A 55,088-nucleotide genomic window follows, 5' to 3' on the forward strand; every position below is an offset into this window, starting at 1 on the left:
ACAGGACCGTGAAACGACTCCACGCCGATGATAGTGCGGATTGCCCGTGTGAAAGTAGGTAATCGTCAGGCTCCTTATACACGTCCCGGCCCCGCCCCCAAAAGGCGGGGCCGTGGCCGTTTACGGCTGTGCTATAAGTGAGAGCCGATGGGTTCCGAGCGGTCAAGTGGTACTTGACAAGACGTTATCGCTCCCCCATAATCAACAGTTCTCTGCGGAGGGGTGCCCGAGTGGCTAAAGGGGGCAGACTGTAAATCTGTTGGCTTACGCCTACGTTGGTTCGAATCCAACCTCCTCCACCAGATTTCAAGGCTGTAAAGCGTTTGTTGGGAATCGACAGATCCTTGCGGGTGTAGCTCAATGGTAGAGCAGAAGCCTTCCAAGCTTACGACGAGGGTTCGATTCCCTTCACCCGCTCCAGCAAGCAAAGTAGATGTAGCGCCCATGTGGCTCAGTGGTAGAGCACTCCCTTGGTAAGGGAGAGGTCGGCAGTTCGATCCTGCCCATGGGCACCAGCCAGTACCAAGTGATTGTTTGCGCTTGGCGCAACGTACGGAAAAATCCTCTTAGGAGTCGAAAATGGCCAAAGGTAAGTTTGAGCGGACCAAGCCGCACGTGAACGTCGGCACGATCGGTCACGTTGACCACGGCAAGACCACGCTGACGGCAGCGATCACGACGGTGCTGACCGCCAAGTTCGGCGGTGAAGCAAAGGCCTACGACCAGATCGACGCAGCGCCGGAAGAAAAGGCGCGCGGCATCACGATCAACACGGCACACGTCGAGTATGAAACGGCTAACCGCCACTACGCACACGTCGACTGCCCGGGCCACGCCGACTACGTGAAGAACATGATCACGGGCGCCGCGCAGATGGACGGCGCGATCCTGGTGTGCTCGGCCGCTGACGGCCCGATGCCGCAAACGCGTGAGCACATCCTGCTGGCGCGTCAGGTCGGTGTGCCGTACATCATCGTGTTCCTGAACAAGTGCGACATGGTCGACGACGCCGAGCTGCTCGAGCTGGTCGAGATGGAAGTGCGCGAACTGCTGTCGAAGTACGACTTCCCGGGCGACGACACGCCGATCATCAAGGGTTCGGCGAAGCTGGCGCTGGAAGGCGACAAGGGCGAGCTGGGCGAAGTGGCGATCATGAACCTGGCCGACGCGCTGGACACGTACATCCCGACGCCGGAGCGCGCTGTGGACGGCGCGTTCCTGATGCCGGTGGAAGACGTGTTCTCGATCTCGGGTCGCGGCACGGTGGTGACGGGCCGCGTCGAGCGTGGCGTGATCAAGGTTGGCGAGGAAATCGAGATTGTCGGTATCAAGCCGACGGTGAAGACGACCTGCACGGGCGTGGAAATGTTCCGCAAGCTGCTCGACCAGGGTCAGGCAGGCGACAACGTCGGTATCCTGCTGCGCGGCACGAAGCGTGAAGACGTGGAGCGTGGCCAGGTGCTGGCCAAGCCGGGTTCGATCACGCCGCACACGCACTTCACGGCTGAAGTGTACGTGCTGAGCAAGGACGAAGGCGGCCGTCACACGCCGTTCTTCAACAACTACCGTCCGCAGTTCTACTTCCGTACGACGGACGTGACGGGCTCGATCGAGCTGCCGAAGGACAAGGAAATGGTGATGCCGGGCGACAACGTGTCGATCACGGTGAAGCTGATCGCACCGATCGCGATGGAAGAAGGTCTGCGCTTCGCCATCCGCGAAGGTGGCCGTACCGTCGGCGCCGGTGTCGTTGCCAAGATCATCGAGTAAGCCAGCTAGTTCTCGTTGATCGGTTGTTTCGGGGTTGGCAATGTTGCCGACCCCAATGGTTTAGGGGTATAGCTCAACTGGCAGAGCGTCGGTCTCCAAAACCGAAGGTTGGGGGTTCGATTCCCTCTGCCCCTGCCAACTCTCGCGTCGCATGCGACGCTCGTTAAGGTGTTATGGCGAATCCTTCCGTCGAAACTGTTAATACTTCCAGCGACAAACTGATGCTCGTCGCCGGCGTATTGTTGGTCTTGGCCGGGTTCGTGGGGTTCTTCTGGCTGAATGGCCAAGAATGGTACGTCCGCGGAGCAGCTCTGGCTGTCGGGCTGATCGCAGGCGTCGCAGTCGGTCTTCTCTCAGCGCCCGGCAAGGGTTTTATCGCATTCGCCAAAGATTCGTACAAGGAAGTCCGAAAGGTTGTCTGGCCGACGCGTAAAGAAGCCAGCCAAACGACCTTGGTGGTTTTTGGTTTTGTGCTAATCATGGCGGTGTTCCTCTGGATTTGTGATAAATCCATCGAGTGGGCGATTTTCTCGGCGATTCTGGGTTGGAAATGATATGAGCGATATTCCGGCATCCCCGAGTGGAAAACGCTGGTACGTGGTGCACGCCTACTCCGGTATGGAGAAGAGCGTGCAACGTGCGCTTCAGGAGCGTATCGAACGTGCCGGCATGCAAGACAAGTTTGGCCAGATTCTCGTCCCGACCGAAGAAGTCGTCGAGGTGAAGGGTGGCCACAAATCAGTGACAGAGCGTCGTTTCTTTCCGGGCTACGTGCTCGTTGAAATGGAAATGACGGATGAAACGTGGCATCTCGTCAAAAACACGGCAAAGGTGACAGGTTTCGTGGGCGGTGCGCGCAATCGTCCGAGTCCGATTTCCCCGCGGGAAGTCGAGAAGATCATGTCGCAGATGCAAGAAGGCGTGGAAAAGCCGCGTCCGAAGACCCTGTTCGAAGTGGGCGAGATGGTTCGCGTGAAGGATGGTCCTTTTACGGACTTTAACGGCAGCGTCGAGGAAGTGAATTACGAGAAATCGCGCGTTCGTGTATCTGTGACAATTTTCGGTCGCGCCACGCCAGTGGAACTGGAATTCGGCCAGGTCGAAAAGCTGTAAATCGGTTTTTTGCGGATCGCGCCAGACGGCGCGATCCGTCTTTCGCGCTTACGGTCCGCGTAATGGCCGTTGAGGAGCGTCAGTAGTCAGAAGCAGGACGAAGGCGCGTTACTACTCACCGAACGCAATCGCGTTCTAAAGAGGTTTATCACATGGCAAAGAAAATTGTCGGCTTTATCAAGCTGCAGATTCCTGCAGGTAAGGCCAATCCGTCGCCGCCGGTTGGCCCGGCACTGGGTCAACGCGGCCTGAACATCATGGAGTTCTGCAAGGCGTTCAACGCGCAGACTCAAGCGATGGAACCGGGTCTGCCGATCCCGGTCGTCATTACCGCATTCGCAGACAAGAGCTTCACGTTTGTCCTGAAGACGCCGCCGGCTACGGTTCTGATCAAGAAGGCAGCGAAGATCGACAAGGGCTCGAGCAAGCCGCACACCGACAAGGTCGGCAAGATCACGCGCGCTCAGGCTGAAGAAATCGCCAAGACCAAGATGCCGGACCTTACGGCAGCTGATTTGGACGCAGCGGTTCGTACTATCGCTGGTAGCGCCCGCTCGATGGGCATCACCGTGGAGGGCGTGTAAATGGCTAAGCTTTCGAAGCGTCTGCAAGCATTTGCAAACAAGGTCGATCGTCAGAAGCTGTACGCGATCGACGAAGCCCTGTCGCTCGTGAAGGAATGCGCAAGCGCGAAGTTCGACGAGTCGATCGACGTCGCGGTGCAGTTGGGCATCGATGCGAAGAAGTCGGACCAGGTCGTCCGCGGTTCGGTCGTTCTGCCGGCGGGTACCGGTAAGTCGGTTCGCGTTGCTGTGTTCGCGCAAGGCGAAAAGGCTGAACAAGCTCGCGCAGCGGGCGCGGATATCGTCGGCATGGAAGATCTGGCCGAGCAAGTCAAGGCCGGTAACCTGAACTTCGACGTCGTGATCGCTTCGCCGGACACGATGCGTGTCGTCGGTACGCTGGGTCAGATCCTCGGCCCGCGCGGCCTGATGCCGAACCCGAAGGTCGGTACTGTCACGCCTGACGTCGCGACGGCAGTGAAGAACGCAAAGGCAGGTCAGGTTCAATTCCGCGTCGACAAGGCCGGTATCATCCATGCAACCATCGGCCGTGCATCGTTCGAGCGGACGGCTCTGCGTTCGAACCTGAGCGCGCTGGTCGAAGCGCTGCAAAAGGCGAAGCCGGCTACGAGCAAGGGCGTGTACCTGCGCAAGATCGCACTGTCTAGCACGATGGGCGTGGGCGTGCGTGTTGACCAGGCTACGCTGGCAGCACAGTAAAGTTTTAACCGTCCCGTTCGAAAGGCCGGGGCGGATTTAAGGGCTTTGGGCGGTCGCAAGATTGCAGTATGAATCGAGCGGCCGGTTGTCAAAGACCGTTGGTGGAAGCGCAGTAGTTGGGCATTTCCTTAATTCAAGCCAACGCAGATGGCGAACCCGAAAAGGTTTTGAAGTGATGAAGCCATTTGGTTCCCGCAGCCATGCGGACCTCGAATGGTTGAAATACTCCTGACTGGTCGGACGCCGTTGTTGAACGCGACGCACGAAGCATATGCCTAGTGTGTCGAATCTGGAGGTTAACCGTGCCACTGAACAAAGAAGGTAAGCAGGCCGTAGTGGCTGAAGTTTCCGCGCAAGTCGCGAAAGCTCAGACCATGGTTCTGGCCGAGTATCGTGGGATCACGGTTGGCGATCTGACCAAGCTGCGCGCGAAAGCGCGCGAGCAACAGGTGTATCTGCGCGTGTTGAAGAACACGCTGGCGCGTCGCGCTGTCGAAGGTACCCCGTTTGCTCCGCTGGCTGAGCAGATGACCGGTCCTCTGATCTACGGCATCTCGGAAGATGCAATTGCCGCTGCTAAGGTCGTCAACGACTTCGGCAAGAGCAATGACAAGTTGATCATCAAGGCTGGTTCGTACGAAGGCAAGGTGATGGACAAGGCGGGCGTGCAAGCGCTGGCCAACATCCCGAGCCGCGAAGAACTGCTCTCCAAGCTGTTGTTCGTCATGCAAGCGCCTGTTTCTGGCTTTGCGCGCGCTATGGCCGCGCTGGCAGAAAAGAAGCAAGGCGAGGCTGCGTAAGCAGTGCATCGACGCACTTCAGTCGGGCGTAATTGATCGCTGGCTGTATCCGAATTCAATTTAGGAGTATTTCAAATGGCAATCGCAAAAGAAGACATCCTCGAAGCCGTAGGCGCGATGTCGGTTCTGGAACTGAACGAACTCGTCAAGGCGTTCGAAGAGAAGTTTGGCGTGTCGGCTGCTGCTGTTGCAGTTGCTGGCCCCGCAGGCGCAGGCGGCGGCGCCGCTGCTGCCGAAGAGCAAACCGAATTCACGGTTGTTCTGACGGAAGCCGGTGGCAACAAGGTTGCAGTGATTAAGGCTGTTCGCGAACTGACGGGCCTGGGCCTGAAGGAAGCGAAGGACCTGGTCGACGGCGCACCGAAGCCCGTGAAGGAAGCGGTGCCCAAGGCTGCTGCTGACGAAGCCAAGAAGAAGCTGGAAGACGCAGGCGCGAAAGCTGAAATCAAGTAATTTTCAGCGCGCTGTGCGAAGGCTGGCGGTTTTCCCACCGCCGGCCTTTTTGTGCTTTGTGGGAACGACGTTTTTGCATGCTTGCATCGGCAAAAACGTCCACCCAGAAGCCAAAGAGAATCGTCGTTCGGCAAGTTCGACTGGCACTTCTCTTTGTCTTCTGAAGCGACTGCAGAAGGCAAGTTTGGTCGGGTAGCGGGCAACACAGGCATCCGCTGCCGTCAGCCAGCGGTTGGTAGCGGCCAACCACCAAGCTTCTAGGCTCGTTCAAGCCATCGGACGGCCAACGGGTCTCAGTCGGTGAACACTCGGGTTGTCACATCAAGGTATCCCGCCTCGACAACAATGCCCGCCGTGATTCGGAGATCGTATGCAATATTCCTTCACCGAGAAGAAGCGCATTCGCAAGAGTTTCGCGAAGCGCCCCATCGTTCACCAAGTACCTTTCCTGCTGGCTACCCAGCTTGAATCATTCAGCACGTTTCTGCAAGCAGAAGTGCCAACGGCGCAGCGCAAACCGGAAGGTCTGCAAGCCGCGTTCACCTCGGTTTTTCCCATTGTTTCGCATAATGGCTTCGCTCGTCTGGAGTTCGTCAGCTACATGCTGTCGTCGCCGGCATTCAACATCAAGGAATGTCAGCAGCGCGGTCTGACTTACTGCTCGGCGCTGCGTGCCAAGGTGCGTCTGGTGCTGCTCGACAAGGAATCGCCGAGCAAGCCCGTCGTCAAGGAAGTGAAAGAGCAGGAAGTGTATATGGGCGAAATTCCGCTCATGACGCCGACCGGCTCCTTCGTCATCAACGGCACGGAACGTGTGATCGTGTCGCAGCTGCACCGTTCGCCTGGCGTGTTCTTCGAACACGACAAGGGCAAGACGCACAGCTCCGGCAAGCTGCTGTTCTCGGCACGTATCATCCCTTACCGCGGCTCGTGGCTCGACTTCGAATTCGATCCGAAGGACGTGCTGTACTTCCGCGTCGACCGTCGTCGCAAGATGCCCGTCACGATCCTGCTGAAGGCAATCGGCCTGACGCCGGAACAGATCCTCGCGAACTTCTTCGTGTTCGACAACTTCACGCTGATGCCGGAAGGCGCGCAGATGGAGTTCGTACCTGAGCGTCTGCGTGGTGAAGTCGCGCGCTTCGACATTACGGATCGCGACGGTAACGTCATCGTCCAGAAGGACAAGCGTATCAACGCGAAGCACATTCGCGATCTCGATAACGCGAAGACCAAGTTCATTTCGGTTCCCGAAGACTATCTGCTCGGCCGCGTGCTGGCGAAGAACGTCGTCGACGGCGACACGGGCGAGGTGATCGCGAACGCGAACGACGAGATCACGGAAGGCGTGCTCGAGAAACTGCGCGAAGCGAAGATCAAGGACATCCAGACGCTCTATACGAACGATCTGGATCAGGGTCCGTACATCTCGTCGACGCTGCGGATCGACGAAACCGCCGACAAGATGGCCGCGCGTATAGCGATCTACCGCATGATGCGTCCGGGCGAGCCGCCGACGGAAGAAGCCGTCGAGGCGCTGTTCAACCGTCTGTTCTACAGCGAAGAAGCGTACGACCTGTCGAAGGTGGGTCGTATGAAGTTCAATCGCCGCGTCGGCCGTGACGAAATCACGGGCCCGATGACGCTGCAGGACGACGACATCCTCGCGACCATCAAGATCCTCGTCGAGCTGCGCAACGGCAAGGGCGAAGTGGACGACATCGACCACCTCGGCAACCGTCGCGTGCGTTGTGTCGGCGAACTGGCGGAGAACCAGTTCCGCGCGGGTCTCGTGCGCGTCGAACGTGCAGTGAAGGAACGCCTCGGCCAGGCCGAAAGCGAAAACCTGATGCCGCACGATCTGATCAACTCGAAGCCGATTTCGTCGGCGATTCGCGAGTTCTTCGGCTCGTCGCAGCTGTCGCAGTTCATGGACCAGACCAACCCGCTGTCGGAGATTACCCACAAGCGCCGCGTGTCGGCTCTTGGCCCGGGCGGTCTGACGCGCGAGCGCGCCGGCTTCGAAGTCCGCGACGTGCACCCGACCCACTACGGCCGCGTGTGCCCGATTGAAACGCCGGAAGGTCCGAACATCGGTCTGATCAACTCGCTGGCTCTGTACGCGCACCTGAACGAATACGGCTTCCTCGAAACGCCGTATCGCAAGGTGACGGACGGCAAGGTCACGGATCAGATCGACTATCTGTCGGCAATCGAAGAAGGCCGTTACGTGATCGCTCAGGCGAACGCGGCGGTCGCCGAAGACGGCACGCTGACCGACGAACTCGTCTCGTCGCGTGAAGCGGGCGAAACGCTGATGGTCACGCCGGACCGCATCCAGTACATGGACGTGGCGCCGTCGCAGATCGTGTCGGTGGCTGCATCGCTGATTCCGTTCCTCGAGCACGACGACGCGAACCGTGCACTGATGGGCTCGAACATGCAGCGTCAGGCTGTGCCGTGTCTGCGTCCGGAGAAGCCGGTCGTCGGTACGGGCATCGAGCGTACGGTGGCGGTCGACTCGGGCACGACCGTGCAGGCGCTGCGCGGCGGTGTGGTCGATTACGTCGACGCAGGCCGTATCGTCATTCGTGTGAACGACGACGAAGCGGCTGCGGGTGACGTCGGTGTCGACATCTACAACCTGATCAAGTACACGCGTTCGAACCAGAACACGAACATCAACCAGCGTCCGATCGTGAAGGTCGGCGACAAGGTTGCGCGCGGCGACGTGCTGGCTGACGGCGCTTCGACGGACCTCGGCGAACTGGCGCTTGGCCAGAACATGCTGGTCGCGTTCATGCCGTGGAACGGCTACAACTTCGAAGACTCGATCCTGATCTCGGAGAAGGTCGTTGCGGACGATCGCTACACGTCGATCCACATCGAAGAACTGAACGTCGTGGCTCGCGACACGAAGCTCGGACCGGAAGAAATCACGCGCGATATTTCGAACCTCGCCGAAGTGCAACTCGGTCGTCTCGACGAGTCGGGCATCGTGTACATCGGCGCTGAAGTCGAAGCAGGCGACGTGCTGGTTGGCAAGGTCACGCCGAAGGGCGAAACCCAGCTGACGCCGGAAGAAAAGCTGCTGCGCGCGATCTTCGGCGAGAAGGCATCGGACGTGAAGGACACGTCGCTGCGCGTGCCGTCGGGCATGAGCGGCACTGTGATCGACGTGCAGGTGTTCACACGTGAAGGCATCCAGCGTGACAAGCGCGCGCAACAGATCATCGACGATGAACTGAAGCGCTATCGCCTCGACCTGAACGATCAGCTGCGTATCGTGGAAGGCGACGCGTTCCAGCGTCTCGCGCGTATGCTCGTCGGCAAGGTCGCGAACGGCGGTCCGAAGAAGCTCGCGAAGGGCACGAAGATCGAACAGGCCTACCTGGAAGATCTCGATCACTACCACTGGTTCGACATCCGCCTCGCGGACGAAGAAGCAGCGGCTCAGCTCGAAGCGATCAAGGACTCTATCGAACAGAAGCGTCACCAGTTCGACCTCGCGTTCGAAGAGAAGCGCAAGAAGCTCACGCAAGGCGACGAACTGCCGCCGGGCGTGCTGAAGATGGTCAAGGTCTACCTCGCCGTGAAGCGTCGTCTGCAGCCTGGCGACAAGATGGCAGGTCGTCACGGTAACAAGGGTGTCGTGTCGAAGATCGTGCCGATCGAAGACATGCCGTACATGGCCGATGGCCGTCCCGCAGACGTCGTGCTGAACCCGCTCGGCGTTCCGTCACGGATGAACGTGGGTCAGGTTCTCGAAGTGCATCTCGGTTGGGCCGCGAAGGGTCTGGGCTGGCGTATCGGCGAAATGATGCAACGTCAGGCGAAGATCGAAGAAGTTCGCACGTTCCTGACCAAGATCTACAACGAGTCGGGCCGCGCGGAAGAGCTGGAAAGCTTCTCCGACGACGAGATCCTCGAACTGGCGAAGAACCTGCGCGAAGGCGTGCCGTTCGCGACGCCGGTGTTCGACGGTGCGACGGAAGACGAAATGTCCAACATGCTGGACCTGGCCTTCCCGGACGACATCGCGCAGAACCTCGGCATGACGAAGTCGAAGAACCAGGTGCGTCTGTACGACGGCCGCACGGGTGAAGCCTTCGAACGTACCGTGACGGTCGGCTACATGCACTATCTGAAGCTGCATCACCTGGTCGACGACAAGATGCACGCGCGTTCGACGGGGCCGTACTCGCTCGTGACCCAGCAGCCGCTGGGCGGCAAGGCGCAGTTCGGTGGTCAGCGCTTCGGTGAGATGGAAGTGTGGGCGCTCGAGGCCTATGGCGCATCGTATGTGCTGCAGGAAATGTTGACGGTCAAGTCGGACGACGTGACGGGCCGGACCAAGGTTTACGAGAACCTGGTCAAGGGCGATCACGTGATCGACGCGGGTATGCCGGAATCCTTCAACGTGCTGGTGAAGGAAATCCGCTCGCTCGGTATCGACATCGACCTCGATCGCAACTAATCGGACTACGGAGAGAAAGCAATGAAAGCTCTGCTCGATCTATTCAAGCAAGTCCAACAGGAAGAAGTTTTTGACGCGATCAAGATCGGTCTGGCCTCGCCCGACAAGATCCGTTCGTGGTCGTTCGGCGAAGTGAAGAAGCCGGAAACCATCAACTACCGCACGTTCAAGCCGGAGCGGGATGGTCTGTTCTGCGCGAAGATTTTTGGTCCGATCAAGGACTACGAATGTCTTTGCGGCAAGTACAAGCGCCTGAAGCACCGCGGCGTGATCTGCGAGAAGTGCGGCGTCGAAGTGACGCTCGCAAAGGTGCGTCGCGAACGCATGGGCCACATCGAACTGGCCTCGCCCGTCGCGCACATCTGGTTCCTGAAGTCGCTGCCGTCGCGTCTGGGCATGGTGCTCGACATGACGCTGCGCGACATCGAGCGCGTGCTGTACTTCGAAGCATATGTGGTCATCGATCCGGGCATGACGCCGCTGAAGGCGCGTCAGATCATGACGGAAGAGGATTACTACAATAAGGTCGAAGAGTACGGCGACGAATTCCGCGCTGAAATGGGCGCGGAAGGCGTGCGCGAACTGCTGCGCGCGATCAACATCGACGAGCAGGTCGAAACGCTGCGCTCGGAGCTGAAAAACACGGGTTCGGAAGCGAAGATCAAGAAGTACGCGAAGCGTCTGAAGGTGCTCGAGGCCTTCCAGCGTTCGGGCATCAAGCCCGAGTGGATGATTCTCGAAGTGCTGCCCGTGCTGCCGCCGGAACTGCGTCCGCTGGTTCCGCTGGACGGCGGCCGTTTCGCCACTTCGGACCTGAACGACCTGTATCGCCGCGTGATCAACCGTAACAACCGGTTGAAGCGTCTGCTCGAATTGAAGGCGCCTGAAATCATCGTCCGCAACGAAAAGCGGATGCTGCAGGAAGCCGTCGATTCGCTGCTCGACAACGGCCGTCGCGGCAAGGCGATGACGGGTGCGAACAAGCGTCCGCTGAAGTCGCTCGCCGACATGATCAAGGGTAAGGGCGGTCGCTTCCGTCAGAACCTGCTGGGCAAGCGCGTCGACTACTCGGGCCGTTCGGTCATCGTGGTCGGCCCGACGCTGAAACTGCATCAGTGCGGTTTGCCGAAGCTGATGGCGCTCGAACTCTTCAAGCCGTTCATCTTCAACAAGCTGGAAGTGATGGGCGTCGCGACGACCATCAAGGCTGCGAAGAAGGAAGTCGAGAACCAGACGCCCGTCGTGTGGGACATCCTCGAAGAGGTGATCCGCGAGCATCCGGTCATGCTGAACCGCGCGCCAACTCTTCACCGTCTGGGCATTCAGGCTTTCGAGCCGGTGCTGATCGAAGGCAAGGCGATTCAGCTGCATCCGCTCGTTTGCGCGGCGTTCAACGCCGACTTCGACGGTGACCAGATGGCTGTTCACGTTCCGCTGTCGCTCGAAGCGCAGATGGAAGCGCGCACGCTGATGCTGGCGTCGAACAACGTGCTGTTCCCGGCCAACGGCGATCCGTCGATCGTGCCGTCGCAGGACATCGTGCTCGGCCTGTACTACGCGACGCGTGAAGCGATCAACGGCAAGGGCGAAGGCATGACGTTCACGGGCGTGTCGGAAGCACTGCGCGCGTACGAGAACAAGGAAGTCGAGCTGGCCTCGCGCGTCAACGTGCGGATCACGGAAATGGTCCACAACGAAGACAAGTCGGAAGGCGCGCCGGCGTTCGTGCCGAAGATCTCGCTGTACGCGACGACCGTCGGCCGCGCGATCCTGTCGGAAATCCTGCCGCCGGGCCTGCCGTTCTCGGTGCTGAACAAGCCGCTGAAGAAGAAGGAAATCTCGCGTCTGATCAACACGGCGTTCCGCCGCTGCGGTCTGCGCGAAACGGTGATCTTCGCCGACCAGCTGATGCAGTCGGGTTTCCGCCTCGCAACGCGCGCCGGCATTTCGATCTGTGTCGACGATATGCTGGTGCCGCCGCAGAAGGAACAGATCGTCGGCGACGCCGCGAAGAAGGTGAAGGAATACGACCGTCAGTACATGTCGGGCCTCGTCACCGCGCAGGAACGCTACAACAACGTGGTCGACATCTGGTCGGCGACGTCGGAAGCGGTCGGCAAGGCGATGATGGAGCAGCTGTCGACGGAACCCGTCGTGGACCGCGACGGCAACGAAACGCGTCAGGAGTCGTTCAACTCCATCTACATGATGGCCGACTCGGGCGCGCGTGGTTCGGCAGTGCAGATTCGTCAGCTGGCCGGTATGCGCGGACTGATGGCGAAGCCGGACGGCTCGATCATCGAGACGCCGATTACCGCGAACTTCCGCGAAGGCCTGAACGTGTTGCAGTACTTCATCTCGACCCACGGCGCACGTAAGGGTCTGGCTGATACGGCACTGAAGACGGCAAACTCCGGTTACCTGACGCGTCGTCTGGTCGACGTAACGCAAGACCTCGTCGTGGTCGAAGACGATTGCGGCACGTCGAACGGCGTGGCGATGAAGGCGCTGGTCGAAGGCGGTGAAGTCGTCGAAGCGCTGCGCGACCGTATTCTCGGCCGCGTTGCGGTGGCTGACGTCGTCAATCCGGAAACGCAAGAGACGCTGTACGAATCGGGCACGCTGCTCGACGAAACGGCTGTCGAAGACATCGAGCGTCTGGGCATCGACGAAGTGCGCGTGCGCACGCCGCTCACCTGCGAAACGCGTTACGGTCTGTGCGCGTCGTGCTATGGCCGCGACTTGGGCCGTGGCTCGCTCGTGAACGTCGGCGAAGCAGTCGGCGTGATCGCTGCGCAGTCGATTGGCGAGCCGGGCACGCAGCTGACGATGCGTACGTTCCACATCGGTGGTGCGGCATCGCGCGCGGCAGTCGCGTCGTCGATCGAAGCGAAGTCGAACGGTACGGTGCGTTTCACGTCGACGATGCGTTACGTCACGAATGCGAAGGGAGAGCAGATCGTCATCTCGCGTTCGGGCGAAGCGATGATCACCGACGATCACGGCCGCGAGCGCGAGCGTCACAAGGTGCCGTACGGCGCGACGCTGCTGCAGCTCGACGGCGCACAGATCAAGGCGGGCACGCAACTGGCCACGTGGGATCCGATGACGCGTCCGATCATCACCGAGTACGGCGGTACGGTGAAGTTCGAAAACGTCGAGGAAGGCGTGACGGTCGCGAAGCAGATCGACGACGTGACGGGTCTTTCCACCCTGGTCGTGATCGACGTGAAGCGCCGCGGTTCGCAGGCGTCGAAGAGCGTGCGTCCGCAGGTGAAGCTGCTCGACTCGAACGGCGAGGAAGTGAAGATCCCGAACTCGGAGCACTCGGTTCAGATTGGCTTCCAGGTCGGCGCACTGATTACCGTGAAGGACGGTCAGCAGGTTCAGGTGGGCGAAGTGCTCGCACGTATCCCGACGGAATCGCAGAAGACGCGTGACATTACGGGTGGTCTGCCGCGTGTGGCGGAACTGTTCGAAGCACGTTCGCCGAAGGACGCAGGTATCCTGGCGGAAGTCACGGGTACGACGTCGTTCGGCAAGGACACGAAGGGCAAGCAGCGTCTCGTTATCACGGACCTCGAAGGCAACCAGCACGAGTTCCTGATCGCGAAGGAAAAGCAGGTTCTGGTGCACGATGGTCAGGTCGTCAACAAGGGCGAAATGATTGTCGACGGACCGGCGGATCCGCACGACATCCTGCGTCTGCAGGGTATCGAAGCGCTGTCGCGCTACATCGTGGACGAAGTGCAGGACGTGTACCGTCTGCAGGGCGTGAAGATCAACGACAAGCACATTGAAGTGATCGTGCGTCAGATGCTGCGTCGTGTGCAGATCGTCGATAACGGCGATACGCGCTTCATCCCGGGCGAGCAGGTCGAACGTTCGGACATGCTGGACGAAAACGACCGCATGATCGCGGAAGACAAGCGTCCGGCAACGTACGAGAACATCCTGCTGGGTATCACGAAGGCGTCGCTGTCGACCGACTCGTTCATCTCCGCGGCATCGTTCCAGGAAACGACCCGCGTGCTGACGGAAGCGGCCATCATGGGCAAGCGCGACGATCTGCGTGGCCTGAAGGAAAACGTGATCGTCGGCCGTCTGATTCCGGCCGGTACGGGTCTCGCGTTCCACAAGGCGCGCAAGACCAAGGAACTGGCGGATCGCGAGCGTTTCGACCAGATCGCTGCCGAAGAGGCCTTCGAGTTCGGTACGCCGGAAAACCCGGCCGCCGAGCAAACGCCCCACACCAACGAGTAAGCTGGCCGGCGGCGCGAGCCGCCACGTTCGGCGAAGTTGGCAAAACCGCCCGGTTTCGACCGGGCGGTTTTTTTCGTCTGCCGATCGTGCGTTTCTCCTATGCCGTTCGAGTTCGGCCAGATAGCGAATGCATCGACAAAGCCCAGGCGAAACGCATTTGGGTTGGTAAAATTCGTGTCACCGTCTCCGCGCTCTACTCTCTATTTTCTTCATGTCCCGTCCGCTCCAGATCCTCAACGAAGTCTTCGGTTATCCCGCGTTTCGAGGGCAGCAGAGCGAAATCGTCGAGCATGTTGCCGCAGGCGGCGATTGTCTGGTGCTGATGCCGACGGGCGGCGGCAAATCGCTGTGCTATCAGATTCCGTCGCTGGTGCGGCGCGAAGCGGGACTGGGCGCGGGTATCGTCGTGTCGCCGTTGATCGCGTTAATGCAGGATCAGGTGGCGGCGCTGACGGAAGTCGGCGTGCGAGCGGCTTATCTGAATTCGACGCTTTCCGGCGCCGATGCCGCCGCGACTGAGCGCGCGCTGCGCGATGGCGAAATCGATCTGCTGTATGTGGCGCCGGAACGCCTGATGACGCCGCGCTTTCTCGATCTGCTCGAGCGCGCGCGCATCGGCCTGTTCGCCATCGACGAAGCGCATTGCGTGTCGCAATGGGGGCACGATTTCCGCCCCGAGTACATTCAGCTCTCGGTGCTGCACGAGCGGTTTCCGTCCGTGCCGCGCATCGCGCTCACCGCGACTGCCGACGCGATTACGCGCGATGAAATCATTCATCGCCTCGCGCTCGACGATGCGCGCGTTTTCGTGTCGAGTTTCGACCGGCCGAATATCCGCTACCGGATCGTCGAGAAAGATAACGCGCGCGCGCAACTGCTCGACTTCATCCGCGCGGAACATATGCGCCCTGACGGCACCAGCGATGCGGGCGTCGTGTATTGCCTGTCGCGTCGCAAGGTCGAGGAAACGGCTGAGTGGCTAAAAGGGCAGGGCATCCGCGCGCTGCCTTATCACGCGGGCATGGAGTTCGAAGTGCGCCAGCAGCATCAGGAAACCTTCCAGCGCGAGGAAGGCGTCGTGATGTGCGCGACGATCGCGTTCGGCATGGGCATCGACAAGCCGGACGTGCGCTTCGTTGCGCACCTGGACCTGCCGAAGAGCGTCGAAGGGTACTACCAAGAAACGGGACGCGCCGGGCGCGACGGTCTGCCGGCCAACGCGTGGATGGCTTACGGGCTCGGCGACGTCGTGCAGCAGCGCAAGATGATCGACGAATCGGAAGCCGACGACGCGCATAAGCGGGTGCAGACAGGCAAGCTCGATGCGCTGCTCGGACTGTGCGAAACGGCGGCGTGCCGCCGCGTGCGTCTGCTTGCCTACTTTGGCGAGGAGGGCAAGCCTTGCGGCAACTGCGATACCTGTCTCGAGCCGCCCGCATCGTGGGACGCGACGCGTGAATCGCAGATGGCGCTGTCATGCGTTTTTCGTGCACAGCGCGCGAGCGGGTTCAATTTCGGCGCCGGGCATCTGATCGACATTCTGCGAGGCAATCGGAACGAGAAGATTCTGCAGCGCGGTCACGATCGACTCAGTACGTTCGGAATCGGTGCAGCTTTGTCCGAGCATGAATGGCGAGCAGTTTTTCGCCAGTTGGTCGCATTCGGATTTCTCACCGTCGATCACGAGGGCTTTGGCGCGCTCGTGCTGACGGAAGCGAGCAAGTCCGTACTGAAGGGCGAGCAGCAGGTGACGATGCGCCGATATGTGAAGCCAGTGCGTACGCGCCAATCGTCCGGACGCACGAGCGAGCGCGCGGATCCGACGGTCGGTATGAATGCGCGCGAGCGCGCGCGCTGGGACAGGCTGCGCGCGTGGCGCACCGAAACCGCGAAGAGCGACGGCGTGCCCGCCTACGTCATTTTTCACGATGCCACGCTGGCAGAAATCGCGCGCAATCGCCCTGAGTCGCTGGAGGATTTGCGCCACATTCCGGGAATGGGCGCGCGCAAACTCGACCGTTTCGGCGACGAATTGCTCGAAGTCGTCGGCGCTGACTGACCTCGAATCATCGGTAAGCCTGCTCGAATCGACGCAACCTGTTGACTCGTTTAGGATTTTCGGAATATGATGCTAGGTTCCGGTTCTTGGCAGGATTGCGTGCGGCGTAAGTCCTGTGGCCCGCCAAGGCAGGAAGTCAGAAGCGCATTCGTTTTTGCTTTGCCCAGAAATGGATGCGTCGATTTTGTTCAATTTCAGGAATAAACAATGCCAACCATCAATCAACTGGTTCGCAAAGGCCGCACGTCCGAAACGACGAAGAGCAAGAGCCCGGCCTTGCAGGACTGCCCCCAGCGTCGTGGCGTGTGCACCCGTGTGTACACGACGACGCCGAAGAAGCCGAACTCGGCACTCCGTAAGGTCGCCAAGGTTCGTTTGACGAACGGCTTCGAAGTTATTTCGTACATCGGTGGTGAAGGCCACAACCTGCAGGAACACTCGGTCGTGCTGATTCGTGGCGGCCGTGTGAAGGACTTGCCTGGTGTGCGTTACCACATGGTTCGCGGCTCGCTGGATACCCAGGGCGTCAAGGATCGTAAGCAGGCTCGCTCGAAGTACGGTGCGAAGCGCGCCAAGGCCGGCAAGTAATCAACCAGTCAATGCAGCAGTAACAGGTCGCCTGCAAAGGCGGTTATAGCGGTGGTGCCGGGTAGCCGGTGCTGTCGAGTAAGTGGTCACCCGACCAGGCTGGTAAGTCGTAATGGATGAATCGGGTTAGTTGGTGGCCGCGGGGTGGTGCAGAGGCACTGCTCCAACTGAAAAGTCAAAGGAAGAAACATGCCGCGTCGTCGCGAAGTCCCCAAGCGGGAAGTGTTGCCGGATCCGAAGTTCGGTAACGTTGATGTAGCAAAATTCATGAACGTGCTGATGCTCTCAGGCAAGAAGTCGGTTGCCGAGCGCATCGTGTACGGCGCTTTCGAACAGATCCAGACCAAGGGTGGCAAGGACCCGCTGGAAGTGTTCACGGTGGCGCTCAACAACGTCAAGCCGGTGGTCGAAGTGAAGAGCCGCCGCGTTGGTGGTGCGAACTATCAGGTTCCGGTCGAAGTGCGTCCGTCGCGTCGTATGGCATTGGCGATGCGTTGGTTGCGTGAAGCCGCGAAGAAGCGCAGCGAAAAGTCGATGGCCCTGCGCCTGGCAGGTGAACTCTCCGAAGCGGCCGAAGGCCGTGGTGGCGCAATGAAGAAGCGCGACGAAGTTCACCGGATGGCAGAAGCCAACAAGGCGTTCTCGCATTTCCGTTTCTAAGCGTCCCGTCCCCGGGTTAGCAGTAAAGCGGAAAGAAATTCCGGGCGGGTGCGCTTTCAGGCGCCTCGCCCGTTTGTGTTAGGGCGCGATGGACTCTCTGTTCCATCGTGTCATCCCAATAGAGGATCAAAGTGGCTCGCAAGACTCCTATCGAGCGCTACCGCAACATCGGTATTAGCGCTCACATCGACGCCGGCAAGACGACGACGACCGAGCGCATCCTGTTCTATACCGGCGTGAACCACAAGATCGGTGAAGTGCACGACGGCGCCGCCACCATGGACTGGATGGAGCAGGAACAGGAACGTGGTATCACGATCACGTCCGCTGCTACCACGGCGTTCTGGAAGGGCATGGGTAACAACTACCCGGAACACCGCATCAACATCATCGACACCCCGGGTCACGTCGACTTCACGATCGAAGTCGAGCGCTCGATGCGCGTGCTCGACGGCGCATGCATGGTGTACTGCGCAGTGGGCGGCGTGCAGCCGCAGTCGGAAACGGTGTGGCGCCAGGCTAACAAGTACAAGGTTCCGCGTCTCGCGTTCGTCAACAAGATGGACCGGACCGGCGCGAACTTCTTCAAGGTCTACGACCAATTGAAGACCCGTCTGAAGGCCAATCCGGTTCCCGTGGTTGTGCCGATCGGCTCGGAAGAGAACTTCAAGGGCGTCGTCGATCTGCTGAAGATGAAGGCGATCATTTGGGACGAAGCGTCGCAAGGCACGAAGTTCGACTACGTCGACATCCCGGCTGAACTCGTTGACACGTGCAACGAGTGGCGCGAAAAGATGATCGAATCGGCGGCTGAAGCCAGCGAAGAGCTGATGGAAAAGTACCTGGGCGGCGACACGCTGACCGAAGCGGAAATCGTCAAGGCTCTGCGCGACCGTACGATCGCTTGCGAAATCCAGCCGATGCTGTGCGGCACCGCGTTCAAGAACAAGGGCGTGCAGCGCATGCTCGACGCCGTGATCGACTTCCTGCCGTCGCCGGTCGACATTCCCCCGGTCAAGGGTGAACTCGAAAGCGGTGAGGCTGCTGAGCGCAAGGCGTCGGACGACGAGAAGTTTTCGGCACTCGCATTCAAGATCATGACCGACCCGTTCGTCGGCCAGTTGATCTTCTTCCGCGTGTACTCGGGTATCGTGAATTCGGGCGACACCGTGCTGAACTCGACCAAGGACAAGAAGGAACGTCTCGGTCGTATTCTGCAGATGCACGCAAACCAGCGCGAAGAAATCAAGGAAGTGCGCGCCGGCGACATCGCTGCAGCCGTCGGTCTGAAGGAAGCGACCACGGGCGACACACTGTGCGATCCGGCGCACCCGATCGTTCTCGAGCGCATGGTGTTCCCGGAGCCGGTGATTTCGCAGGCAGTCGAGCCGAAGACGAAGGCTGACCAGGAAAAAATGGGCCTGGCGCTGAACCGTCTGGCTCAAGAAGACCCGTCGTTCCGCGTGCAAACGGACGAAGAATCGGGCCAGACCATTATTTCGGGCATGGGCGAACTGCACCTCGAAATTCTGGTCGACCGTATGAAGCGTGAATTCAACGTCGAAGCGACCGTCGGCAAGCCGCAGGTTGCGTACCGCGAAACGATCCGCGCGACGGCGTCGGACGTGGAAGGCAAGTTCGTCAAGCAGTCGGGCGGCCGCGGCCAGTACGGTCACGCTGTCATCACGCTTGAGCCGAATGAGCAGGGCAAGGGCTATGAGTTCCTGGACGAGATCAAGGGTGGTGTGATTCCGCGCGAATACATCCCTGCAGTCGACAAGGGTATCCAGGAAACGCTGAAGAGCGGCGTGCTCGCTGGCTTCCCGGTCGTCGACGTGAAGGTTCACCTGACGTTTGGTTCGTACCACGACGTTGACTCGAACGAAAATGCGTTCCGCATGGCCGGTTCGATGGCGTTCAAGGAAGCAATGCGCAAGGCGAGCCCGGTTATCCTCGAGCCGATGATGGCCGTGGAAGTCGAAACGCCTGAAGACTACATGGGCAACGTGATGGGCGACCTGTCGGGCCGTCGCGGTATCGTCCAGGGCATGGAAGACATGGTGGGCGGTGGCAAGATCGTCCGCGCCGAAGTGCCGCTGTCGGAGATGTTTGGCTACTCGACGTCGCTGCGCTCGCTGACGCAAGGCCGCGCAACGTACACGATGGAATTCAAGCACTACGCAGAAGCTCCGCGTAACGTGTCGGAAGCGATCATCAACGCGAAGTCGAAGTAAGACCTCGCACAGTCATTCATCGAACAACTTTTTGAAAGAAGAGAAACATGGCTAAAGGTAAATTCGAACGGACCAAGCCGCACGTGAACGTCGGCACGATCGGTCACGTTGACCACGGCAAGACCACGCTGACGGCAGCGATCACGACGGTGCTGACCGCCAAGTTCGGCGGTGAAGCAAAGGCCTACGACCAGATCGACGCAGCGCCGGAAGAAAAGGCGCGCGGCATCACGATCAACACGGCACACGTCGAGTATGAAACGGCTAACCGCCACTACGCACACGTCGACTGCCCGGGCCACGCCGACTACGTGAAGAACATGATCACGGGCGCCGCGCAGATGGACGGCGCGATCCTGGTGTGCTCGGCCGCTGACGGCCCGATGCCGCAAACGCGTGAGCACATCCTGCTGGCGCGTCAGGTCGGTGTGCCGTACATCATCGTGTTCCTGAACAAGTGCGACATGGTCGACGACGCCGAGCTGCTCGAGCTGGTCGAGATGGAAGTGCGCGAACTGCTGTCGAAGTACGACTTCCCGGGCGACGACACGCCGATCATCAAGGGTTCGGCGAAGCTGGCGCTGGAAGGCGACAAGGGCGAGCTGGGCGAAGTGGCGATCATGAACCTGGCCGACGCGCTGGACACGTACATCCCGACGCCGGAGCGCGCTGTGGACGGCGCGTTCCTGATGCCGGTGGAAGACGTGTTCTCGATCTCGGGTCGCGGCACGGTGGTGACGGGCCGCGTCGAGCGTGGCGTGATCAAGGTTGGCGAGGAAATCGAGATTGTCGGTATCAAGCCGACGGTGAAGACGACCTGCACGGGCGTGGAAATGTTCCGCAAGCTGCTCGACCAGGGTCAGGCAGGCGACAACGTCGGTATCCTGCTGCGCGGCACGAAGCGTGAAGACGTGGAGCGTGGCCAGGTGCTGGCCAAGCCGGGTTCGATCACGCCGCACACGCACTTCACGGCTGAAGTGTACGTGCTGAGCAAGGACGAAGGCGGCCGTCACACGCCGTTCTTCAACAACTACCGTCCGCAGTTCTACTTCCGTACGACGGACGTGACGGGCTCGATCGAGCTGCCGAAGGACAAGGAAATGGTGATGCCGGGCGACAACGTGTCGATCACGGTGAAGCTGATCGCACCGATCGCGATGGAAGAAGGTCTGCGCTTCGCCATCCGCGAAGGTGGCCGTACCGTCGGCGCCGGTGTCGTTGCCAAGATCATCGAGTAAAATCGAGGATTGGTGTAGCAGATGCAGTCCTGGGTCTGGGCACTCGCGCCCCGCAGGCGCCCAGACCTACGTTCTTTTACTAATCGGCGGTGCAATACCGCCTCGCTCTTTCCAAGGAATTCGTCATGCAGAACCAGAAAATCCGCATTCGCCTGAAGGCGTTCGACTATCGTCTGATTGATCAATCGGCGGCTGAAATCGTCGACACGGCAAAGCGGACTGGCGCAATCGTTCGTGGTCCGGTGCCCCTGCCGACCCGTATCCAGCGTTTCGACATCCTGCGTTCGCCGCACGTCAACAAGACGTCGCGCGATCAGCTCGAAATCCGCACGCACCAACGCCTGATGGACATCATCGATCCGACGGACAAGACCGTCGACGCGCTGATGAAGCTGGATCTACCGGCCGGCGTGGACGTCGAAATCAAGTTGCAGTAAAGGTTTCAGGCGGCATCCGATCATCGGATGCCGCTAAGTCTTTGATTGCTTGCACAAAAGAAAAGGCCTTGCTATAATGCTAGGCTTTTCGCGCATTTGCGTAAAAAAGCCGTCGTAGTTCGCCTCTGAATCGCGCGGCATTTTGTAAATTAGCCCCGACCAATCGCAGTCGGGAATGGAGAAAACGATGAGCCTTGGACTCGTAGGTCGCAAGGTTGGCATGACCCGTATCTTCACGGCTGAAGGGGATTCGATTCCCGTCACCGTGCTGGACGTGTCCGACAACCGCGTGACGCAGATCAAGACTGTTGAAACCGACGGCTACACGGCTGTTCAGGTTGCCTTCGGTGCGCGCCGTGCGTCGCGCGTGACGAAGCCGCTGGCAGGTCATCTCGCCAAAGCCGGCGTTCAAGCCGGTGAAATCCTCAAGGAATTCCAAATCGACGCCACCAAGGCTGCCGAGCTGTCGAACGGCGCTGTGATCGGTGTGGATCTCTTCGAAGTGGGCCAAAAGGTCGACGTGCAAGGCACCTCGATCGGTAAGGGCTACGCCGGTACCATCAAGCGTTACAACTTCAGTTCGGGCCGTGCGTCGCACGGTAACTCGCGTTCGCACAACGTGCCGGGCTCGATCGGTATGGCGCAGGATCCGGGTCGTGTTTTCCCGGGTAAGCGCATGACCGGTCACATGGGTGACGAGACGGTGACGGTGCAAAACCTCGAAATCGCTCGTATCGACGCCGACCGCAAGCTGTTGCTGGTCAAGGGTGCCGTTCCGGGTGCGAAGGGCGGCAAGGTTTTCGTGACGCCGGCCGTGAAGGCGCGTGCCGTGAAAGGAGCGAAATAATGGAACTTAAGCTCCTGAATGCAAATGGTCAGGAAGGCGCAGCTGTCAGCGCGTCGGACGTCGTGTTCGGTCGTGACTACAACGAAGCGCTGATTCACCAGATCGTCGTCGCTTACCAGGCGAACGCGCGTAGCGGAAACCGCGCTCAGAAGGACCGCGAGCAGGTCAAGCACACGACGAAGAAGCCGTGGCGTCAGAAGGGTACGGGCCGTGCTCGTGCCGGTATGTCGTCGAGCCCGTTGTGGCGTGGCGGTGGTCGCATTTTCCCGAACTCGCCGGAAGAAAATTTCTCGCACAAGGTCAACAAGAAGATGCATCGCGCAGGTCTCTGCTCGATCTTCTCGCAGCTGGCCCGCGAAGGCCGCATCGCGGTTGTCGACGAGCTGACGCTCGAAGCGCCGAAGACGAAGCTGCTGGCCGAAAAGTTCAAGGCTATGGGTCTCGATTCCGTGCTGGTCATCACCGACACGGTTGACGAAAACCTGTACCTCGCGTCGCGCAACCTCGCCCATGTGGCGGTTGTCGAGCCGCGTTACGCCGACCCCCTGTCGCTGATCTACTTCAAGAAAGTGCTGATCACGAAGGCTGCGGTCGCCCAGATCGAGGAGTTGCTGTCATGAGCGAAGTTCGCAAAAACGATCATCGTTTGATGCAAGTTCTGCTCGCGCCGGTGATCTCCGAAAAGGCGACGCTGGTGGCTGACAAGAACGAGCAAGTCGTGTTCGAAGTTGCGCCGGACGCTACGAAGCAGGAAGTGAAGGCTGCTGTCGAGCTGCTGTTCAAGGTGGAAGTCAATTCCGTCAATGTGCTGGTCCAGAAGGGCAAAGCCAAGCGCTTTGGCCGCTACATGGGCAAGCGCAAGGACGTGAAGAAGGCGTATGTCTGCCTGAAGCCCGGCCAGGAAATCAACTTTGAAGCGGAGGCCAAGTAATCATGGCAATCGTGAAAGTTAAGCCGACTTCGCCGGGTCGCCGCGCGATGGTCAAGGTGGTCAACAAGGATCTGCACAAGGGCAAGCCGTACGCACCGCTGCTCGACACGCAGAGCTCGACCGCCGGCCGTAACAACAACGGCCACATCACCACGCGTCATAAGGGCGGTGGTCATAAGCATCACTATCGTATCGTCGACTTCCGTCGCACGAAGGATGGTATTCCCGCGAAGGTCGAGCGCCTCGAGTACGATCCGAACCGTAGCGCGAACATCGCGCTGGTCGTGTACGCAGACGGCGAGCGCCGCTACATCATCGCTCCGAAGGGCGTGACGGTTGGCCAGCAACTGATGTCGGGTTCGGAAGCGCCGATCCGCGCAGGCAACACGCTGCCGATCCGCAACATTCCGGTCGGTACGACGATTCACTGCATCGAAATGCTGCCGGGCAAGGGCGCGCAAATGGCGCGTTCGGCTGGTACGTCGGCGATGCTGCTGGCTCGTGAAGGTACCTACGCGCAAGTTCGTCTCCGTTCGGGCGAAATTCGCCGCGTTCACATCGAGTGCCGCGCGACGATCGGCGAAGTGGGCAACGAAGAGCATAGCCTCCGTCAAATCGGTAAGGCTGGCGCGAACCGCTGGCGTGGTATCCGCCCGACGGTGCGCGGCGTTGCAATGAACCCGGTCGATCACCCGCACGGTGGTGGTGAAGGCAAGACGGCTGCAGGTCGCGATCCGGTGAGCCCGTGGGGCACGCCGACGAAGGGCTATCGCACCCGTAGCAACAAGCGCACGACGAGCATGATCGTCCAGCGCCGTCACAAGCGTTAAGGAGTAGGCAATGGCACGTTCTATTAAAAAAGGTCCGTTCTGCGACGCCCATTTGCTGAAGAAAGTTGAGGCGGCTGCAGCTTCGCGCGACAAGAAGCCAATCAAGACCTGGTCGCGTCGCTCGACGATCCTGCCGGACTTCATCGGCCTGACGATCGCCGTTCACAACGGCCGTCAACACGTTCCGGTGTATGTCACGGAAAACATGGTCGGCCACAAGCTTGGCGAGTTCGCACTGACCCGTACGTTCAAGGGTCACGCGGCCGACAAGAAGGCCAAGAAATAAGGGGCAATCAAGATGGAAGTGAAAGCAATTCATCGCGGTGCCCGCATCTCGGCGCAGAAGACGCGCCTTGTGGCTGACCAGATCCGCGGTTTGCCGGTCGACAAGGCGCTGAACGTTCTGACGTTCTCGCCGAAGAAGGCGGCTGGCATCGTGAAGAAGGTCGTGCTGTCGGCGATCGCGAATGCGGAGCACAACGAAGGTGCTGATATCGACGAGCTCAAGATCACGAGCATCTACGTCGACAAGGCAGCGTCGCTCAAGCGTTTCACCGCGCGCGCCAAGGGCCGCGGCAACCGCATTGAGAAGCAATCCTGTCACATCACTGTGACGGTCGGGAATTAAGGGGTCATACGATGGGACAGAAAATTCATCCGACTGGCTTCCGTTTGGCCGTCAGCCGCAATTGGGCTTCGCGTTGGTACGCGAACAACAACAATTTCGCGGCGATGTTGCAGGAAGACATCGGTGTTCGTGAATACCTGAAGAAAAAGCTGAAGAACGCGTCCGTCGGCCGCGTCGTGATTGAGCGTCCTGCAAAGAACGCGCGCATCACGATTTTCAGCTCGCGTCCGGGTGTTGTGATCGGCAAGAAGGGCGAAGACATCGAATTGTTGAAGTCGGAACTGCAGAAGCGCATGGGCGTTCCGGTTCACGTCAACATCGAAGAAATCCGCAAGCCGGAAACCGACGCGCAACTGATCGCCGATTCGATCACGCAACAGCTCGAGCGCCGGATCATGTTCCGCCGCGCGATGAAGCGTGCGATGCAAAACGCAATGCGTCTCGGTGCTCAGGGCATCAAGATCATGAGCGCGGGCCGTCTGAACGGTATCGAAATCGCTCGTACCGAGTGGTATCGCGAAGGTCGCGTGCCCCTGCACACCCTGCGTGCGGACATCGACTACGCGACCTCGGAAGCGAAGACGACGTACGGCATCATCGGCGTCAAGGTGTGGGTCTACAAGGGCGATACGCTCGGCCGCAATGACGCTCCGGTGGTGGAAGAAGTCGCCGAAGAAAAGCGTCCGCGCCGCAATGCACGTCCGGGCGACCGTCGCCCGCGTCGCGATGGTGAAGGTGCACCGGCAGGTGCTCGCCGTGGCGGTCCGCGCCGTGGCGGTGCTGGCGACGGTAAGACTGGAGAATAACGATGCTGCAACCGAAACGCAGGAAGTATCGCAAAGAGCAGAAGGGTCGTAACACTGGCGTCGCAACGCGTGGTAACGCGGTGTCGTTCGGTGAGTACGGTCTGAAGGCTATCGGTCGCGGCCGCCTGACCGCGCGTCAGATTGAAGCAGCGCGTCGTGCAATGACGCGTCACATCAAGCGCGGCGGCCGCATCTGGATTCGCATTTTCCCGGACAAGCCGATCTCGCAAAAGCCGGCTGAAGTGCGTATGGGTAATGGTAAGGGTAACCCTGAGTACTACGTCGCCGAGATTCAACCGGGCAAGATGCTGTACGAAATGGACGGTGTGTCCGAAGAACTGGCGCGTGAAGCGTTCCGTCTGGCTGCAGCCAAGCTGCCGCTGAAGACGACGTTCATGGTTCGTCAGCTCGGCGCCTAAGGAGTGAATGATGAAGGCTTCCGAACTTCACCAGAAAGATCAGGCCGCGCTCAACAAAGAGCTGTCGGACCTGTTGAAGGCGCAATTCGGCCTGCGCATGCAACTCGCGACCCAGCAGCTCACGAACACGAGCCAGCTGAAGAAGGTTCGTCGCGACATCGCACGTGTGCGGACCGTCCTGACTGAGAAGGCGAACCAGAAATGAACGATAGCGTAAAAACCTCGCTCAAGCGGACGCTGGTCGGCAAGGTCGTCAGCAACAAGATGGACAAGACGGTTACCGTGCTGGTCGAGCACCGCGTGAAGCACCCGATCTACGGCAAGTATGTCGTACGTTCGAAGAAGTACCACGCTCACGACGAGGCGAACACCTACAACGAGGGCGACCTCGTTGAAATCCAGGAAACTCGTCCGATCTCGAAGACAAAGGCTTGGACGGTGTCGCGTCTGGTTGAAGCTGCTCGCGTCATCTAAAGCAGCTGAGCAACAGAAGTAGTTGAAATCGCAGTAGATTTCGCTTGCAAGACCGAGATTATTTGTTATAATCTCGGTCTTCCCTCTTTGTGGGAGCCCCATCGCGGGCGAAGTTGAGGTGGGGGAAGCGACGTGAGCGTCAGTTCATGTCGGCAGATTCACCGGATTGCGATGGCGGGTTTCGTTTGCCGTCGCTGCTGTTCTAACCCAAGCAGCCGATTGGCTGACGGGACCAAGACTGACCGAATGCATCATGGTGGTGCAATCGGATTAAGTTGGGAAAGATAAACCATGATCCAGACCGAAACTCGGCTCGAAGTGGCCGACAACACGGGTGCGCGTGAAGTCATGTGCATCAAGGTGCTCGGCGGCTCGAAGCGTCGTTATGCCAACATCGGCGACATCATCAAGGTGAGCGTCAAAGAGGCAACGCCGCGCGGGCGCGTGAAGAAAGGCGAAATCTACAACGCCGTGGTGGTTCGCACCGCCAAGGGCGTTCGCCGTCAAGACGGCTCGCTGATCAAGTTCGACGGCAACGCCGCCGTGCTTTTGAATACCAAGCTCGAGCCTATCGGCACCCGCATCTTTGGGCCGGTCACGCGTGAGCTGCGCAGCGAACGCTTCATGAAGATCGTTTCGCTCGCGCCGGAAGTGCTGTAAGGAGCCGAGATGAACAAGATTCGTAAAGGTGACGAAGTCATCGTCATCACCGGCAAAGACAAGGGCAAGCGCGGCGTCGTGCTGGCTGTTGCTGACGACCGTGTGACCGTCGAAGGCCTCAATATCGCCAAGAAGCATGTGAAGCCGAACCCGATGAAGGGTACGACGGGCGGCGTGGAAGCGAAGGCAATGCCGCTGCACATTTCGAACGTCGCGCTGGTCGACGCGAACGGCAAGCCGTCGCGTGTCGGCATCAAGGTCGAGGGAGACAAGAAGGTCCGTTTCCTGAAGACGACCGGTGCTGTGCTGAGCGCCTGACGCGGAGTAAAAAATGGCACGTTTGCAAGAATTTTATAAAGAGAAGGTTGTCCCCGGCCTGATCGAGAAGTTCGGTTACAAGTCCGTGATGGAAGTGCCGCGCATCACCAAGATCACCCTGAACATGGGTCTTGGCGAAGCCGTTGCCGACAAGAAGATCATCGAGAACGCCGTTGGCGATCTGACGAAGATCGCGGGCCAGAAGCCGGTGATCACGAAGGCACGCAAGGCAATCGCGGGCTTCAAGATCCGTCAGGGTTATCCAATCGGCGCAATGGTCACGCTGCGTGGCCAGGCAATGTACGAATTCCTGGACCGTTTCGTGACGGTCGCGCTCCCGCGTGTGCGCGACTTCCGTGGCGTGTCGGGTCGTGCATTCGACGGTCGTGGCAACTACAACATCGGTGTGAAAGAGCAGATCATTTTCCCCGAAATCGACTACGACAAAATCGACGCGTTGCGTGGGCTGAACATCAGCATCACGACGACTGCGAAGACTGACGACGAAGCGAAGGCGCTGCTCGCCAGCTTCAAGTTCCCGTTCAGAAACTGAGGTTACCGTGGCTAAACTGGCACTGATCGAACGTGAAAAGAAGCGTGCGCGCCTGGCTGCCAAGTACGCTCCGAAGCGTGCTGCGCTGAAGGCAATCATCGACGACCAAAGCAAGTCCGAAGAAGAGCGCTATGCCGCTCGTCTCGAACTGCAGCAACTGCCGCGCAATTCGAACCCGACCCGTAAGCGCAATCGTTGCGCGATTACCGGTCGTCCGCGCGGCACGTTCCGCAAATTCGGGCTGGCGCGTAACAAGATTCGTGAAATCGCGTTCCGCGGCGAGATCCCTGGCCTGACCAAGGCGAGCTGGTAATAGGAGAAACGTAAATGAGCATGAGTGATCCTATCGCCGATATGCTGACTCGCATCCGCAATGCGCAGATGGTTGAGAAGGTTTCGGTGACGATGCCCTCGTCGAAAGTCAAGATTGCAATCGCGCAAGTCCTGAAGGATGAAGGCTATATCGACGATTTCGCAGTGAAGTCCGAAGGTGCGAAGTCGGAATTGAACATCGCGTTGAAGTACTACGCTGGCCGTCCGGTTATCGAGCGCCTTGAGCGCGTCTCGAAGCCTGGTCTGCGCGTGTACCGCGGCCGTAACGAGATCCCGCAGGTCATGAATGGCCTGGGCGTTGCGATCGTTTCGACGCCGAAGGGTGTGATGACTGACCGCAAGGCGCGCGCTACGGGCGTGGGCGGCGAAGTCATCTGCTACGTCGCTTAAAGCCGAAGGGAGAAGAAACATGTCTCGAGTAGGTAAAAGCCCGATCGCGCTGCAAGGCGCAGAAGTGGCCCTGAGCGACGAGCGCATTACCGTCAAGGGTCCGCTGGGCTCGATCTCGCAGAACGCGAATCGCCTGGTGAAGGTGGTGAACGACAACGGCACGCTGAAGTTCGAGCCGGTGGACGAGAGCCGCGAAGCAAATGCAATGTCGGGCACGATGCGCGCGCTGGTCGCGAACATGGTGCAAGGCGTGACCAAGGGTTTCGAGCGCAAGCTGACGCTGGTTGGTGTCGGTTATCGTGCGCAAGCGCAAGGCGACAAGCTGAACCTGTCGCTGGGTTTCTCGCACCCGGTGGTGCACCAGATGCCGGAAGGCGTCAAGGCTGAAACCCCGTCGCAAACGGAAATCGTGATCAAGGGGATCGACAAGCAGAAAGTTGGCCAAGTCGCTGCAGAAGTGCGCGGCTACCGTCCGCCGGAGCCTTACAAAGGCAAGGGCGTGCGCTATGCCAACGAGGTTGTGATCCTCAAAGAAACGAAGAAGAAGTAAGGGTGCGCAATCATGGATAAGACTCAATCTCGCCTGCGCCGCGCTCGTCAGACGCGTCTCAAGATCGCTGAGCTGCAAGTCGCGCGTCTGGCCGTGCATCGCACGAACACGCACATCTATGCGCAAGTGTTCTCGCCGTGCGGCACCAAGGTGCTCGCCAGCGCATCGACGCTCGAAGCCGAAGTGCGTGCACAGCTCGCCGACAAGTCGGGCAAGGGTGGCAACGTTGCCGCTGCAACCCTGATCGGCAAGCGCATCGCTGAAAAGGCTAAGGCTGCCGGCATCGAATCCGTCGCCTTTGACCGCTCGGGTTTCCGCTACCACGGCCGCGTCAAGGCGCTGGCTGATGCGGCGCGCGAAGCCGGGCTCAAGTTCTAAGGAAGGAATTCGTCATGGCAAAGATGCAAGCGAAAGTTCAGGCTGACGAACGCGACGACGGCCTTCGCGAAAAGATGATTTCGGTCAATCGCGTGACCAAGGTCGTGAAGGGTGGCCGTATTCTCGGCTTCGCGGCACTGACCGTGGTTGGCGACGGTGATGGCCGCGTCGGCATGGGCAAGGGCAAGGCGAAGGAAGTGCCGGTTGCCGTTCAGAAGGCAATGGAACAAGCCCGCCGCAACATGTTCAAGGTGCCGCTCAAGAACGGTACGCTGCAACACGAAGTGCATGGCAAGCACGGCGCATCGATGGTTCTCCTTGCTCCGGCGAAGGACGGTACCGGCGTGATCGCTGGCGGTCCGATGCGCGCAGTGTTCGACGTGATGGGCGTGCAAAACGTTGTGGCCAAGAGCCACGGTTCGACGAACCCGTACAACCTCGTTCGTGCGACGCTGGACGGCCTGCGCAAGCAGTCGACCCCGGCCGATATCGCGGCGAAGCGTGGTAAGTCCGTCGAAGAAATTCTGGGCTAAGGTGGTCACCATGTCTGAAAAAACTGTCAAGGTTCAGCTCGTCAAGAGCCTGATTGGGACCCGCGAATCGCACCGCGCAACGGTGCGTGGTCTTGGCCTGCGCCGCCTGAACTCGGTTAGCGAGCTGCAGGACACGCCGGCTGTGCGCGGCATGATCAACAAGGTCTCGTACCTCGTTAAGGTCATCGGCTAAGCGGCCGTTCGGGCACTCAAGGAGTTGATAATGGAATTGAATAACCTGAAGCCGGCTGAAGGCGCGAAGCACGCAAAGCGTCGCGTTGGTCGCGGCATCGGCTCCGGCCTCGGCAAGACCGCTGGCCGGGGTCACAAGGGTCAAAAGTCGCGTTCGGGTGGCTTCCACAAGGTCGGTTTCGAAGGCGGCCAGATGCCGCTGCAACGCCGTCTGCCGAAGCGTGGCTTTACCTCGCTGACGAAGGAATTCGTCGGTGAAGTGCGCCTCGGCGACTTGGAAAAGCTGCCGGTCGACGAAATCGATCTGCTCGCACTGAAGCAAGCCGGTCTGATCGGCGAGATGATGACGAGCGCCAAGATCATCGCGACGGGCGAGCTGAAGCGCAAGATCGTTGTGAAGGGTCTGGGTGCGACGAAGGGCGCGCGCGCTGCGATTGAAGCAGCGGGCGGTTCTTTCGCCGAGTAACGTGCAAGTCGATTGCCGTCACTAGCATTTGCATCGGAGAAGGTACTTGGCTAACAGCCCGAGTCTCGCAAAACCCGGTCGAAGCGCGGCGAAGTTTGGCGATCTGCGCCGGCGTGCAGTGTTCCTGCTGCTGGCGCTGGTCGTCTACCGTATTGGCGCGCACATTCCGGTGCCGGGCATTGACCCGGACCAACTGGCAAAGCTGTTCCAAAGCCAGTCGGGCGGCATCCTGGGCATGTTCAACATGTTCTCGGGTGGCGCACTTTCGCGGTTCACGATTTTTGCGCTTGGGATCATGCCGTATATCTCGGCGTCGATCATCATGCAGTTGCTGGCGATCGTCTCGCCGCAGCTCGAAGCGCTGAAGAAGGAAGGGCAGGCAGGACAACGGAAGATCACGCAATACACGCGTGTTTTTACGGTGGTTCTGGCAACGTTCCAAGCTTTTGGCATTGCTGTCGCGCTGGAGAATCAGCCGGCACTGGTGATCGATCCTGGCATGGTATTCCGGCTGACGACGGTTGTGACGCTCGTGACCGGCACGATGTTCCTGATGTGGCTTGGTGAGCAAATCACGGAACGTGGTCTGGGCAACGGCATTTCGATCATCATTTTCGGCGGCATCGCGGCGGGTTTCCCGAATGCGATCGGTGGTCTCTTCGAACTGGTCCGCACCGGATCGATGAGCATCATCTCGGCGATTATCGTGGTCGCGCTGATTGCAGCTGTGACGTATCTGGTGGTGTTCATCGAACGCGGCCAGCGCAAGATTCTTGTGAACTACGCGAAGCGGCAAGTCGGCAACAAGATTTATGGCGGACAGTCGTCTCATCTGCCGTTGAAGTTGAACATGTCGGGCGTGATCCCGCCGATCTTTGCGTCGTCGATCATCCTGTTTCCGGCAACCATCCTGAACTGGTTCAGTTCCGGATCGCGGACCGGCTGGTTCGCAGACACGCTGCACAATGTGGCCGAAGCGCTCAAGCCCGGTCAGCCCGTGTACGTGTTGCTGTACGCGTTGGCGATCGTGTTCTTCTGCTTCTTTTACACCGCGCTGGTGTTCAACAGCAGAGAGACGGCCGACAACCTGAAAAAGAGTGGTGCATTCGTCCCGGGCATTCGTCCGGGGGACCAGACGGCGCGCTATATCGACCGCATCCTGACGCGTCTGACGCTGGCCGGTGCGATCTACATCGTGTTCGTCTGCTTGCTGCCCGAGTTTCTGGTGCTGCGCTGGAATGTGCCATTTTATTTTGGTGGAACGTCGCTGCTGATCATTGTCGTCGTCACAATGGACTTCATGGCGCAGGTGCAGTCGTACGTTATGTCGCAACAGTATGAGTCGCTGCTGAAGAAGGCAAACTTCAAGGGCGGCGGCGTCCCGATGCGTTGAAAGGACTTATGGCCAAAGACGATGTAATCCAGATGCAAGGCGAGGTTATCGAAAACCTCCCTAATGCTACCTTCCGGGTGAAGCTGGAAAACGGCCATGTCGTATTGGGACACATATCCGGCAAGATGCGGATGCACTACATCCGTATTCTGCCGGGCGACAAGGTGACGGTTGAATTGACGCCTTACGATCTGTCGCGTGCGCGGATCGTGTTCCGGGCGAAGTGATTTGAAAAAAGGGTAATATCATGAAAGTGATGGCATCGGTTAAGCGCATTTGCCGCAATTGCAAGATCATCAAGCGCAAGGGCGTCGTTCGCGTGATTTGCAGCTCTGATCCGCGCCACAAGCAGCGTCAAGGCTGAACGCCGCGCTTTTGTTTGCGCTTTTTGTTTGAGGAAAAACAATGGCTCGTATCGCAGGGGTTAACATCCCGAACCACCAGCATACCGAAATCGGCCTGACGGCAATTTACGGTATCGGTCGCACGCGCTCGCGCAACATTTGCGTTGCTGCTGGTGTGGAATTTTCGAAGAAGGTTAAGGACCTGACCGACGCAGATCTCGAAAAGCTGCGTGAAGAAGTCGGCAAGTTCATCGTTGAGGGCGATCTGCGCCGTGAAACGACGATGAATATCAAGCGCCTGATGGACCTCGGTTGCTACCGTGGCGTGCGCCATCGTAAGGGCCTGCCCCTGCGCGGCCAGCGCACGCGTACGAATGCGCGTACGCGCAAGGGTCCGCGTCGTGCAGCGCAAGCGCTGAAGAAGTAAGCGAGACTGACAGTTACAGGAAAACGTAATGGCTAAGGCTTCGAACAACTCCGCGGCGCAACGCGTTCGCAAGAAGGTCAAGAAGAACGTCGCCGAGGGCGTGGTTCACGTTCACGCGTCGTTCAACAACACCATCATCACGATCACCGACCGTCAAGGCAATGCATTGGCTTGGGCAACGTCGGGTGGCCAGGGCTTCAAGGGTTCGCGTAAATCGACCCCGTTTGCAGCTCAGGTTGCCGCTGAATCGGCTGGCCGCGTGGCGATGGAATACGGCGTGAAGAACCTCGAAGTGCGGATCAAGGGCCCTGGCCCTGGCCGTGAGTCCGCGGTGCGCGCGTTGCATGGTCTTGGCATCAAGATCACCGCGATCTCCGACGTGACGCCGGTTCCGCACAACGGCTGCCGTCCGCCGAAGCGTCGTCGTATCTAAGACGCTTGCTCCGTTTGCGCCTGTTGCCGCTAAAGGCGGTAGCAGGCTGCTTGCGTTATTGAATTGACTAAGCCCACCGTTCGACCCAAAGGGTTCGGACTAGCGTGAATGAATGTTCACGTGATCAATCTAGAAGGAATGCAAAGTGGCACGCTATATCGGCCCTAAAGCCAAGCTGTCTCGCCGTGAAGGCACCGATCTCTTCCTGAAGAGCGCCCGTCGTTCCCTCGCTGACAAGTGCAAGCTTGACAGCAAGCCGGGTCAACATGGCCGCACCTCGGGCGCGCGTACGTCCGACTACGGCACGCAGCTGCGCGAAAAGCAAAAGGTGAAGCGCATCTACGGTGTGCTCGAGCGCCAGTTCCGCCGTTATTTCGCTGAAGCCGACCGCCGCAAGGGCAACACGGGTGAAAACCTGCTGCAACTGCTCGAGTCGCGTCTGGACAACGTCGTGTATCGCATGGGCTTCGGCTCGACGCGTGCAGAAGCGCGTCAGCTCGTGAGCCACAAGGCGATCACGGTGAACGGCGTCGTCGCGAACATCCCGTCGCTGCAAGTGAAGGCTGGCGACGTGATCTCCGTGCGCGAACAGGCCAAGAAGCAGGCTCGTATTCTCGAAGCGCTGTCGCTCGCCGAACAGGGCGGTCTGCCGAGCTGGGTTGCTGTCGATTCGAAGAAGTTCGAAGGTACGTTCAAGCAAATGCCGGAACGCAGCGATATCGCTGGCGACATCAACGAAAGCCTGATCGTCGAATTGTATTCGCGGTAATCGGATTAACGGCCGAGGTTCCCGGATTGCGTTAGGCAAGGGGGCGCCTCGGCTGTTTATTTTCAGGTTGTTACCGGTCAGCCTTATCGGTGTAACGAGCCGAGGGTATTGAAAAGGAAAACCTATGCAAACCAGTTTGTTGAAGCCCAAGATTATCGCAGTTGAATCGCTTGGCGAAAGCCACGCGAAAGTGGTCATGGAACCGTTTGAACGCGGTTATGGCCACACCTTGGGTAACGCGCTTCGGCGCGTGTTGCTGTCGTCGATGGTTGGCTATGCGCCGACGGAAGTGACGATTGCAGGCGTCGTGCATGAATACTCGACGCTCGATGGTGTGCAAGAGGACGTGGTCAACCTGTTGTTGAACCTGAAGGGCGTGGTGTTCAAGCTGCATAACCGTGACGAAGTGACGGTTACGCTGCGCAAGGAGGGTGAAGGCGTTGTTACCGCTGGCGACATCGAACTCGCCCACGACTGCGAAGTGATGAACCCGGATCATGTGATCGCGCACCTGTCGAAGGGCGGCAAGCTCGACGTGCAGATCAAGGTCGAAAAGGGCCGTGGCTATGTGCCGGGCAACGTGCGTCGCTATGGCGAGGAATCGGCCAAGATCATTGGCCGCATCGTGCTGGACGCGTCGTTCTCGCCGGTCCGCCGCGTGAGCTACGCCGTGGAAAGCGCGCGCGTCGAACAGCGTACCGACCTCGACAAGCTCGTGATGAACATCGAAACCAACGGCGTCATTTCGCCGGAAGAAGCGATCCGTCAATCGGCGCGTATTCTGGTCGATCAGCTGTCGGTGTTCGCAGCACTGGAAGGCACGGAAGCCGCGGCAGAAGCACCGTCGCGCGCACCGCAGATCGATCCGATCCTGCTGCGCCCGGTCGATGATCTCGAACTGACGGTTCGCTCGGCGAACTGCCTGAAGGCCGAGAACATCTACTACATCGGCGACCTGATCCAGCGCACGGAAAACGAGCTGCTGAAGACGCCGAACCTGGGCCGCAAGTCGCTGAACGAGATCAAGGAAGTGCTCGCTTCGCGCGGCCTGACGCTCGGCATGAAGCTCGAAAACTGGCCGCCGGCTGGTCTCGACAAGTAAGCCAGGTGGCATCAACTGGCCAAGACGCGGATTTTCCTTTAAAATCCGCGTCTTGCCTTTTTCACTACCGGCCCGTGCTTTCCACGGAAAGCGATAGAAGAGCTGGACCAAAACTTTGAATCAAGGAAACTGAAATGCGTCACCGTCATGGTCTGCGGAAACTGAACCGCACGAGCAGCCACCGTCTGGCAATGCTCCGTAACATGTCCAACTCGCTGATCGAGCACGAAGTCATCAAGACCACGCTGCCGAAGGCGAAGGAACTGCGTAAAGTCGTCGAGCCGCTGATCACGCTCGGCAAGAAGCCGTCGCTGGCAAACCGTCGTCTGGCGTTCAACCGCCTGCGCGATCGTGATTCGGTCACGAAGCTGTTCGACGTGCTGGGTCCGCGCTTCGCGAACCGTCCGGGTGGCTATCTGCGCATCCTGAAGTTCGGTTTCCGCGTCGGCGACAACGCACCGATGGCACTGGTCGAGCTGCTGGACCGTCCGGAAGTCGAGGAAGTCGAAAACGTTGCAGAAGCTGAATAAGCGTTCTGACAACAGCTGAAAAGCCAGGCGAAAGTCTGGCTTTTTTGTTTTTGGGCGCGCGTATGGCCTATTCCATTTGGCCGCCAGCGAGGCCTCGGAACAAGGTGATACGATAGCATCACCCTGTTGCGAAAATGCTGGAGCGGTCGGTGAGCGCAAATGTGAGTTTGATTTTGACGACCGTGCCGGACCTGGCAACCGCGCAAAAACTGGCTCAGGATGCACTTTCTGCCCGTCTGGCCGCGTGCGTGACGCGGATTGGCGGCGTCCAGTCGAGCTATCACTGGCAGGGCAAGATCGAATCGGCAGATGAGATCCAGTTGCTGTTCAAGACGAGCGTCGTACGGACGTTCGAACTCGAGCAGTTCATTCAGGCTCAGCATCCGTACGAGACGCCCGAAATCCTCTCCTGGCAGGTCACAGCATCGGCCGCGTACGGCCAATGGGTGAACACCGAAACGCAACGCCCGATCCATGTTTAACAGCTTCTCCTGCCGCTGGCGCAATACCGCGCGCTTCTTCGTCATTATCACGGGTATTGTGCTGCTCTCGCTCTTCAGAGCGAGCGGCGCACACGCTGACGACTTCCTTGATCCCGCCGTTGCTTTCAGATTCAGCGCGTCTGAACAGCCAGGCGAAGTGCTGGTTCACTACAAGATCGCCGACGGCTACTACATGTATCGCGAGCGATTTGCCTTTGCGGCCCGCAACGGCATGGTCACGATCGGGGATCCGCAATTGCCCGCGGGCCATGTGAAGTTCGATCAGACCTTCGCGAAGAATGTCGAAACGTATCGCGGTGAACTGACGATCCGCGTACCGGTGAAGCAGGCAAACGGCCCGTTCGATCTCGCCGTGACGTCGCAAGGTTGTGCGGACGCCGGCATCTGCTATCCGCCGATGGAGCGCGTCTATCACGTGACGGGCACCGCCTTGCACGCGGCCGCAGCGGGCGTTGTCGACGGCGCGCAAAGTGTCCAGGGCACGCAGAGCGGCACGTCGTGGTACGAACGTGCGACGAGCGCAGACTACGCGCAGTCACTGCTGCAAGGCGGAGGCTTCTTTGCAATCGTCGGATTGTATTTCGTCGCCGGCGCAGTGCTGAGCCTGCTGCCGTGTTCGTATCCGATGATCCCTATCCTGTCCGCGATCATCATCGGCGAGGGGCCGCGCGTGACGCGAAGCCGGGGTTTCGCGTTATCGCTCGCCTATGTCCTAGGCATGGCGCTCGTTTATACCGTGCTCGGCATTGCGGCCGCGCTCGTCGGGCAAAGCCTCGGTGCGTGGCTTCAGAATCCGTGGGTGCTCGGCGCGTTCGCGCTTGTGCTGACAGTATTCGCTCTGTCGCTGATCGCGGGCGTCGATATCGTGTTGCCGCAGCGCTGGCAGAACAGAGTCTCGAAGGCATCGGAAGGACGGTCGGGAGGCAAGTTTGCTACTGTCGCCGTGATGGGCGCGCTGTCGGCCCTAGTGGTGGGCGCGTGCATGACAGCGCCGCTTTTCGCCGTGCTGGCGTTCATCGCGCACACGGGCAACGCTGTATTGGGCGGTGTGGCCCTGTTTTCGATGGGTATCGGGCTCGGCGTACCGCTGCTGATCATTGGACTCGGCGCGGGTACGTTGCTGCCGCGCGCGGGCGCATGGATGGACAGCGTGAAGGTCTTCTTCGGTGTCGTGCTGCTGGCGGCGGCGCTGTGGATCGTATGGCCGGTTCTGGGCGCAACCGCGCAAATGCTGTTGGCAGCGCTGTGGCTGTTGATCGCCGCGGCCGGCTTGGGCGTTTTTTCTCCGCACGCGGGAGCAAGGTCCATTTGGCGCGGTCTCGGTCGCGGAATCGGCGCGGCGTTGGCCATCTGGGCGGCAACGCTGCTCGTCGGGCTCGCAGCGGGATCGACGAACCCGCTCGAGCCGCTAGCCGTGCTGGCCAGCCGTACGCCGAATGCGTCGTCTACAGCGGCACCTCAGGCCGATCTGGCCTTTGCCCCTGTGCGTTCATCGGGGCAGCTCGACGAGGCCGTCAAAACGGCTGCACAGCCCGCTATGCTCGATTTCTATGCGGACTGGTGCGTCAGCTGTAAAGAAATGGAGAAGCTCACCTTCAGCGATCCACGCGTTCAGGCCAAGCTCAAACAGATGAATCTGTTGCGAGCCGACGTCACGGCGAACAATCCTGACGATCAGGCGCTGCTCAGGCGCTTCAACCTGTTTGGGCCTCCAGGCATCATATTTTTCGACCGCGGCGGCAGGGAGGTATTGCGCGTGGTCGGCTACGAATCAGCGGACAAATTCCTGAGAAGTCTCGACCGTGTGACAGCGCCTCAGACTTGAGAACGGCAACGCGGGCAGCGGTTGGCGGATTTCGCGCGCGCTCGACGCAAACCCAAAATCCAACCGAATCGGTAATACCCGCGAGTTTTGAAGCAGCTCGCAACAAAAAAAGCGGAGGCAGCCACAAGGCCAGCTCCGCTTTCTCAATACCGCAGCGCTACCGCGTAGCGCGTCCTACTTTTGCGCCCTCAACACGCGCGCAGCATCGAGCGCGAAGTACGTCAGCACGCCGTCCGCGCCTGCGCGCTTGAACGCGAGCAGCGACTCCATCATCACCTTGTCGTGATCCAGCCAGCCGTTTTGCGCGGCCGCCTTCAGCATCGCGTATTCGCCGCTCACCTGATAGACGTAGGTCGGAAAGCGGAACTCGTCCTTCACGCGACGCACGATGTCGAGATACGGCATGCCCGGCTTGACCATCACCATGTCCGCGCCTTCGTCGATGTCGGCGCGCACTTCTCGCAGCGCTTCGTCCGAGTTGGCGGGGTCGAGCTGGTACGTCATCTTGTTGCCCTTGCCGAGGTTCGCAGCGGAACCCACGGCGTCGCGGAACGGGCCGTAGAACGCCGACGCAAACTTCGCCGAGTACGCCATGATCCGCGTGTGGATGTGACCCTCGCTCTCCAGCATCTCGCGGATCGAGCCGATACGGCCGTCCATCATGTCGGACGGAGCGACGATGTCGACGCCCGCTTGTGCCTGTGCCTTCGCCTGTTCGACGAGAATCTCGACGGTTTCGTCGTTGATCACATAGCCGTTCTCGTCGAGCACGCCGTCCTGACCGTGGCTTGTGTAGGGGTCGAGCGCGACGTCCGTCAGCACGCCCAGTTCGGGAAAGCGCTTTTTCAGCTCACGCACGGCGCGCGGAATCAGGCCTGCTTCGTTGGTCGCTGCGCGTCCGTCGGGCGTCTTGATGGACGGCTCGATCACCGGGAAAAGCGACAGCACGGGCACGCCCAGTTCGAGACATTGCTCGGCCACGCCCATCAGCAGATCGACGGAGACGCGCTCGACGCCCGGCATCGACGGAACGGCCTGATGCACATCCGTGCCTTCGATGATGAAGACGGGATAGATCAGATCGTTGGTGGTAAGAATGTTTTCGCGCATCATGCGGCGCGAGAATTCGTCGCGGCGCATACGGCGCGGACGGTGGTGCGGATAAAAGCTCATGTGGGGTGTCGTGTCTGCAGAAGTCGAGAACGCTGGCTGTTCCCTGCCAGAAACTTTTCGAGACAATGGTATATCATACCGATCGAGCAAGGCGCCTAGCGCTGACCTCCCCGCTTCTCCTCCCTGAGCGGGTGCCTGTCGTTTTTCGATTAGGCTGTTTAACCCGCCGTCAACTAGCGGCGGGTTTTTTTATGGGCGATCGAAAAACGGTGCGGGCCCTCTGCGACGGCCTTCCAGGCCTTACTCCGCCGAGGCGGACTCGCCGGCATCGCCCGCCGCATCGGGTGCGACCCAGCTTTCGATCAGCTCGTGCGCTTCGTCGAGGCCCGTCCGTTTGAGCGCCGAAAAAAGCTGGGCAGTCAATTCGCCCTGATAGCCGGCCGCGCGATATTCATCCAACCCTTTCTTCGTCGCACGCAGCGCATTGATGCCCTCCTGGCGAGTCAATTTGTCGCATTTGGTGAGCAATGTGTGAATCGGTTTGCCGGTCGGCGCGAACCACTCGATCATCCGCCGGTCCAGTTCCGTGAGCGGGCGGCGCGAATCCATCATCAGGATCATGCCGCGCAGTTGCGAGCGCGTCTGCAGATAGGTCGACAGCAACTGCTCCCAGTGGGCTTTCGCTGCGCCCGGCACTTCGGCGTAGCCGTAACCCGGCAAATCGACGAGATTCGCGACGGGCTCGGCCGCCGGCCCCACCGAAAAAAAGTTGATGTGCTGTGTTCGCCCCGGCGTCTTACTGGCGAACGCAAGCCGCTTCTGGTTGCAGAGGATGTTGATGGCCGTCGACTTCCCGGCATTCGAGCGCCCCGCGAACGCGATCTCCGGCTGCGGCGAAGGCGGCAGATCGCGCAAGTGATTGACGGTCGTAAAGAAGCGGGCTTGGTGGAGCAGGAAAGACATGGAGAAGACCGGAAGGACGGGTAAATGGACGTCAGGGACGTCAAGCGGACGTCCAGCGAACGTCGACGGACGTGATGAAATGCCGTACAAGGGCGATACGGGCCGCTGCGAAGGCCGGAGAGGCCCGACTGGCGCCAGCGCGAATAGCGAGTTATTGTACAATACGATGGTTTACTGAAAACCTGTGAGGCCGTCGCGCGGGCCTCTGCGGCTGATCGGCCGCTGTCGTATTTTGCAAAACCTCTAATTCCCACAAGACGAAACAGGGTGTGCGAATGAATCGACTGGGCAAGTTTCTGGTGGTACTTCACACAGCAGCAGGTCTTTCAGGTTTCGCAGTACAGGCAAGAGCAGCAGATCAGGCAAAGCCGGATTTGAATCGGGGGCAGGCAATCGCGGCGCAGGTATGCGCTTCGTGTCACGGGGCCGATGGCAACAGCGCCGGCGGTGCGTATCCGAAGCTCGCGGGCCAGCATCCCGAGTATCTCGTCAAGCAATTGAAGGATTTCAAAACGCAACCCGGTGCCAAGCATCCCGTCCGCAACAATGCGATCATGGCGGGTATGGTGGCAGCGTTGTCCGATCAGGACATGGTGAACGTGGCGGCATACTTCTCGTCGCAGGCACCGAAGCCGGGCTACGCGCACAACAAGGACACGGTGCCCCTGGGGCAAAAGATCTACCGCGCTGGCGTCGCCGACAAGGGTGTGCCGGCGTGCGCAAGCTGCCACGGGCCGACGGGCCAGGGAATTCCGTCGCAGTATCCCCGGCTGTCGGGACAATGGGCGGAATACACCGTGACTCAGTTGACCGCGTTCACCCAAGGCCCGGGCGCGCGCAACAACAACGATGCGATGCACGCCATTGCGTCACGTTTGTCGGACAGCGAGATCAAGGCTGTTGCCGACTACGTCGCGGGCTTGCATTAAGAGTCCGTACGAAAGCGAAGCTGGCCGTAAAGAGGCCGGCAAGAAAACAAGAAAAGGGTGAGGGAGTCGCATGAAGCGATATCCCTGCACCCTTTTTTGCTGTTGAGTCGGAGTTTGAATGAGCGTCACTACGTCGGGTTGGGAGTTGAAATCGCGGCCGCGCTTCGTGCGCATGTCCGTCGAATTGCTGAGTTCGATGCGCTTTGCGATTGCGCTGCTCGTGATCCTGTCGATCGCGAGCATCATCGGCACCGTGCTCACGCAGGACGACCCGTATCCGAACTACGTCAACCAGTTCGGCCCGTTCTGGGCCGACATCTTCCGTTCGCTGAGCCTCTACAACGTGTACAGCGCGTGGTGGTTCATGCTGATCCTCGGCTTTCTCGTCGTGTCGATCTCGCTGTGCGTGATCCGCAATGCGCCGAAGATGATCGCCGACACGAAGAGCTGGAAAGACAAGGTGCGTGAAGGCAGCCTGCGCGCGTTCCATCACAAGGGCGAGTACGCGGTGCCGAACGCGACGCGCCAGCAGGCCGCGGCAACGCTCGGCAAGCTGTCCGCGAGGCTCGGCTACAAGTACGTGACGCGCGAATCGGAAGGCGCGACGCTGATCGCCGCGAAGCGCGGTGCGCTGACCAAGCTCGGCTACATCTCCGCGCACCTTGCGATCGTCATCATCTGTATCGGCGGCCTGCTCGACAGCAATCTGCCCATCAAGTTGCAGATGTGGCTCTTCGACAAGACGCCGATCCGCAGCAACACGGTCATCAATGAGATTCCGCCAGAACATCGCCTCTCGCAAGGCAACCCGACGTTTCGCGGCTACGCGTGGGTGCCCGAGGGCCAGCATGTGTCCACGGCGATCCTGAACCAGCAAGACGGCTCGCTGATCCAGGACCTGCCGTTCTCGATCGAGCTGAAGAAGTTCATCGTCGACTACTACTCGACGGGCATGCCGAAGCTCTTCGCCAGCGACATCGTCGTGATCGACCACAAGACGGGCGCGCGCATCCCCGCGCGTGTCGAGGTGAACAAGCCGTTCGAGTACGACGGCGTGTCCATCTACCAGTCGAGTTTCCAGGACGGCGGCTCGCAGATGCAGATGACCGCATACCCGATGACGGGCAGCAGCAGCAAGAGCGAGCCTTTCAACGGCGAAATCGGCGGCTCGAAAGTGCTTGGCGCGTCGATGCCGGGCGCAGACGGCCAGACCGTCGAGTTCGCCGACTTCCGTGCGATCAACGTCGAGAACATCTCGAACGGCAATGGGCAGAACGATGCGCGTGGCGTGGCCGCGCACCAGTCGCTGAAGGAAGCCTTCGACGAGCGTCTCGGCTCGGGCGCGAAGACGTCGAAGCCGGTCGATCTGCATAACGTCGGCCCGTCGGTGCAGTACAAGGTGCGCGACAAGGACGGCCAGGCGCGCGAGTACAACAACTACATGCTGCCCGTCGATGTCGGCGGCGAGCGCGTGTTTCTCGCAGGCATGCGCATGAACCCGGACGATCCGTTCCGCTATCTGCGCATTCCCGCCGACGCAGCCGGCACGGTCAACGAATGGATGAAACTGCGCGCCGCGCTCGAAGACCCGGCCGTCCGCGCGCAGGCGGCGCACCAGTTTGCGCAGCGCTCGGTGCAGTCGAACGCGGATCTCCAGCAGCACCTGGAAGAAAGCGCGTCGCGCGTGCTGACGCTTTTCGCTGGCGCCGATCCGGCAATCGGCAAGGCGCCCGATGGACAGACGATTGGCGGCTTCCAGGCGATTGCCGCCTTCATCGATCGTTCCGTCCCCAAGGGCGAGCAGGAGAAGGCGGCAGGACTCTTGCTTCGCATGCTGGAGGGCGCGACGTGGGACGTATGGCAGATTGCGCGGCAGCAGGCAGGAGAAGGCCCGGCGACGGCGGACGCGACCACGAGCCGATTCATCCAGACCTCGATCAATGCGCTATCTGACAGCTTTCTGTACGGTTCGCCCGTGTTTTTGCAGCTTGATTCCTTCAAGCAGGTGCAAGCTTCGGTATTTCAGTTGACGCGCGCACCGGGCAAAAAAGTCGTGTATCTTGGCAGCCTGCTACTCGTGTTAGGCATCTTTTCGATGTTCTACGTCCGTGAACGGCGCCTGTGGTTCTGGCTCAAGGAGGCGGATCGCGGCGTGAGCGTCGTAATGGCGATGTCGACGGCACGCAGGACATTCGACTTCGAGAAGGAATTTGTCCGAACCCGCGACGCAGTCGGCGCGGCGCTCGGAACGAAGCCGCTCGATGCCAATGCCGACGCCGATGCTGCCCGCGAGGCAAAGGGCGCCGCCCGTACAGCGGATGCAGCGTCCACAGATTCACCCGATTCGACCCGGTAAGAACATGGACTTGACCCAAGTTTCTTCTTCCTCTCGCGCCACGCCGCACGCCGATACGGCGGCTCATTCGGTCGCGCATCTGCATGGACATTTGCCAGGTGAGCCGGCGCTGCTCGACGACCGACCGTTCCTGAAGCGCCTCGGCGCGTTCGACTGGCTGTTCGCGCTGGCGATGGTCGCGGGGGCCGGGTTCGCGCTGTCGCGCTATCACGAGTACATGAATTACTACGACAAGCTGGTGCTGGTTTGCTCGGTGCCGGCTTTCGTCGTGCTTGGCTGGCGCTGGAAGCCGGCGCGCCTGCTGATGGCGTGCATCGCCGTGCTCTCGCTGTTCGGGATCCAGTTGTACGGCGGCGATCTGACCCGCGCCGATCACGCGTTCTTCCTCAAGTATTTCCTGTCGAGCCAGTCGGCCATCCTGTGGATGAGCGCGCTATTCGTGCTCGCCACGCTGTTCTACTGGATCGGCGTGCTGTCGCGCTCGCCGTCGGGCGCCGCAATCGGCTCGAAGATGACGTGGGTCGCCGTGCTGATGGGTTTCGTCGGCTTGATGGTGCGCTGGTATGAGTCGTATCTGATCGGCTCGGACGTCGGCCATATTCCCATCTCAAACCTTTACGAAGTGTTCGTGTTGTTCAGTTTGATTACAGCGTTGTTCTACCTGTACTACGAGCAACACTACAACACGCGCGCGCTCGGCGCGTTCGTGCTGCTGGTCATCAGCGCGGCCGTCGGTTTCCTGATGTGGTACTCGATCACGCGAGACGCGCAGCAAATCCAGCCGCTCGTTCCCGCACTGCAAAGCTGGTGGATGAAGATCCATGTGCCGGCGAACTTCATCGGCTACGGCAGCTTCGCGCTGTCGGCGATGGTCGGCGTCGCGTATCTGATGAAAGAGCGCGGCGTGCTGGCTGACCGTCTGCCGACGCTCGACGTGCTCGACGACGTCATGTACAAGTCGATCGCCGTCGGCTTCGCGTTCTTCACCATCGCGACGATTCTCGGCGCGCTGTGGGCCGCCGAAGCATGGGGCGGCTACTGGAGCTGGGACCCGAAGGAAACGTGGGCGCTGATTGTATGGCTGAATTACGCGGCATGGCTGCACATGCGTCTGATGAAAGGCCTGCGTGGCGCTGCCGCCGCGTGGTGGGCGCTGACGGGGCTGCTGGTGACGACCTTTGCATTCCTCGGCGTAAACATGTTCCTGTCGGGGCTGCATAGCTACGGCAAGCTGTAATATCCGCCGAATCTGACGCCGGGACACAGAAAACCGCCGCGTGCGCTGCACCGGCGGTTTTTTTATGCGGATATGGAAGGATTGCGCGCCGCTTGTGTTAACAAGAACGGTGGCCGCAATGGGCGGGTCGAATGAAAAGCGGGTCGAACGGTATATCGTCCGGGTCAGTATGCCCGGCAAGGAGTTTCAGCATGTGGATCAAGCGAAGCGAACGGAGCCGCCTCTACGGCGACGACATCGCGCGCAGCGAAATCACGCCGCAGCGCGTGTTCGAGAATCGCCGACGGATCTTGCAGGCAGCGGGCGCGGCGGCGCTTGGCGGCCTGATCGGCGTGCATGGCGAGGCGTTTGCCGAGTATTCGTCGTCCGACGCGAAAGCGCAGAAGCTCGGCGCGAAGACGAACTCGAAGTTCGTCGTCACCGACAAGGTCACGCCGTTCAAGGACATCACCACGTACAACAACTACTACGAGTTCGGCACCGACAAGAGCGATCCGTCGCACAACGCGGGTACGCTGCGGCCGCGTCCGTGGAAGGTGAGCGTCGAAGGCGAGGTGAAGAACGCGAAGGTCTACGACATCGACGAACTGCTGAAGCTCGCGCCGCTCGAGGAGCGCGTGTACCGGCTGCGCTGCGTCGAAGGCTGGTCGATGGTGATTCCGTGGATAGGCATTCCGTTGTCGGAAGTGGTCCGGCGCGCGCAGCCTACTGCGAACGCGAAGTACGTGCAGTTCGTCACGCTCGCCGATCCGTCGCAGATGCCGGGCCTGTCCGAGCCGATTCTCGACTGGCCTTACTCCGAAGGCCTGCGGATGGATGAAGCGATGAATCCGCTGACGTTGCTGACGATGGGCGTCTACGGCCAGGTGCTGCCGAATCAGAACGGCGCGCCTGTGCGCGTCGTCGTGCCGTGGAAGTACGGCTTCAAGAGCGCGAAGTCGCTGGTGAAGATCCGTTTCGTCGACAAGCAGCCGCCGACGAGCTGGAATACTTACGCTCCGAACGAATACGGCTTCTATTCGAACGTGAACCCGAATGTCGACCATCCGCGCTGGAGCCAGGCGACCGAGCGGCGCATCGGTGAGGACGGATTCTTCACGCCGAAGCGCAAGACGCTGATCTTCAACGGCTATGGTGATCTCGTCGCGTCGATGTATCAGGGCATGGACCTGAAGAAAAATTTCTGACGGCGACACGCATGGGAACTGAGACGACATCGACCGTGACCGCAAGCACCGGCGCGAGGACTGCGAGCGCTTCGAAACACGCGGCGCCTTCGCGCAAGACAGCGACGACTGTCGGCGCTGGCCGCTGGGTCGTGCCGACGAAGATCGTCGTGTTCGTCGCGGCGCTGTATCCGTTTGCGCGCCTCGTGCTGTTCGGTTTCACCGACCGGCTCGGCGCGAATCCCATCGAGTTCATCACGCGCTCGACGGGACTGTGGACGCTGGTGTTCATCTGCATCACGCTCGCCGTGACGCCGATGCGCAAGCTCAGCGGCTGGAACGCGTTGCTGCGTTTTCGCCGGATGCTGGGGCTCTACGCGTTCTTCTACGCCGCGCTGCACTTCACGACGTATTTCTGGTTCGACAAGTGGTTCGATCTCGCCGAGATCGTGAAGGATATCGGCAAGCGGCCGTTCATCACGGTCGGCTTCGCGGCGTTCGTGCTGCTGATTCCGCTCGCTGTCACGTCGCCGAAAGCGATGGTGCGCAAGCTCGGCCGACGCTGGCAGACGCTGCATCGCGCGATCTATCTGATTGCGGGCCTCGCGATCCTGCATTTCTGGTGGATGAAAGCGGGCAAGCACGATCTGATCTTGCCCAAGACTTACGGGGCCATCGTGATTGCGTTGCTCGGCTGGCGCCTGCTTGCATGGGCACGCGACAGAATCAGGCAACGGGCGAGAAGCTAGCCGGTCGTGCGAAGCTGGAGAGGGCAACAAAAAAGGCGATGCGTTTTGTGCGCATCGCCTTTTTTGCTTGAGCGTCGGAAGCGTTCAGCTTCGATCCGGCAGAATCGATTCGCCCACGAACAGTTCCTTCACTTCTTCGCGCCGGCGCACGACGTAGGCCTTGTCGCCATCGACCATCACTTCAGCGGCGCGTGCGCGCGTGTTGTAGTTCGAGCTCATCGTGAAGCCATAGGCGCCTGCCGAACGGATCGCGAGCAGATCGCCCGGTTCGACGGCCAGTTCCCGCTCGCGCCCGAGCCAGTCGCCGCTTTCGCACACAGGACCGACGACGTCGTACAGATGCTTGTCGCCGTCGCGCTGCACGACGGGTTCGATCGCGTGATAAGCCTCGTACATCGCGGGACGCGCGAGGTCGTTCATTGCCGCATCGACGATCGCGAAGTTCTTTTCGACGCCCGGCTTCAGGAACTCGACCCGCGTGAGCAGCACGCCCGCATTGCCGACGAGCGAGCGGCCCGGCTCGAAATACACTTCGCGATGACCGTGCCCGCGCGCGTCAATCCGGTTGAGCAGCGTGCGCACGAAGTCGCCGATATCAGGCGGCGTTTCGTCGTCGTACGTGATGCCGAGTCCGCCACCCACGTCGATGTGCCGGATCTCCACACCGTCCGCTTCGATCTGGTCGACGAGTTCGAGCAGCTTGTCGACGGCGTCCAGATACGGCGCGACTTCGGTGATCTGCGAACCGATATGGCAATCGATGCCGACCACTTCCAGGTTTTTCATCGCGGCGGCCGCGCGATATGTGGCGCGGGCGTCGTCGAACGCGACGCCGAACTTGTTCGACTTGAGGCCCGTCGAGATATACGGATGCGTCTTCGCGTCGACATCGGGATTCACGCGCAGCGACACGGGCGCCTTCTTGCCCATTTCGCCCGCGACCGCGTTCAGGCGGTCCAGTTCGGGAATCGACTCGACGTTGAAGCACTTCACGCCTGCCGCGAGCGCTTCGCGCATTTCGTCGACGCTCTTGCCGACGCCGGAAAACACGGTGTTTTCCGCCTTGCCGCCCGCTGCGAGCACGCGCGCCAGTTCGCCGCCCGACACGATGTCGAAGCCCGCGCCCATGCGCGCGAAAACATTGAGCACGGCGAGATTGCTGTTCGCCTTCACGGCGACGTGCACGGTGGCGCGCCGGCCGACGCACGCGTCAGCGTAGGCGTGCCATGCAGCGCTGAGCGCCGCGCGCGAGTAGACATAGAGCGGCGTGCCGAATTGCTCGGCAAGCGATACGGCGGACACGCCTTCGGCGTGCAGCACGCCGTCGACATAGGCGAAGGCAGATTGAGTCATGCGACGGTCTTATTGAGCTTCGGATGCACCCGACGCCGGCTGGGTGGGCGCATTCGTATTCGGCGCAGTGCGCAGTTCGGTATCGGGCGACAAGGACAGCGGCGTGCCCGACGTATCCGGTATGGAGTCTCGAGCGGATTCGGCGCCGGCTTTCGTGACATCGGGCGAGGACTGGGTCTGTTCGCTCGGTTTCGCCGGAAGAGGCGGAACGGTCGGCAGGTAGAGCGAACCGCGTTGTCCGCAGCCGTTGAGCGCGACACCTGCGACAATAGCCAGAGTCGCTACAATCGCGCGGGACCATCCGCGGGGCGCCAGTACATCAGTTGCCGTTGCGCTCATCCGGAATACGACTCGCATGACTGTCCCTGAACAATTAATCGCTGGAGTTTAGCATGTCCGACAGTGAATACCTGACCCGTGCCGAGGCCGTGCTGACGGCCATCGAGCGTGCGCTCGACGATACCGACGCCGACATCGAATTCGAGCGCAGCGGCAACGTATTGACGCTCGAATTCGAGAACGGCACGAAGATCATCGTGAACCTTCAGCCGCCGATGCAGGAGATCTGGATCGCCGCGAAATCGGGCGGATATCACTTCCGTTACGTCGACGGCGAGTGGCGCGACACGCGCAACGGCACCGAGTTTTACGCCTCGCTGTCCGAATATGCGACGCAGCAGGCGGGCGAGCCGGTCGAGATCGCGCCGTAACGCATTCATTTTCATCTCGACGCTCGCGATACGATCGATGTGCGTCTTCAGGAAGAAAAAAGCCGCCGCGTTCAGCACGCGGCGGCTTTGTTTTTTCACGCGATTTTCATGCGATCAGGCGTGAGCGGACCTAGTGACCTCTGAACAGGTTCATGATGTTCTCTTTTTCCTGCGCGCCGACCTGAGCGGGCGCAGCGCTTGCCACACCGCTCGCTTCGGGCGGCGGCAGCGTCACGCCTACGGTCGATACGAAGCCGTTGCCCGGCGTGAAGTCGTCGAAATAGAGTTCGTCGCCGAGCGTCACCACGTCTTCCGGCATCGGCATCTTGTACTCAGGCACGCCCTTCAGCGCGCGGCCCATGTAGTCGATCCATACGGGAAGCGCGAGCCCGCCGCCCGTTTCCTTGTCGCCCAGGCTGCGCGGGTTGTCGTAGCCCATCCACGCGATCGCGCACAAGGTGTGCTGATAGCCGGCGAACCAGGCGTCGCGCGAATCGTTGGTGGTGCCCGTCTTGCCGGCGAGGTCGGTGCGCTTCAGCATGTTCGACTTCGCGCCTGTGCCGCGCTGCGCGACGCTCGTCAACAGGCTGTTCATCACGTACGCGTTGCGCGGCTCGATCGCGTGCGGCGCGTTACTGCCTGCGACGAGCGGCTCCGCATGCGCGACGACGGCGCCGCGCTGATCGGTGACTTCCGCGATCAGATACGGATTCACCCGATACCCTCCGTTCGCGAACACCGAGTAGCCGGCCGCCATCTGCAGCGGCGTGACGAGACCCGCGCCGAGCGCCATCGGCAGATAGGCGGGATGGCGGTCCGCGTCGAAGCCAAAGCGTGTGATGTACTGCTGCGCGTACTTCGTGCCGATGTGATTGAGGATGCGGATCGACACGAGGTTCTTCGATTTCTGCAGCGCAGTGCGCATCGACATCGGGCCGTCGAAGCCGCCGCCGTAGTTCTTCGGTTCCCATGCCTGGCCACCCGTCTCGGCGGCGCTGAAGAAGAGCGGCGCATCGTTGATGACGGTCGCGGGCCCGAGACCCTTTTCGAGCGAAGCCGAGTAGATGAACGGCTTGAAGCTCGAACCCGGCTGACGCCACGCTTGCGTCACGTGATTGAACTTGTTCTTGTTGAAGTCGAAGCCGCCGACGAGCGCGCGAATCGCGCCGTCCTGCGGCACGACGGAAATGAACGCGCCTTCGATCTGCGGCAATTGCGTGATCGACCAGTTGCCGTCGTCGTTCTTCGCGATACGGATGATGGCGCCCGGCCTCACGCGCTGGTTCGGCTGCGCGCGCGCACTGAGCGCGAATGACGCGTAGCGCAGCCCGTCGCCTTGAATCGTCACGACATTGCCGTCGATCAGCGTTGCCTGCACCTGCTTCGGATTCGCCGACGTCACCACGGCCGCGATGATCTCGCCGTTGTCGGGATGTTCGAGCAGGGCGTCGTCGATAGCCTGTTCGCGCTCTCCCGTGTCCGTGGGCAGATCGATGAACGCCTCGGGCCCGCGATAGCCGTGACGGCGCTCGTAGTCCATCAGCCCTTTGCGCAGCGCGTGATAAGCGGCGTCCTGATCGGCGGAATCGATCGTCGTCACGACATTCAGGCCACGCGTGTACGCCTCTTCGCGGTACTGCGCGTACATCATCTGCCGCACCATTTCCGCGACGTATTCCGCGTGCACGCTGAACTCCTTGCCCGCGCCCTTCACGATGAGCGGCTGCTGGCTCGCAATTTCGTACTGGTTCTCCGTGATGTAGCCCAGTTCGAGCATCCGCTGAAGGATGTATTCCTGACGCACTTTCGCGCGCTTCGGGTTCACGACGGGGTTGTACGCGGAGGGCGCTTTCGGCAAGCCGGCCAGCATCGCGCATTCGGCCAGCGACAGGTCTTTCAGGTCCTTGCCGAAGTACACGCGCGCGGCGCTCGCGAAACCGTACGCGCGCTGGCCAAGATAGATCTGATTCATGTACACCTCGAGAATCTGATCCTTGCTCAGCTTCGATTCGATCTTGTAAGCGAGCAGCATCTCGTAGACCTTGCGCGTGTAGGTCTTCTCGCTGGAGAGGAAGAAATTGCGCGCGACCTGCATCGTGATCGTGCTCGCGCCCTGCGTCGCGTGACCGTTCGTGAGCGCGACAATGCCCGCGCGCGCGATGCCCGTCAGGTCGACGCCGCCATGATCGTAGAAGCGGGCGTCCTCGATCGCGAGCACGGCTTTCTTGAGATTGTCCGGCACGTCGCGGAAGTGCACGATGTCGCGCCGCTCCTCGCCGAATTCGCCGATCAGCACGTGATCGGCGGTGTAGATGCGCAGCGGCACTTTCGGGCGATAGTCGGTGAGCGCGTCGAGCGACGGCAGATTGGGCGTCGCGACGACCAGCGCATAGCCCAGCACGAGCATGACACAGACGATGCCGGCGAAGATCAGCCCCACAAACCCGAGGATGATCGTGAGCCAGAGAGGACGTTTGCGCTTCGGCGGGGCCGGAGGCGGAGACGTAGGAGTCGTGGATTGCATATGAACACCAAAAAACGGTCCCGCGATTATAGCCGCCCGACTTGGCAGCTTTCGGCGTGCTTACGGCCGCCGCAACCGCACGACTATGAGAACACTGTAGTTCGTTTGATTGTCGCCGGATATCGCTCGCCGGACCATTAGCCATTCGGCCGAATTTCGCTGGCGCGCCGCGCTGCGCAGAATCCTTCCCGTTGCTCGTGTCGTTCGAATGACGCGGGCCTTCAGAGTCGGTTTGTGTCCGAGGGGGAAGGTTATGACGTTGAAAGACTCGTTACGGATGGCGATGCGACGGCACGCAGTCGGCATCGATGTGGGTGCGCATGTCGTCAGGATCGTGGTGCTGAGTTGCAGCGGGCGAAAGGGCGGCCCTGTGCGCATCGAGTGCGTGGCGTCGGAGCCGCTTGCGCCAGGCGCGATGGCGGGCATGGAGATCGTCGACCGGCAGGCGGTGGCGCGCACGCTCGCCGATGTGCTCGGGCATGTGCCGCAGCATTGCGCGTCGCAGGGATTGCGCTGCGCGATGGCGATTCCCGGCTCCGCGACGTTCACCGCGCATCTGCCCGCGAGCCACATGAACGGCCAGCATAGGCGGGCGGCCGTCGAGCCCGTCGTGATGATGGAAGCAGAGCGGATCGCGGGTATCGAGCGTCACGCATTGGCCGTCGACTGGTATGTCGAGGACACGCCGCCGCGCCTTGGCGAAATCGCGGTTGCGGCGACGGCGCGCGAGCACCTGGAAGCACGCATCGAATGCGCGGCGATGGCGGACATCTCGCTGACCACCGTCGACGTTGAGCCACACGCAGCGCTGCGCGCGCTGCGTCATGCCGCGACATTCGAGCTCGAACTGAACGAGCCGTACGCGGCGATCTGGATCGGCGGCGACGGCGTCTACGGCTGGCGCATCGACGGTGAAACCGTCGCCGACGAGATCCGCTATCCGTCGCCCGAATATTCGTGTGTCGCCGACGCGTTGCGCGATCTCGCCGAGGACAACCTGAATGTATGCGCGCTGGTCGGAGGCGAAATCGACCTGCTGGAAGGCGTGTGCTTTTCGCTCGCGGACATCGGCGACGTGCTGGGCTGCTCCGTGTTGCCGTTCGATTGCTCGTCGTTCAGCGAAGGTAACGCGGTCCCGTTTTCGGACCTGCTGCACGAGCCGTCTTTGGCAGTCGCGTTCGGGCTTGCGTTGCGTGGCATCGCGCAATGAACGCGACGCGGATCAAAGCCGGCGGCTTCAATCTGTTGCCGCACCGTCAGCGCGATGCACGGCTTGCACGCCGGCGGCGCTATATCGAATGGACGGCTGCGGCGCTTTGCGGTTGCGTTGGCGTGGCGGCGCTGGTGGCCTGGCAGGCATTCGAGCGAACGAGCATCGACGGACAGCGTGCAGAACTCGACCGGAAGCTGGCGACACTTGCATCGCCGCTTGCCGAGCACGCGCGCCTGACAGGCGAAGGCAGCAATGAGCGCTTGCAGAACGCGCGTGCCGCGACGCTTTCCGAGCCGCTTGTCCATTTGCTCGACTTGCTCGATGCGCTGAGTCAGGAGCCGTCCGAAGCCGTCGTCGTCAAGCAGTTGCGGCAGCGTGGGCGCGACACGGAAATGTTCGCTGCGTCGACGGATCACGCGGCGGCGTCGGCGTGGCTGAATCGGCTTGCCGCGTTGAGAGGCGTGAAGGACGCCAGTCTCAGCGATCTGCATCGAACTGCAAGCGCGATGGAATCGTCCGCTGCGATCGAGCTCACGGCGAATCTGAAGTGGGATGGGCCGGCTGAAAAGCCTAAAGCGTCCGCGGCGGCCCATCAGAAAACGAGAGGTGAAAAATGAATACAACCACAATCGGCCGTATCGGCGCGCCGCTTAAGCGCGTGCCGTTCGGGGACGCAATCGCCGAGCGCCTGCGCGTGCCGCTCGAAGCATGGAGCGCGCGGCGACGCTGCCTTGTCGCCACATCGATCGCCGTTGCCGTGTTCGCGCTCGGCGCGAACACGTGGATCGCCGCGGACATGAGTGGCGTGCAGACGAGCAGCGATGCCTTGTCGGCCGCGCAGCGAAAATTGAGCGAAGCGCAAGCCGCTGTTGCGCAACTGCCGGCGTTGCGCCGCGCGGCGCCTGTCGTGCACGTGCCGGCGGGATGGACCTCCGCGGACGACGTGCGCGTTATCTCTCAGCTTGCTGCGCGTAGCGACGTGACGCTGCTGAAAATTGAGCCGGGTGCGGTGGCGGGAAGCGGGCTCGACGCGATGCGTCCGCTGCACGTGACAGCACAGGCCGCCTTCGATCACGCCATCGATTTTCTCGAAGGCCTGTCGAGCCTGCCCGTGCTCGTCGTGCCCGACGAACTGATGCTCAAGCGCCAGGGTGAGGCATTGTCGATGAGCGCGACGTTGCATTCGTTCAACGCAATTCATCCCGCGTCGAGCGCCGCGCGTCCAACTGTGCGCAACGATCCCGACGCATTCGATCCCGACGAAGAGATCGTGTTCTACGATCCGTTTCAGCCACCGGCATTCGCGCCTGCATCGGAGGATGCGCCGGCATCGATGCGGCTCGTCGGACTGCTGTCCGACCGCATGCGCGGGCTCGCGTTGATCGAAACGGGCGATGGCGCAGAGACACTCGAAAGCGGGCAGCAGTGGGGCGACGAGGGTGTCGCGCATGTCGACGCCAACGCACTCACACTTGCAAGGCGCGATGGCAGCGTGCATTCGTTCACGCTTGCGGAGACCGTCGAATGACGCGCCTGCACAACATACGATGGCTTCTCGCGTGCGCGTCCTGCATCGCGATGGCGGCGCGCGCGGCGTTGCCGCCGCTTCCCTCGAACATGCCGTTCGACGACACGATCGCGCCGGCTGGCATGCCGCCGTTGCCGCGCGTGATTACGACGGACGTCGCGAACCCGTTCGTGCTCGACGCAGCGGATGACGGCGGCATATCGACAGCCGATGCGAAGACGCCGCCGCTGGAGTCCGAGCAAGCGCTTTCTGCCGACCATGACGCCGCCGAGCCTCGACGCAAGACAGAAAGCGAGGCACAGAAGGAATCACAGCACGAAGCGCTTGAAGGTCCGCCCGTCCCGCTTGCACCTGCCGCTCGTCTGAGCACGAGCGCATCCGCCGCGCTACCCGCCGACAGACCCATCACGCTGCACTTTCAGCACGCCGAATTGGGCGCCGTGCTCGGTGCATTCGCGCGATTCACGGGTCTCAGCATCGTCGCGAGCGAAAAGGCGCGCGGCACGGTCACGCTGCATCTGGACAACGTGCCGTGGCGCACCGCATTCGATACGCTGCTCGACGTGAACGGCCTCGCGATGGAACAACGCGGCAAGGTGATCTGGGTCGCGCCGCTGTCTGAACTCGCCGCGCGCGAGCGTCAGCGTTTCGAGGCGCATGCGCGCGCAGCCGAACTCGAACCGCTCGCGAGCCGCACGTTCGAACTGCACTATGCGCACGCCGACGAACTGCGCAAGCTGCTGACGGCATCGGGCAATCAGCGCGTACTGTCGAAGCGTGGCGCCGCAATGGCAGACGCGCGCACCAATCTGCTATTCGTCACCGATCTCGAAGCGCGCGTCGCGCAGATCGCGGAACTGGTCGCGTCGCTCGACCGGCCGACGCGTCAGGTGCTGATCGAGGCGCGGATCGTCGAAGCGGAGAGGGGCTTCTCGCGCAATCTCGGCGTGAAGCTGTCGATGGCAGCGGCGAGCGAGGACGGCAAGGCGACGGGCCTCGTCGGTGGAAAGGAAGGCGCGGTCTTCGATCTGTCGGCGCGGCCGATTTCAGGCTTCGACGCCGCCACGGCCGGCCTGACGCTGTTTGCCGCGCAGGCGACGCGGCTTCTGAACATCGAGCTGAGCGCGCTCGAAGCGCAAGGGCGCGGCCAGATCGTGTCGAGCCCGCGCGTGGTAACGGCGGACAGGATGAAGGCGATCGTCGAGCAGGGCACGGAGTTGCCGTATCAGGCGAAAGTC

At 60.6% G+C, this 55,088-nt stretch carries 60 protein-coding genes and 4 tRNA genes (1 of these 64 running past the window's edge); 59 read left to right on the forward strand and 5 right to left on the reverse strand.

Annotation, left to right across the window (positions count from 1 at the left end):
* Positions 1-216 precede the first annotated feature (216 nt).
* The 49 genes from AABE10_RS31170 (at position 217) to dsbD (ending at position 38,009) form a co-directional block, all read left to right on the forward strand.
* Positions 217-302, forward strand: a tRNA-Tyr gene (locus tag AABE10_RS31170).
* A 44-nt stretch (positions 303-346) separates the two neighbouring features.
* Positions 347-420, forward strand: a tRNA-Gly gene (locus AABE10_RS31175).
* Positions 421-440: 20 nt separating this feature from the next.
* Positions 441-515, forward strand: a tRNA-Thr gene (locus AABE10_RS31180).
* A 64-nt stretch (positions 516-579) separates the two neighbouring features.
* A complete protein-coding gene (gene tuf, locus AABE10_RS31185; protein ID WP_012402197.1) occupies positions 580-1,770 on the forward strand; it encodes an elongation factor Tu in 1,191 nt (396 codons plus the stop codon).
* Between the two features lie 62 nt (positions 1,771-1,832).
* Positions 1,833-1,908 (forward strand) — tRNA-Trp (locus tag AABE10_RS31190).
* 35 nt (positions 1,909-1,943) lie between these two features.
* Positions 1,944-2,324 carry a preprotein translocase subunit SecE gene (secE, locus tag AABE10_RS31195; RefSeq protein WP_012402206.1) on the forward strand — a complete coding sequence of 127 codons (381 nt, stop codon included), beginning with the start codon at positions 1,944-1,946 and terminating at the stop codon, positions 2,322-2,324.
* 1 nt (position 2,325) lies between these two features.
* Entirely contained in the window at positions 2,326-2,883 is a 558-nt protein-coding gene (gene nusG / locus AABE10_RS31200) for a transcription termination/antitermination protein NusG (protein WP_007578364.1), read from the forward strand.
* A 152-nt stretch (positions 2,884-3,035) separates the two neighbouring features.
* Positions 3,036-3,467 carry a 50S ribosomal protein L11 gene (gene rplK / locus AABE10_RS31205; protein WP_090873965.1) on the forward strand — a complete coding sequence of 144 codons (432 nt, stop codon included), beginning with the start codon at positions 3,036-3,038 and terminating at the stop codon, positions 3,465-3,467.
* On the forward strand, positions 3,468-4,166 hold the full coding sequence (rplA, locus tag AABE10_RS31210) for a 50S ribosomal protein L1 (protein ID WP_342937001.1): 699 nt from the start codon (positions 3,468-3,470) through the stop codon (positions 4,164-4,166).
* Between the two features lie 302 nt (positions 4,167-4,468).
* On the forward strand, positions 4,469-4,966 hold the full coding sequence (gene rplJ / locus AABE10_RS31215) for a 50S ribosomal protein L10 (protein ID WP_090873967.1): 498 nt from the start codon (positions 4,469-4,471) through the stop codon (positions 4,964-4,966).
* Positions 4,967-5,041: 75 nt separating this feature from the next.
* Positions 5,042-5,419, forward strand: a complete 378-nt coding sequence (gene rplL, locus AABE10_RS31220; protein WP_090873968.1) for a 50S ribosomal protein L7/L12 — start codon at positions 5,042-5,044, stop codon at positions 5,417-5,419.
* 370 nt (positions 5,420-5,789) lie between these two features.
* Positions 5,790-9,896 carry a DNA-directed RNA polymerase subunit beta gene (gene rpoB / locus AABE10_RS31225; RefSeq protein ID WP_342937002.1) on the forward strand — a complete coding sequence of 1,369 codons (4,107 nt, stop codon included), beginning with the start codon at positions 5,790-5,792 and terminating at the stop codon, positions 9,894-9,896.
* Between the two features lie 21 nt (positions 9,897-9,917).
* On the forward strand, positions 9,918-14,159 hold the full coding sequence (gene rpoC / locus AABE10_RS31230; protein ID WP_342937003.1) for a DNA-directed RNA polymerase subunit beta': 4,242 nt from the start codon (positions 9,918-9,920) through the stop codon (positions 14,157-14,159).
* A gap of 211 nt (positions 14,160-14,370) precedes the next feature.
* Entirely contained in the window at positions 14,371-16,218 is a 1,848-nt protein-coding gene (gene recQ, locus AABE10_RS31235) for a DNA helicase RecQ (protein ID WP_342937004.1), read from the forward strand.
* Between the two features lie 207 nt (positions 16,219-16,425).
* Entirely contained in the window at positions 16,426-16,806 is a 381-nt protein-coding gene (gene rpsL / locus AABE10_RS31240) for a 30S ribosomal protein S12 (RefSeq protein WP_006053290.1), read from the forward strand.
* A gap of 189 nt (positions 16,807-16,995) precedes the next feature.
* Positions 16,996-17,466 (forward strand): 30S ribosomal protein S7, encoded by a 471-nt coding sequence (gene rpsG, locus AABE10_RS31245; protein ID WP_006053291.1) that lies wholly within the window; start codon positions 16,996-16,998, stop codon positions 17,464-17,466.
* A gap of 131 nt (positions 17,467-17,597) precedes the next feature.
* Entirely contained in the window at positions 17,598-19,700 is a 2,103-nt protein-coding gene (fusA, locus tag AABE10_RS31250; RefSeq protein WP_342937005.1) for an elongation factor G, read from the forward strand.
* A gap of 47 nt (positions 19,701-19,747) precedes the next feature.
* Positions 19,748-20,938 (forward strand): elongation factor Tu, encoded by a 1,191-nt coding sequence (gene tuf, locus AABE10_RS31255; protein ID WP_012402197.1) that lies wholly within the window; start codon positions 19,748-19,750, stop codon positions 20,936-20,938.
* A gap of 125 nt (positions 20,939-21,063) precedes the next feature.
* Positions 21,064-21,375 carry a 30S ribosomal protein S10 gene (gene rpsJ / locus AABE10_RS31260; RefSeq protein WP_087736409.1) on the forward strand — a complete coding sequence of 104 codons (312 nt, stop codon included), beginning with the start codon at positions 21,064-21,066 and terminating at the stop codon, positions 21,373-21,375.
* Between the two features lie 187 nt (positions 21,376-21,562).
* The gene (gene rplC, locus AABE10_RS31265) at positions 21,563-22,222 is read left to right on the forward strand and encodes a 50S ribosomal protein L3 (RefSeq protein WP_342937006.1); all 660 of its coding nucleotides are present in this window, start codon (positions 21,563-21,565) and stop codon (positions 22,220-22,222) included.
* Positions 22,222-22,842: a 50S ribosomal protein L4 gene (rplD, locus tag AABE10_RS31270; RefSeq protein WP_087736410.1), complete on the forward strand. Its 621-nt coding sequence runs from the start codon at positions 22,222-22,224 to the stop codon at positions 22,840-22,842. Before rplC ends, rplD begins: the two co-directional genes overlap by 1 nt.
* Positions 22,839-23,153 carry a 50S ribosomal protein L23 gene (gene rplW / locus AABE10_RS31275; RefSeq protein ID WP_087736411.1) on the forward strand — a complete coding sequence of 105 codons (315 nt, stop codon included), beginning with the start codon at positions 22,839-22,841 and terminating at the stop codon, positions 23,151-23,153. The genes rplD and rplW overlap by 4 nt, the downstream gene beginning before the upstream one ends.
* Before the next feature lie 2 nt (positions 23,154-23,155).
* Complete coding sequence (rplB, locus tag AABE10_RS31280) at positions 23,156-23,983, forward strand: 50S ribosomal protein L2 (RefSeq protein WP_012402194.1); 828 nt, start codon at positions 23,156-23,158, stop codon at positions 23,981-23,983.
* A gap of 10 nt (positions 23,984-23,993) precedes the next feature.
* On the forward strand, positions 23,994-24,269 hold the full coding sequence (rpsS, locus tag AABE10_RS31285) for a 30S ribosomal protein S19 (RefSeq protein ID WP_006998484.1): 276 nt from the start codon (positions 23,994-23,996) through the stop codon (positions 24,267-24,269).
* Between the two features lie 12 nt (positions 24,270-24,281).
* Positions 24,282-24,611, forward strand: coding sequence for a 50S ribosomal protein L22 (gene rplV, locus AABE10_RS31290; protein WP_007730533.1), 330 nt, complete (start codon positions 24,282-24,284; stop codon positions 24,609-24,611).
* Between the two features lie 11 nt (positions 24,612-24,622).
* Positions 24,623-25,417 carry a 30S ribosomal protein S3 gene (gene rpsC / locus AABE10_RS31295; protein WP_087736413.1) on the forward strand — a complete coding sequence of 265 codons (795 nt, stop codon included), beginning with the start codon at positions 24,623-24,625 and terminating at the stop codon, positions 25,415-25,417.
* Positions 25,418-25,419: 2 nt separating this feature from the next.
* Entirely contained in the window at positions 25,420-25,836 is a 417-nt protein-coding gene (gene rplP / locus AABE10_RS31300) for a 50S ribosomal protein L16 (protein ID WP_012402192.1), read from the forward strand.
* A gap of 10 nt (positions 25,837-25,846) precedes the next feature.
* Positions 25,847-26,041 (forward strand): 50S ribosomal protein L29, encoded by a 195-nt coding sequence (gene rpmC / locus AABE10_RS31305; RefSeq protein WP_007180130.1) that lies wholly within the window; start codon positions 25,847-25,849, stop codon positions 26,039-26,041.
* Entirely contained in the window at positions 26,038-26,310 is a 273-nt protein-coding gene (gene rpsQ / locus AABE10_RS31310; RefSeq protein WP_087736414.1) for a 30S ribosomal protein S17, read from the forward strand. The genes rpmC and rpsQ overlap by 4 nt, the downstream gene beginning before the upstream one ends.
* A gap of 291 nt (positions 26,311-26,601) precedes the next feature.
* Positions 26,602-26,970, forward strand: a complete 369-nt coding sequence (gene rplN, locus AABE10_RS31315; protein WP_012402188.1) for a 50S ribosomal protein L14 — start codon at positions 26,602-26,604, stop codon at positions 26,968-26,970.
* A gap of 9 nt (positions 26,971-26,979) precedes the next feature.
* Entirely contained in the window at positions 26,980-27,288 is a 309-nt protein-coding gene (gene rplX / locus AABE10_RS31320) for a 50S ribosomal protein L24 (RefSeq protein WP_087736415.1), read from the forward strand.
* 13 nt (positions 27,289-27,301) lie between these two features.
* Positions 27,302-27,841 (forward strand): 50S ribosomal protein L5, encoded by a 540-nt coding sequence (gene rplE / locus AABE10_RS31325; protein WP_006052214.1) that lies wholly within the window; start codon positions 27,302-27,304, stop codon positions 27,839-27,841.
* Positions 27,842-27,848: 7 nt separating this feature from the next.
* On the forward strand, positions 27,849-28,154 hold the full coding sequence (gene rpsN, locus AABE10_RS31330; protein ID WP_087736416.1) for a 30S ribosomal protein S14: 306 nt from the start codon (positions 27,849-27,851) through the stop codon (positions 28,152-28,154).
* 14 nt (positions 28,155-28,168) lie between these two features.
* Positions 28,169-28,564 carry a 30S ribosomal protein S8 gene (gene rpsH / locus AABE10_RS31335; protein WP_090871716.1) on the forward strand — a complete coding sequence of 132 codons (396 nt, stop codon included), beginning with the start codon at positions 28,169-28,171 and terminating at the stop codon, positions 28,562-28,564.
* 19 nt (positions 28,565-28,583) lie between these two features.
* Positions 28,584-29,114 carry a 50S ribosomal protein L6 gene (gene rplF / locus AABE10_RS31340; protein ID WP_109478342.1) on the forward strand — a complete coding sequence of 177 codons (531 nt, stop codon included), beginning with the start codon at positions 28,584-28,586 and terminating at the stop codon, positions 29,112-29,114.
* 12 nt (positions 29,115-29,126) lie between these two features.
* Positions 29,127-29,492 carry a 50S ribosomal protein L18 gene (gene rplR, locus AABE10_RS31345; protein WP_087736419.1) on the forward strand — a complete coding sequence of 122 codons (366 nt, stop codon included), beginning with the start codon at positions 29,127-29,129 and terminating at the stop codon, positions 29,490-29,492.
* Between the two features lie 14 nt (positions 29,493-29,506).
* The gene (gene rpsE, locus AABE10_RS31350) at positions 29,507-30,025 is read left to right on the forward strand and encodes a 30S ribosomal protein S5 (protein WP_167045433.1); all 519 of its coding nucleotides are present in this window, start codon (positions 29,507-29,509) and stop codon (positions 30,023-30,025) included.
* A gap of 10 nt (positions 30,026-30,035) precedes the next feature.
* Positions 30,036-30,218 carry a 50S ribosomal protein L30 gene (gene rpmD, locus AABE10_RS31355; RefSeq protein ID WP_004202755.1) on the forward strand — a complete coding sequence of 61 codons (183 nt, stop codon included), beginning with the start codon at positions 30,036-30,038 and terminating at the stop codon, positions 30,216-30,218.
* Between the two features lie 30 nt (positions 30,219-30,248).
* On the forward strand, positions 30,249-30,683 hold the full coding sequence (rplO, locus tag AABE10_RS31360) for a 50S ribosomal protein L15 (protein WP_209935961.1): 435 nt from the start codon (positions 30,249-30,251) through the stop codon (positions 30,681-30,683).
* 46 nt (positions 30,684-30,729) lie between these two features.
* Complete coding sequence (gene secY, locus AABE10_RS31365; protein ID WP_012402182.1) at positions 30,730-32,076, forward strand: preprotein translocase subunit SecY; 1,347 nt, start codon at positions 30,730-30,732, stop codon at positions 32,074-32,076.
* Positions 32,077-32,084: 8 nt separating this feature from the next.
* Positions 32,085-32,303, forward strand: coding sequence for a translation initiation factor IF-1 (gene infA / locus AABE10_RS31370; protein WP_004521905.1), 219 nt, complete (start codon positions 32,085-32,087; stop codon positions 32,301-32,303).
* A 20-nt stretch (positions 32,304-32,323) separates the two neighbouring features.
* Positions 32,324-32,440, forward strand: a complete 117-nt coding sequence (gene rpmJ / locus AABE10_RS31375; protein ID WP_004199844.1) for a 50S ribosomal protein L36 — start codon at positions 32,324-32,326, stop codon at positions 32,438-32,440.
* A gap of 41 nt (positions 32,441-32,481) precedes the next feature.
* On the forward strand, positions 32,482-32,847 hold the full coding sequence (gene rpsM / locus AABE10_RS31380) for a 30S ribosomal protein S13 (protein WP_087736422.1): 366 nt from the start codon (positions 32,482-32,484) through the stop codon (positions 32,845-32,847).
* Positions 32,848-32,875: 28 nt separating this feature from the next.
* Positions 32,876-33,280: a 30S ribosomal protein S11 gene (gene rpsK / locus AABE10_RS31385; RefSeq protein WP_006052224.1), complete on the forward strand. Its 405-nt coding sequence runs from the start codon at positions 32,876-32,878 to the stop codon at positions 33,278-33,280.
* 145 nt (positions 33,281-33,425) lie between these two features.
* Positions 33,426-34,049 (forward strand): 30S ribosomal protein S4, encoded by a 624-nt coding sequence (gene rpsD, locus AABE10_RS31390; RefSeq protein WP_342937007.1) that lies wholly within the window; start codon positions 33,426-33,428, stop codon positions 34,047-34,049.
* Between the two features lie 124 nt (positions 34,050-34,173).
* Positions 34,174-35,151, forward strand: a complete 978-nt coding sequence (locus AABE10_RS31395) for a DNA-directed RNA polymerase subunit alpha (RefSeq protein WP_087736424.1) — start codon at positions 34,174-34,176, stop codon at positions 35,149-35,151.
* A 134-nt stretch (positions 35,152-35,285) separates the two neighbouring features.
* The gene (gene rplQ / locus AABE10_RS31400; protein ID WP_007730705.1) at positions 35,286-35,681 is read left to right on the forward strand and encodes a 50S ribosomal protein L17; all 396 of its coding nucleotides are present in this window, start codon (positions 35,286-35,288) and stop codon (positions 35,679-35,681) included.
* A 134-nt stretch (positions 35,682-35,815) separates the two neighbouring features.
* A complete protein-coding gene (gene cutA / locus AABE10_RS31405) occupies positions 35,816-36,163 on the forward strand; it encodes a divalent-cation tolerance protein CutA (RefSeq protein WP_342937008.1) in 348 nt (115 codons plus the stop codon).
* Entirely contained in the window at positions 36,156-38,009 is a 1,854-nt protein-coding gene (gene dsbD, locus AABE10_RS31410; RefSeq protein WP_342937009.1) for a protein-disulfide reductase DsbD, read from the forward strand. Before cutA ends, dsbD begins: the two co-directional genes overlap by 8 nt.
* A 174-nt stretch (positions 38,010-38,183) precedes the next feature.
* On the opposite strand, the gene hemB is transcribed toward dsbD, so the two are convergent.
* Positions 38,184-39,182 (reverse strand): porphobilinogen synthase, encoded by a 999-nt coding sequence (gene hemB, locus AABE10_RS31415; RefSeq protein WP_342937010.1) that lies wholly within the window; start codon positions 39,180-39,182, stop codon positions 38,184-38,186.
* Positions 39,183-39,422: 240 nt separating this feature from the next.
* Positions 39,423-40,085, reverse strand: a complete 663-nt coding sequence (gene yihA / locus AABE10_RS31420; protein WP_342937011.1) for a ribosome biogenesis GTP-binding protein YihA/YsxC — start codon at positions 40,083-40,085, stop codon at positions 39,423-39,425.
* A gap of 275 nt (positions 40,086-40,360) precedes the next feature.
* Here yihA and AABE10_RS31425 point away from each other — a divergent pair, with 275 nt between their 5' ends.
* The 5 genes from AABE10_RS31425 to msrQ all read left to right on the forward strand — a co-directional run bounded on the left by AABE10_RS31425 (position 40,361) and on the right by msrQ (position 46,522).
* Positions 40,361-41,014: a c-type cytochrome gene (locus AABE10_RS31425; RefSeq protein WP_342937012.1), complete on the forward strand. Its 654-nt coding sequence runs from the start codon at positions 40,361-40,363 to the stop codon at positions 41,012-41,014.
* Positions 41,015-41,132: 118 nt separating this feature from the next.
* Positions 41,133-43,370 (forward strand): cytochrome c biogenesis protein ResB, encoded by a 2,238-nt coding sequence (locus AABE10_RS31430; RefSeq protein ID WP_342937013.1) that lies wholly within the window; start codon positions 41,133-41,135, stop codon positions 43,368-43,370.
* A 4-nt stretch (positions 43,371-43,374) separates the two neighbouring features.
* The gene (ccsB, locus tag AABE10_RS31435; protein WP_342937014.1) at positions 43,375-44,607 is read left to right on the forward strand and encodes a c-type cytochrome biogenesis protein CcsB; all 1,233 of its coding nucleotides are present in this window, start codon (positions 43,375-43,377) and stop codon (positions 44,605-44,607) included.
* A gap of 191 nt (positions 44,608-44,798) precedes the next feature.
* On the forward strand, positions 44,799-45,794 hold the full coding sequence (gene msrP / locus AABE10_RS31440) for a protein-methionine-sulfoxide reductase catalytic subunit MsrP (RefSeq protein WP_342937015.1): 996 nt from the start codon (positions 44,799-44,801) through the stop codon (positions 45,792-45,794).
* Positions 45,795-45,805: 11 nt separating this feature from the next.
* Positions 45,806-46,522: a protein-methionine-sulfoxide reductase heme-binding subunit MsrQ gene (gene msrQ, locus AABE10_RS31445; protein ID WP_342937016.1), complete on the forward strand. Its 717-nt coding sequence runs from the start codon at positions 45,806-45,808 to the stop codon at positions 46,520-46,522.
* A gap of 84 nt (positions 46,523-46,606) precedes the next feature.
* Here msrQ and lysA read toward each other — a convergent pair whose 3' ends face one another.
* Both lysA and lptM read right to left on the reverse strand, forming a co-directional pair.
* On the reverse strand, positions 46,607-47,875 hold the full coding sequence (gene lysA, locus AABE10_RS31450) for a diaminopimelate decarboxylase (protein ID WP_342937017.1): 1,269 nt from the start codon (positions 47,873-47,875) through the stop codon (positions 46,607-46,609).
* 9 nt (positions 47,876-47,884) lie between these two features.
* A complete protein-coding gene (lptM, locus tag AABE10_RS31455; protein ID WP_342937018.1) occupies positions 47,885-48,232 on the reverse strand; it encodes an LPS translocon maturation chaperone LptM in 348 nt (115 codons plus the stop codon).
* Positions 48,233-48,267: 35 nt separating this feature from the next.
* Here lptM and cyaY point away from each other — a divergent pair, with 35 nt between their 5' ends.
* Positions 48,268-48,585 carry an iron donor protein CyaY gene (gene cyaY, locus AABE10_RS31460; RefSeq protein WP_342937019.1) on the forward strand — a complete coding sequence of 106 codons (318 nt, stop codon included), beginning with the start codon at positions 48,268-48,270 and terminating at the stop codon, positions 48,583-48,585.
* A 130-nt stretch (positions 48,586-48,715) separates the two neighbouring features.
* On the opposite strand, the gene AABE10_RS31465 is transcribed toward cyaY, so the two are convergent.
* Positions 48,716-51,109 carry a penicillin-binding protein 1A gene (locus AABE10_RS31465; protein WP_342937020.1) on the reverse strand — a complete coding sequence of 798 codons (2,394 nt, stop codon included), beginning with the start codon at positions 51,107-51,109 and terminating at the stop codon, positions 48,716-48,718.
* A 253-nt stretch (positions 51,110-51,362) separates the two neighbouring features.
* On the opposite strand from AABE10_RS31465, the gene pilM reads away from it, so the two are divergent.
* The 4 genes in view from pilM to AABE10_RS31485 are tightly spaced (each overlapping or abutting the next) and all read left to right on the forward strand, a layout consistent with a single transcriptional unit that may run on beyond the window.
* A complete protein-coding gene (pilM, locus tag AABE10_RS31470; protein ID WP_342937021.1) occupies positions 51,363-52,319 on the forward strand; it encodes a type IV pilus biogenesis protein PilM in 957 nt (318 codons plus the stop codon).
* Positions 52,316-52,939: a fimbrial assembly protein gene (locus tag AABE10_RS31475; protein WP_342937022.1), complete on the forward strand. Its 624-nt coding sequence runs from the start codon at positions 52,316-52,318 to the stop codon at positions 52,937-52,939. The genes pilM and AABE10_RS31475 overlap by 4 nt, the downstream gene beginning before the upstream one ends.
* Positions 52,936-53,850 (forward strand): hypothetical protein, encoded by a 915-nt coding sequence (locus AABE10_RS31480; protein ID WP_342937023.1) that lies wholly within the window; start codon positions 52,936-52,938, stop codon positions 53,848-53,850. The genes AABE10_RS31475 and AABE10_RS31480 overlap by 4 nt, the downstream gene beginning before the upstream one ends.
* Positions 53,847-55,088, forward strand: partial view of a type IV pilus secretin PilQ gene (locus AABE10_RS31485; protein WP_342937024.1) — the 5' portion only. The gene runs 363 nt beyond the window's last position; 1,242 of the gene's 1,605 nt are visible here — the first part of the coding sequence; it begins with the start codon at positions 53,847-53,849; the stop codon falls past the right edge of the window. Before AABE10_RS31480 ends, AABE10_RS31485 begins: the two co-directional genes overlap by 4 nt.

This window comes from Paraburkholderia diazotrophica (assembly GCF_038900755.1).
GTDB lineage: Bacteria > Pseudomonadota > Gammaproteobacteria > Burkholderiales > Burkholderiaceae > Paraburkholderia > Paraburkholderia diazotrophica_A.

What these genes read in the sequence shown, in the direction of transcription:
- tuf (WP_012402197.1), top strand. Translation starts at nt 580, where the DNA reads ATGGCCAAAGGTAAGTTTGAGCGGACCAAGCCGCACGTGAACGTCGGC.
- secE (WP_012402206.1), top strand. Translation starts at nt 1,944, where the DNA reads ATGGCGAATCCTTCCGTCGAAACTGTTAATACTTCCAGCGACAAACTG.
- nusG (WP_007578364.1), top strand. Translation starts at nt 2,326, where the DNA reads ATGAGCGATATTCCGGCATCCCCGAGTGGAAAACGCTGGTACGTGGTG.
- rplK (WP_090873965.1), top strand. Translation starts at nt 3,036, where the DNA reads ATGGCAAAGAAAATTGTCGGCTTTATCAAGCTGCAGATTCCTGCAGGT.
- rplA (WP_342937001.1), top strand. Translation starts at nt 3,468, where the DNA reads ATGGCTAAGCTTTCGAAGCGTCTGCAAGCATTTGCAAACAAGGTCGAT.
- rplL (WP_090873968.1), top strand. Translation starts at nt 5,042, where the DNA reads ATGGCAATCGCAAAAGAAGACATCCTCGAAGCCGTAGGCGCGATGTCG.
- rpoB (WP_342937002.1), top strand. Translation starts at nt 5,790, where the DNA reads ATGCAATATTCCTTCACCGAGAAGAAGCGCATTCGCAAGAGTTTCGCG.
- rpoC (WP_342937003.1), top strand. Translation starts at nt 9,918, where the DNA reads ATGAAAGCTCTGCTCGATCTATTCAAGCAAGTCCAACAGGAAGAAGTT.
- recQ (WP_342937004.1), top strand. Translation starts at nt 14,371, where the DNA reads ATGTCCCGTCCGCTCCAGATCCTCAACGAAGTCTTCGGTTATCCCGCG.
- rpsL (WP_006053290.1), top strand. Translation starts at nt 16,426, where the DNA reads ATGCCAACCATCAATCAACTGGTTCGCAAAGGCCGCACGTCCGAAACG.
- rpsG (WP_006053291.1), top strand. Translation starts at nt 16,996, where the DNA reads ATGCCGCGTCGTCGCGAAGTCCCCAAGCGGGAAGTGTTGCCGGATCCG.
- tuf (WP_012402197.1), top strand. Translation starts at nt 19,748, where the DNA reads ATGGCTAAAGGTAAATTCGAACGGACCAAGCCGCACGTGAACGTCGGC.
- rpsJ (WP_087736409.1), top strand. Translation starts at nt 21,064, where the DNA reads ATGCAGAACCAGAAAATCCGCATTCGCCTGAAGGCGTTCGACTATCGT.
- rplC (WP_342937006.1), top strand. Translation starts at nt 21,563, where the DNA reads ATGAGCCTTGGACTCGTAGGTCGCAAGGTTGGCATGACCCGTATCTTC.
- rplD (WP_087736410.1), top strand. Translation starts at nt 22,222, where the DNA reads ATGGAACTTAAGCTCCTGAATGCAAATGGTCAGGAAGGCGCAGCTGTC.
- rplW (WP_087736411.1), top strand. Translation starts at nt 22,839, where the DNA reads ATGAGCGAAGTTCGCAAAAACGATCATCGTTTGATGCAAGTTCTGCTC.
- rplB (WP_012402194.1), top strand. Translation starts at nt 23,156, where the DNA reads ATGGCAATCGTGAAAGTTAAGCCGACTTCGCCGGGTCGCCGCGCGATG.
- rpsS (WP_006998484.1), top strand. Translation starts at nt 23,994, where the DNA reads ATGGCACGTTCTATTAAAAAAGGTCCGTTCTGCGACGCCCATTTGCTG.
- rplV (WP_007730533.1), top strand. Translation starts at nt 24,282, where the DNA reads ATGGAAGTGAAAGCAATTCATCGCGGTGCCCGCATCTCGGCGCAGAAG.
- rpsC (WP_087736413.1), top strand. Translation starts at nt 24,623, where the DNA reads ATGGGACAGAAAATTCATCCGACTGGCTTCCGTTTGGCCGTCAGCCGC.
- rplP (WP_012402192.1), top strand. Translation starts at nt 25,420, where the DNA reads ATGCTGCAACCGAAACGCAGGAAGTATCGCAAAGAGCAGAAGGGTCGT.
- rpmC (WP_007180130.1), top strand. Translation starts at nt 25,847, where the DNA reads ATGAAGGCTTCCGAACTTCACCAGAAAGATCAGGCCGCGCTCAACAAA.
- rpsQ (WP_087736414.1), top strand. Translation starts at nt 26,038, where the DNA reads ATGAACGATAGCGTAAAAACCTCGCTCAAGCGGACGCTGGTCGGCAAG.
- rplN (WP_012402188.1), top strand. Translation starts at nt 26,602, where the DNA reads ATGATCCAGACCGAAACTCGGCTCGAAGTGGCCGACAACACGGGTGCG.
- rplX (WP_087736415.1), top strand. Translation starts at nt 26,980, where the DNA reads ATGAACAAGATTCGTAAAGGTGACGAAGTCATCGTCATCACCGGCAAA.
- rplE (WP_006052214.1), top strand. Translation starts at nt 27,302, where the DNA reads ATGGCACGTTTGCAAGAATTTTATAAAGAGAAGGTTGTCCCCGGCCTG.
- rpsH (WP_090871716.1), top strand. Translation starts at nt 28,169, where the DNA reads ATGAGCATGAGTGATCCTATCGCCGATATGCTGACTCGCATCCGCAAT.
- rplF (WP_109478342.1), top strand. Translation starts at nt 28,584, where the DNA reads ATGTCTCGAGTAGGTAAAAGCCCGATCGCGCTGCAAGGCGCAGAAGTG.
- rplR (WP_087736419.1), top strand. Translation starts at nt 29,127, where the DNA reads ATGGATAAGACTCAATCTCGCCTGCGCCGCGCTCGTCAGACGCGTCTC.
- rpsE (WP_167045433.1), top strand. Translation starts at nt 29,507, where the DNA reads ATGGCAAAGATGCAAGCGAAAGTTCAGGCTGACGAACGCGACGACGGC.
- rpmD (WP_004202755.1), top strand. Translation starts at nt 30,036, where the DNA reads ATGTCTGAAAAAACTGTCAAGGTTCAGCTCGTCAAGAGCCTGATTGGG.
- rplO (WP_209935961.1), top strand. Translation starts at nt 30,249, where the DNA reads ATGGAATTGAATAACCTGAAGCCGGCTGAAGGCGCGAAGCACGCAAAG.
- infA (WP_004521905.1), top strand. Translation starts at nt 32,085, where the DNA reads ATGGCCAAAGACGATGTAATCCAGATGCAAGGCGAGGTTATCGAAAAC.
- rpmJ (WP_004199844.1), top strand. Translation starts at nt 32,324, where the DNA reads ATGAAAGTGATGGCATCGGTTAAGCGCATTTGCCGCAATTGCAAGATC.
- rpsM (WP_087736422.1), top strand. Translation starts at nt 32,482, where the DNA reads ATGGCTCGTATCGCAGGGGTTAACATCCCGAACCACCAGCATACCGAA.
- rpsK (WP_006052224.1), top strand. Translation starts at nt 32,876, where the DNA reads ATGGCTAAGGCTTCGAACAACTCCGCGGCGCAACGCGTTCGCAAGAAG.
- AABE10_RS31395 (WP_087736424.1), top strand. Translation starts at nt 34,174, where the DNA reads ATGCAAACCAGTTTGTTGAAGCCCAAGATTATCGCAGTTGAATCGCTT.
- rplQ (WP_007730705.1), top strand. Translation starts at nt 35,286, where the DNA reads ATGCGTCACCGTCATGGTCTGCGGAAACTGAACCGCACGAGCAGCCAC.
- cutA (WP_342937008.1), top strand. Translation starts at nt 35,816, where the DNA reads ATGCTGGAGCGGTCGGTGAGCGCAAATGTGAGTTTGATTTTGACGACC.
- dsbD (WP_342937009.1), top strand. Translation starts at nt 36,156, where the DNA reads ATGTTTAACAGCTTCTCCTGCCGCTGGCGCAATACCGCGCGCTTCTTC.
- hemB (WP_342937010.1), bottom strand. Translation starts at nt 39,182, where the DNA reads ATGAGCTTTTATCCGCACCACCGTCCGCGCCGTATGCGCCGCGACGAA.
- yihA (WP_342937011.1), bottom strand. Translation starts at nt 40,085, where the DNA reads ATGTCTTTCCTGCTCCACCAAGCCCGCTTCTTTACGACCGTCAATCAC.
- AABE10_RS31425 (WP_342937012.1), top strand. Translation starts at nt 40,361, where the DNA reads ATGAATCGACTGGGCAAGTTTCTGGTGGTACTTCACACAGCAGCAGGT.
- AABE10_RS31430 (WP_342937013.1), top strand. Translation starts at nt 41,133, where the DNA reads ATGAGCGTCACTACGTCGGGTTGGGAGTTGAAATCGCGGCCGCGCTTC.
- ccsB (WP_342937014.1), top strand. Translation starts at nt 43,375, where the DNA reads ATGGACTTGACCCAAGTTTCTTCTTCCTCTCGCGCCACGCCGCACGCC.
- msrP (WP_342937015.1), top strand. Translation starts at nt 44,799, where the DNA reads ATGTGGATCAAGCGAAGCGAACGGAGCCGCCTCTACGGCGACGACATC.
- msrQ (WP_342937016.1), top strand. Translation starts at nt 45,806, where the DNA reads ATGGGAACTGAGACGACATCGACCGTGACCGCAAGCACCGGCGCGAGG.
- lysA (WP_342937017.1), bottom strand. Translation starts at nt 47,875, where the DNA reads ATGACTCAATCTGCCTTCGCCTATGTCGACGGCGTGCTGCACGCCGAA.
- lptM (WP_342937018.1), bottom strand. Translation starts at nt 48,232, where the DNA reads ATGCGAGTCGTATTCCGGATGAGCGCAACGGCAACTGATGTACTGGCG.
- cyaY (WP_342937019.1), top strand. Translation starts at nt 48,268, where the DNA reads ATGTCCGACAGTGAATACCTGACCCGTGCCGAGGCCGTGCTGACGGCC.
- AABE10_RS31465 (WP_342937020.1), bottom strand. Translation starts at nt 51,109, where the DNA reads ATGCAATCCACGACTCCTACGTCTCCGCCTCCGGCCCCGCCGAAGCGC.
- pilM (WP_342937021.1), top strand. Translation starts at nt 51,363, where the DNA reads ATGACGTTGAAAGACTCGTTACGGATGGCGATGCGACGGCACGCAGTC.
- AABE10_RS31475 (WP_342937022.1), top strand. Translation starts at nt 52,316, where the DNA reads ATGAACGCGACGCGGATCAAAGCCGGCGGCTTCAATCTGTTGCCGCAC.
- AABE10_RS31480 (WP_342937023.1), top strand. Translation starts at nt 52,936, where the DNA reads ATGAATACAACCACAATCGGCCGTATCGGCGCGCCGCTTAAGCGCGTG.